We start from the raw sequence: 56,233 nt of genomic DNA on the forward strand, positions 1-56,233 counted from the left end.
TTCCTCCTAATTTTCATTTTAGAATGGCAAGTCATCATCTGAGATGTCAATTGATTGTCCACTGTTTAGAAATGGATCATCATCTTGTTCGGTTGAAGTTGTAGAGGACTGATTACTATGATAACTTTCTGTATTGCTTTGACTATTATCTCTTGGCCTTTGCTCTGTTACTTCTTTTGATTCTAATAATCTAAAATCTTTTACATTTACTTCTGTAACATATACCGTCTGACCTTGTTGGTTCTCGTACTTCCTTGTCTGTATGGATCCTTCTACACCAATCATGGAACCTTTCCTGGTAAAGTTTGCTAAGTTCTCAGCGGATTTTCTCCAAATCACACAATTGATAAAGTCTGTTTCTTTTTCCCCGCTTGCATTTTTAAATGGTCGTTCTGCAGCAATTGTAAAACTAGCTACGGCAGTACCATTTGAGGTGTATTTTAAATCCAATTCTCTTGTTAATCGTCCAACTAGGACCACATTATTTATCATGCACGTATTCCTCCTGTTACTTTCACTGTTTTAAAATTAAGATTTGCTTCGATAATCTTTCTTACGTTTTCTTCATTCACATCTTTAAAGTGATAAATATAAATGATGTTTTCAATAAGTTTAGAACTGAATGGATATTCTTTTGACAACTTCTCAGCAAGTTCTTTTATTTCTTCTTTGCTCACTTCTCTTCCTCCTCATTCAATCTTTCTAATAACACGATCATTCTTTTTTGACTCAAATACTTTTCTTCATACTCGCCTATTCTCGTGATCGTGTCATTTGCGTACCACTTGCTTTGTCTAAACAGACAAGCTGTATGATTTATAGTCAACTGGATGCTTCTTGTGTTTCGGTCTTCATATTTTTCAAAGGGGATTTTATATTCAAGTAGGTATTTTTCTAGTATGTTCATTCTTCTTCCTCCTCTAACGGAAAGCGAACTGGTTTCAATACCATATCCGCCCACTCGTCTGTAACTTGTTCTAAATTTTCTTCATTCATTCTGTTACCTCCATCGTCTTCCCGCCAATCAAGTTGGAAACCTTATCAGCATTTTCTTTTTCGGTAGTAAAAAACATCGATTCATTTTTATTCGCATAGTAAATTTTCAATCTTCCATCCCTATTCATTCTGAAACTTTTTAAGAAATTGTCTCCTACTTTTACGATATATAATTTCATTCCGTTACCTCCTCCGCAAATGCCCAATAGCGTTCGTCGATTGCTTTGATTTCTTGTTCGGTTAATTCAGCTACTTCAAAATCTGGGTCGATTACTTCGTCGATATAATAACCACCACCATTTGTCATGAGCGTCATTTTTTCGTTATAGCCAGATGTATGAGGGAAGATTACCCGATACAACTTTTCTTTCTCCACTTCGTAACCGTATTTAAGTGCCTGATATAGTTTTTCTTCGTTACCACTAAAAACCCAGTCACTAACATTAGTATTCGCTAAAGTTGTGTAATGCAGCTTGTGCCCTAAAATCAGAAAGAATCTTTCTGGAATCTCCGTGTGCCAGTCGATTATATTTGCTCTTTCTTCCTCAATCCAATCTGCCACAAACTGCGGAATAACTGGTTTCTTTGGTTGCGGTAACAATAAGTTTTTCAAGTCCGAAATTTCCACTGCATTCTCCATCGTATAAGACTTTGAGTGTTCATTTATCCATTCTTCGCTTAGTTTTTCCGGTTCGTCCATTTGGTCGATAAGGTCCATGATTACTCTACATGTGTGTTTCCTTTCCTGAATTAAAGGGTCGTAACATCTGTATTCTTGGTCTATCATTGTTTGCACCTTTTCTTTCAACCACGCTTTATCTTTTCTCATTTCAATCTTCCCTTCCATTTAATAGCTTCTGCAATCTCAGTTAGTGCGATAAATATGAGTCCTAGCAGGATGTTGGTTATAATCATGAGTGATCCTCCAGTAAGCTTTTGTTTTCGTAAATATTTCCGATGACTTCGATTTGGTCACGCCAAGATTCTAATCCCGCATAACTGGTACTATTGTTTTGTTTTCCCATAAGACCGCTATCAACCCAAACCACGGTGTAAGTTATTCTAGGGTCCCCGTGGTGGTAAATGTCGCCCTCGTAAATCCCCACACCGCTTTTGTCTTTAATTCCGGTATATTGCATTAAATCGAACCGTCTATCATTAAACCAACTCTCGAAGCAATCCATCCAGTCGTAAGCGTCCACATCAATATCTTTGTTAACTTTAGAATATTCCAAACCGTCGTAAGTAGCTTGCACATCATAAACCATTTGTTTCAATTCTTTATCCCACGCTCTAAACTTATGCCGAGAATTTTCCATTTTTACACCTAGACCTTTCTAATGCATGCGTTTTATTGTGTTCTGATGCCGACATAACCTCTAAATTTGTCGGTCTGTTATCATGTTTGTTTCCATTTATGTGATGGACAACTTCTGTTTCTTTTAACAATCTTCCCAGTGATTTTTCAGATACAATTCTATGTTCTGCAACATACCCTGACTTAGTTGCGTTCGGATGATTGGGTAGGTACAAATATAAATATCCACTTATTTCTACCTTGTCCTTATATGCCCCTCTTCTCACATCTGTTCGGGAGCATTTATGACCACACGCCTTAGCCCTAATTCCATCCTTTCTTATTTTTTCAACTCGCCTTCCACACACATCGCATTCAAATATAGAGTACTGATAACTTCTCGATATTCCTTTCTTTTGAAAAGTTCCTAGAAACTTCAATTCCCTCATGACTCATTCTCCTTCTGTTCGATTATTATTCATCATCTTTAAATTTAACTGCGGTTACTCCCTTTTCTGGTCTCTTCAAAGCAGCAAGTCGTTTCATTCCGGAGGGAGTGGTTAGCCATTGGATATACTTCTTTGTGACTCCTAGCTCGTCTGCACACTCTTGAGCGGTTCCAGTAAACAATAAGTCCTCCCCTCTATAAATGGCGTATTCGGTCATTTATATATCCCTCTTTTGCTTTTATTCTTTGTCTCAGTTTATACATTTGGCTTTTTACAGATTGGACTGGTCTCATTAATTTTCTAGCTATTTCTGTAGGTTTTTCTACATCCATACTCGACTCTATATACGTTAACTCCCTATTTGACCACGGTTTAATATCTTCAAAAGGCTTTCGTTCCACTTTCCACTCCACTTCTTTGGCTAATGTATGGATGCGTACATTATCTGGATGATCATCTGGTAGCTTATACCATTCATAGCTATGCAAAACTTTCATCTTTCTCAACTCGTCATTCAATCGGTAATCCATTTCCATGTTCTCCCCTTCCTCATTTCTTAACTAATTGTTTCTACATTAAAATCTTTTTTTATATTTTTTTAACATCATCATTAGATATAATTTTAAAAGTAGATAATCTGTTTTCTTTTACAGCTTTGTTAATCATGTAATCGTTCCAAGGCTGAAGCAATTCAACTTGATAGGTTATCACCACATCTAAAAAGTCATACTCCACTTTTTCTATGCTAATTATCTTAATAATTGGTCTTTCTTTTTCTGTTCCAGTCATAACTGATCCTATTTTTTCAAACTTCTTTTCTCCCTTTGAAATGTTATAACGTTTTTTGTAGGTAAAAAAATGCTTGTATTTGCTATAATCAATACGTTTCCCCACTTCTTGACCTATAAACTCAATTTTCAATAATGGTGCACCAATTATAGTTACACTAACTTTATTTATTTGAATAACTACAAAGTTTTTCTCTTCATATTGAACAATTTCTCCAACTTTTAAACCTTTTTTGTAATCTACTCTTTTTGCTACTAACTGTTGTAAACTCATGTATTTTTCTCATTCAGATAGTCTAAGGTGTAGCCTTTTCTTTCTACTTCTACTGCAGCAGATTCTATCCATTTGAGAGGAAGTGACGTCTTATTCGCTTCTTTTGCTTTTTTTGTTAAAGCTAGATATGTTTTGATGTTTAATTTGAAGGTACGATCTAACACTCGAAAACGAATCAGAATGAAGGACTCTCCTAATGCCTCTTGAAATTCATTTAGAAATCGAACTTGATGAGGCTTGACCATATCTTTTTTATAAATAGACAAAGGAAAGGAAGTTTTATTTTGTGTACTCTTGGCTTCAAATGCGATTCCTTTGCCTCTATGAACACCCATGAAGTCACATCCAGTCTTATGAGACGGTTCCCAAACAGGTACGCCATTTACCTTTCCGGCCATTCTTGTTCCGGTAGGTATTTTTATGACAGCAGCGACTCCTTGTCGGATATAAAATAGATTGGTTTGTTCAATTTCTTTCTCAAAACTGGAACCACTCCTAGCAGATGTTCTTCCACTTTGAGCATTGGACACTTTCTTATTTGGTTTCAACGGTTTATCTTCCCTTTCTGTGCTTGGTCAATTATTAATAACGTGATATTATCCGGAGTTTCATGTAATCGTTTGGATATTTCGGATATACTTTTTCCTTGTTCCCACAAGGTGCGAAAATTTTCTAATTCATTGATACTCCAAAGGAACCTTGCATCTTCTAAGATGAGTTCAGCCATGGTTTTCCTTCTTCCAGGTCTCCCATTCTTCTTTTAGGCGCTTTTGTCTTTCATTCCATTCTTCTTTCTCCATAGGAGGAGAGGAGCATTTCCATACACCTCTCATGATTTCCGTTACTTTCACATTGATAACCCCATTCGTTTATCTGAAATTTTGGAAAAGTTTATTTCTATGTACCCGCTTTGCATCCTGGACTTGATTCGTTCATCGTACATTCGCTCTAATTGTGTCATTGTCAAGTTCGTTGTCATGATCGTTGTAGCAACTCCTTCGCGAGCATTCAAAATTTCAAGCAACGTTTTATAGGTATGGTCTGTTGACTGCTTTAACGTGTCCATTCTTCCTACTTCCGTACCTACATCATCAATGACCAACACATCTACCATTTTTATGGCATCTAGTATATTTTTACGTTCATCAAAATTCGAAAGAATTTGGTTAATCACTTCGTTTAAATCGATGAACAAACAAACTAGTTGTCCTTTCCTATCTGCACTCATTTCATTTGCATTGAAAGCCATTGAATAAGCTAGATGACTTTTACCACTTCCAGGAGGACCCGTCATAATGATATTCATAATTTCGCCGTCTGCAATTTTTCCAGTACTATTTTTAACTTGTTCGTATACTCGTTTTTCTTCTGGGGTGTTAACTTTAAAATTTTTCATTCCTTTATTTAAGAAAGATTTGTTCGCAAAGATTGATTTCTTTTGAAGATATCTTTTCTTTTCTTTATCTACGTAGCTTTCACTTACCCTTGTATCTTCATAGGAAACATTCTTACTTTGGGCATATAATTTACACTTCGGGCAGAATACTTTGTCTGTTTTCAAATCTTTCATCATTCGAAACTCACCTTTATGAACGGGTTTTCCATAATCTTGCATAGCATTATCTTCGGTACAATAGTCATCGGTCCAGATCATCATTGCCTTTTCCAACATTAAGTTTTCATAGTTTTTAGGTATTCCAATCGCTTCCATACGTCCCCTCCTAGAAGAAATCTGTATCGTCCACATCTTCCATTTCTGCCATTCGTTTATCAGATAGTTGTTTTAACGCTATTCGTTCAGGGCTTTGTTCTTCTTTCTGCATACTTGCTTGCTCTTCAAAATTGCCATTCGCCCATAACTTGGGAAACTGTTCTCTTAATTTAGAAGCGGATAAAATGTTCTTTTTCCAAAAGGGATCCTGTTGGCTCCAATCAATTACAAGACTTACTTCTTTCAATGTGTTCTTGTCCAGCTCCACTAACTTACGAATGTCATCAGCCCATCTTTGATAGTTGGGTGGTTTTGCTTTGCTATTATTTTGTTTAATCATTTTAAATAAATAACGAGATGCCCTTAAATAAGGAGAGTTGTCATCGTATTTTGCTTTAGCTAAATCGGGACTATCTATCTCTATCTCTTTCTCTATCTCTATCTCTATCTCTGTGTCACTTTTTTGCACATCAATGTCACATTCAATAACATTGTTCGCACAATGTGACGGTAAAGCATTTTGTTTCGCTCTTATTTTTCTCATTCTCTTTGCTGAATCGGTTTCTGAACCTATCATTTCATTTATTTGATTGAGATAAATTTCGCCACTTTCTAACCTACTTACTAACCCTATTTCTTCAAAAGTTTTCATAGCTACTGCAACCGTATCTATTTTAGTATCAGTTAAATTAGCCAAAGCTTTTATATCGTAAGGAATAAGCTTTTCTCCTACATACCTGATTAAACTTCCATCATTTTGTAGGGATTTTAAGCATAATTTTAAATAAAATATGATATAGTCTTTACCGTTTTCTTGTTCTTCTAACCAAGTGACGGTATCATCTTCAAAAAAATTGTCGTTTAGTTTTAGCCAATAGTATTTTTTATTTTCACTCATGAGTTACTCCTTTCGTTCACTTGCTATATAAACTGGTATGCCTGTAATTTCTTGTATTTCCTTTTTGAATCGTCCTTCATCTGCATTATTATTAGATAAATGCAACAACCACACTTCTTTTAAGTGACTCAAATCATTCGATAGAAGGAAGTTCTTCACATTATTTAGTTCAAAGTGAGAGGTTAGGATTCTCTTTTTTAAATAGTTCCCTATACGCCCTGAATGGACGTTTTCATTGAGGATATCTAAGGCATAATTACATTCAATCAGCATGTGAGTTACACCAGGAAACGTATACCGTATATAAAAGGTATCTGTAGCGAATAAGATGCACTCTCCTTCTTTTGACTGAATAAAGAATCCCAAAGGCTCATTCACGTCATGTTCTGTTGGAAAAGGTAGTACGAGCCAACTTCCTACTTTGAACTCTTTAAACGCTTGAACCATTTTAATTCTGTGTTTAGGTAGTTGCAGCGCTTCTTGTGTTCCCATACTTAAATAAATATCCATTCCAGTTTTTTTAATGATATCCATTGCATATTTGGAGTGATCACCATGTTCATGTGTAATGAGGCAACCATCTGTTGTACTTAAATCTATTCCCTTTAGGTTCATTCCCGCCTCAAGAAGCAAGGAACGCTCACCTTCATTAATCAGATAAGCATTTCCTTTACTACTTGAACCAATCACATCAATCGTTATCATGATTAGAACCCTGGAGTTGCATCGATAGGTGGACGATTGGTATCAAATAAAGAACTTTGTGTTTCATTCTCTTCTTCATGTTCAATAATGACCGGCTTCACTTCTTTTTTTACATTCTGATTTGAAAAACCAATCATTTCAGCATTTGCATTTTCTTTGATCTCTTTTTGAACCACATCTTCGACTGGCGTAACTTCTTTTCGTTCATTTTCATATTCACTTTCCGTTGTGTTATTGATTGCTTCTACTAACAAGTCACTATCATCACTCGTATTAATAATGTTTTTCGCTGCACGATTGATTACCGTTCGTTTTGCCATTTCTTGAGGAAACTTCTTGTGAACTCCTTGATTTGTCTTCGATTGATTCCAAGCAGTTTCAATTTCTTTTTTAGTCATGACGGTTAATTCTTGTGAATCGTCTTCTCTTTCCACAATTGCGTATACTCCAATAATGCTGTTGTCTCGGTTTTCAAACTTCGTATCATGTTTGACAAGAACCTCTTTCCCTTTGTCAACAGTCATCACGAAGTCATCCCCTTCATAAATCACATTCGCCCATATGTTTTTGATTCCATTCAATCGTTTTAATACAGCTTGCGTTCCAAAATAGGAACGGTTTAATTGAAGTTTTTTCCCATAAACAATGAAATAACACTGTGTTTTAGCAGGAGATAGCCCTTGAACAACCATATCTAACAAAGAATTTGCGATGGATTCTCTGGAACATACTTCTAAAGCAGGCTTTTTATTACTATCTAAGGTTTCTTGTAGTTTGAAAAAAGCGCTTTTAAGAGCGTTTTGAGCATTGTAGTTCGGTGGAAGAGATAGACCTGTTTGTTCTAACTCACTTAATTTGTTACTAACCGTATCTGTAATATCCTTTTGTATGATTGCTAGTTCGTTTGATGCCATGTTTATGCAGCTCCCTTATCATTTTTAATGTTTAGTTTTGTTTGGCCTTCTTGTGCGATTAGTTTAATTGCTTGATTACTTGGTTCTATGTGCCATACGGTCACACTCTCAGCATTATCAATGAAGATAGGAACATGAACCCCTTTTAGTCTTGAAATCGTATTGATGATGTCTATTCCCACGTTTACACGTTCACCGTTTGAGATTGCACCTGTAAACTCTAAGCCTTTGAATAGTGGTTCGCATACCTCTTTGAGTGATCCGTTTTGCAAAGGTTCAAATAGTTTAAATTGTGTAATTTCAAACTCTGAATTGATTCGCTCTGTCAGTAACGATACTTTCGTTCTAGTGAACTCATCTAGTAGGAATAACCATTTTTCAATCTCACCAGCACGTATTGTTTTTTCTTTTTGCTCACTGATTAAGTCATCTTTACGCTCCTTAGATTTTCCCAAGGAAGTAAATTTGCTTAAATCTTCATTGATTCTTGCAATGTTTTCTTTTACTTCTTTTATTTCTTCTTGAATTCCTACTGTAGAAGTAGCAATAGATTGTTGTTCGTTATCTATTTCTGACTGAATCATCTTTTTCTTTTGAATCATTTCTATGTAGGCTTCCGTTTCTTCAAAAGGAGTAATAGATGTTTTCTTTTCTTCAATTTGTCGTTCCAGTTTTTTTAACTCTATATATAACCGATCTGCTTCTTGTTCACTTTCTTCTGACTGCTTTTCTAGTTTTTCAATCTTTTCATCAAACCCTTCGATGTCCTCTTTAAATTGAGTAGTCTTTTCGCTAACTGCTTTTCCTGTTTCGTTAATACTTTCTAAGTTTTCAGCTTTCTTTGTATTAAATGTTTTTGCTTCTTCTTCATAAGTAGCTTGAATGTCTTCTTGTTCTTCTTCGTCAAACGGCCGGTTACAGTACGTACACACGAGAACATGTTCATCGAATGGTTCTATTTGTTTAGAATGTATTTTTTTATATTCATTGCGTAACTCTTCTACTTGCTTTTCATTCATTACTAGCTGTTTCCTCGTCCAATCTTTGTCGCCTTGAATGTCCCGAATCGATGTATAAAGTCCTTGTACTTTATTTTTAGCTTCTAAAAATTGAGAATAAACCGTTTGTTTCTTTTCAATTAGTTCTGATGCAGCGTTCCTTATATTCAGTTGATAATCATTTTTCATGACCATTATTTGAGAGTCACATTCAGAAAGTTCAGAACGTTTTTTGGATATAAACCCACCATTTTTAAGGGTTGATAATTCTTGGTAAAGAGAATCTTCTTTTTGTAGTGATTCCTCTTTTTCTTTTTTTAATTCATCCTCGTTTAAATCATCAATGATGGGTATGTTTCGATCTGCTTCGTCTATTCGGATATCCCATTCTTTAATATCTGCGTTTGTTTTGGAGCGTTCCTCAATGAGTTGTTCACGCTTATCATCAACGCTTATTCCTTTTAAGAACTCTTTTAACGGTTCTAAACTCTTCTTGCTATGAATCACTGCGTTATCATCTAAGTTCCCAACAAGTTCAAATAGCATTTTTCTTCTTTCTTTATCTTTCATCACATCGGAGAAGTAGTAGACATTAGTTAATTGTTTGAAGGTTTCCTCGTCAATCAAGCTGTCAATGTATTTCTTGTAATCAGATACTTTCTTTTTAAGTCCGTTGATTCTACAAGTAGTCACATCGCCCTGGTACTCCTCGTTTGATGATCCCGTTTTACGAACCCAATTTTCAGAAACCATTCGAGACAAGGTCACTTCTTCCCCGTTTACTTCAAGAACCAATTGGATTTCTGTTTCTAAATGGTGGATAGACTCATTGTTCTTGTCTTTAGGCTTCCATTGAAACTTGGAATCACCCAAACTGTTTTTACCGAATAGAGCGAACCAAAAGGCATCGTAGATGGTTGATTTCCCTGTTCCCATTTGACCGTATATAGAAGCATTTTCTCCTTCAGGATTGAAATCGAACTCTTTTACTGCTTTGAAATTCCTGATTTTCATTTTCATTAATTTAATTTTCATAGTATACTCTCCTTAATTGATAGTTTTATTTTGGTCACTCATTGCCGTGAGTGGCTTTTATTTCGTCTAGCGTTAAATTTTTATTCCAAAACGTTCGCATGATGTTATCTTTTACATCCCCACAACTGATTTTTATGTCTTGATGTGCAATAGCGATACGATTAAGAGAGTCCTCTAGCATTTCAATGTTATTCCTCTTGCCTTTCGATAAAATCGCTTAGAGTGTCCTCATTTTCCTTTAGAACCCTTAGTATTTCTGCATCATCTTTGCGAATGGTGATGGTCTCGTGATCGTCTGCTTTGAATAATTCCATTTTTTTACCTCCTGTTTTTATAAAACTCAACTTTTGCTTTCTCCAACTTCAATTCTTCTTTCAATTCATCAATTTCGACTTTCTGAATATTCAACGCTGCAACAAAACCTAATGCAACGGATAACAAGAATAGGATTACATTTGTCATTCTGTTACCTCTTCCTTTCCAAACACCAACCAAAGCAATACTGGAATTAACACAATTACCATTTCCCCACCATGTGCATGATAGCCTCGTTCGAGAAACGCTAAGTGGGATAAGTACGGATACATTCCCATGCATAGACCGGTGATTAAGTACCATAGTTTCTTTTTCAATTCCAACCATTCCTCTCGTAAATCCGTTCAATCACTTCTAGTGGACATTTCAAACCGACGGTGGTATCTCTAATTTCGCCATTTTTCATGATGATGGTTACTTTTGGTTCTTGCTTTTCTTTCTTATTTTTTTTCGTTTCTTTTTTCATGATTGATCTTCCTTTCTTTTTGGTATAATTTCCTTATCAGCGAGTGGTCCGCTGAATGAATGGATAAGGAGGTGAGTAAAATGGCTAGTTCGCATGAGGTACAAAAGTTAATTTCGTCAACTGCAGAAAAGTTTGCTAGAGATAACATTTCTAATTTGGAAAAAAATGCCAGGTTAGTAATTCAAGATGCAGAAGCAAAAGGATTAAAATTAGACTCTGTTTCAAAGCAACTTATTGTTAACTCTTTTGTGGCAAATTCTAAACTGAATACAGAGATTTCCGTTGCTGCTACACTCTCAGTGCTGACAGATTTGGGTTTTTTGAATAAATAATATCCACCAAATTTGTTTCTTTATTTTTATCTTTGATAACCTTCACGGCTACTCCAATAGCTGTGATAACAATTGATATTTTCATTAAATTTTTCATGGTTAAAACTCCTTTTAGTTAGGTACTCTCCTTTGAAAGGAGGTGAGAAATGATGGTTGAAAAAAAATATTTAGATTACTATTACACTCTTTCAGCTCCCTCTGAGGGAGGTGAAGCTAAAATGACTATGGTTACTGGTCATTCTGATACGGATGAAATCAAGAACTACTACATCAACGATGATATCAACCGAGCTCCAGAGGAGTATTTCAGCATTTATCCTGATGGTTTGATCATCTTCTTTAGAAGAACCAAGGAATTAATTGAAGTTTATTCAAACAAAGAATTTGATCTACACGATGATGGTAAATTCTATTTAGTTAGGTAACACCCTGTAACTCTCGATTACACCCGCTTTTTGAATCAGAATCGTTCCTGAATCTTCGCCTACAATCACAGAGACGTTCTCTTTCTTATTTTGAAAAGAGTAGGATTTAGGTAGTTCGGAATGTATTTCCTTTTTTAGAGAATCAATATTCATAGAAATAGGACGATTAAAATCAAGCTTTCGATTTTCTACCTGCTCTTGATTACTCACAATAATCTGGAGCAGTTTTTTTATTTCTTGTAGTTCTTTTAGTAGGTTTTTCATTTTGCTTCCTCCTTGTGTCTTTTAAGACACTTCTTCTTTAAAAAAATATCAAGCATCTCAGCGTCTGTCAAATTCAACGCTTCGCTCATCGCTTGGATTTCTTTTCTGTCAAACTCGTCGTCTCCACGCATACATCTATAGTATCTATTTCGATCCATGATGTACTCATCTTTATTAACTCGTTCTAATAGTTCATCAACTTTTAAACCTTTTAGAACGACTTTTGATTTTAATAACCGTCCATCCATGTTACCACCTCCTTTATTTTTGTGTCTCTTAGGACACTCATAGAATAACATGATACTTTAAAAGTGTCAACACTAAAGTGTCCTAAAAGATATTTATTTTTTATTTAATTACTTATGAGTTGCTTTATAGACACTTTAGTTTTATAATTGAGTTATATTCAATACGAAACATTGGAGGTGTATCATGTTTGATTTAAGAAGCAGACGAATAGAATTAGGTCTTACATTAGAAGAAGTTGGAAACCAAGTAGGTGTTGGAAAGTCCACTGTTAGAAAATGGGAGCAAGGTTTGATTGATAATATGAAGAGAGATAAAATTGCTTTATTAGCAAATGCTTTGAAAGTAAGCCCTCTTGAATTGATTTTAGATAACTATTCAGATGAAAAAAATAACATCACCACCCTCTACAACCAACTAACCCAACCAAGACAAAAGAAAGTATACAACTTTACAGAAGGACAACTAAAAGAGCAAAAGAAAATATACAACTTGGGTTCTTCTGCAGCCGGTCCAGCACTTGCTTACTCAGATGATTTTGTGGAAGAGGAAAAACTAGAGCGGATTCCTCCTAAAGCTGATTTCATCCTAACCATTCAAGGAGATTCAATGGAACCAAACATACCAAATGGAAGTAAAGTGTTCGTTCAAGCAGCTTCTATGGTAGAGAATGGTGAAATCGCCATTGTAGAGATTGACGGAGATGGAGTAACTTGTAAGAAAGTGAAATATGATTACGATAATCAAAAAGTTATTTTGCAATCATTCAATGAAGATTATAAAGATCTGATCTACGATAGTGGTGCAGTGAAGATTATTGGTAGAGTAGTCAGATAAACATATGCCGGTCGGGTTCGACTGGCATTTATTTTTAGGAGGAAGATTATGAAGAAACGAGCCGGCTTATATATTCGGGTTAGTACTACAGAACAAGCCAACGAAGGGTACTCCATCGCAGCACAAACGGGGAAGTTAAAAGCCTATGCAGAAGCAAAAGATTATATAGTAGCAAAAGTATATACGGATCCTGCCTATTCGGGAGCAAAGTTAGAACGGCCTGGATTACAAGAGATGATAGCAGACATTAAAAATGGAAGTCTGGACGTGGTCGTGGTGTATAAATTAGACCGCTTATCTCGAAGTCAAAAACACACCCTCTACTTAATACAAGATGTATTGAAGCCGAATAATGTCGATTTTATAAGCCTACAGGAGAGTTTCGACACCTCTACGTCTTTTGGTATGGCAATGGTGGGAATCCTCTCTGTGTTCGCAGAATTAGAGCGTAGCACGATTACAGAACGAATGATGTTAGGACGAACAGAACGAGCGAAAGAAGGATATTATCATGGTGGTGGAAATTATCAACCTCTTGGGTACGATTATATTGATGGAGAATTAATGGTAGATGAATGGGAAGCAGAGATTGTGAAAGAGATCTTTCAATTATACTTAGAAGGCAACTCGATTAATTCTACTGCTAAACTCATGCAAGAAAAGTATCCAGACAGAATTAAATCAAAAACATTAGTACGAGATACATTGAAAAAACAGCTTTACATTGGAATGGTTACGTTTGACGGAAAACAATATAAAGGAATCCATGAACCTATCCTCGATGTATTAACGTTTGAAAAAGCCCAAAAAATCATGAAAAAGAGAAGCGTAGGAAGTTCCTCCACAAACAAAAGGAAAGGTTTACTGGTGGGAAAAATCTACTGCTCCCAATGTGGGGAAAGATACGGCCGTGAGGTAACAGGAGTAAAAAAATACCGGTATAACTGGTATACGTGTTATGCGAGATTAAGAGGTGGAAAAAAGAGATGTTCCAGCAGAAGGTGGAAAGAAAAAGAATTAAATGATTTGGTTATCTCTCGTATACAGAATATTGATTTTGATGAAGAAGTGAAAAATAAAAAAGAAAAACGGCCTCTTTTAATTACGAGAAAGAATTTAAAAAAGTGAATGGTCAAATGGATCGGATCATTAAATTATATACTCTAGGAAGTGTGGAAATCGACACAGTAGATAAAATGATGTCTGAATTAAAGACGAAAAAAGATAGCCTCCTAAAAAAGAAGCTATCCGAAGAAGAAACCATTCCACCCGAAACAGTTGAAATGATTCGTTCGTTTGATTGGGAAAACGCCAGCCTACAAGAAAAAATAGGAGTAATTGATATCCTTATCCATCGGATTGATATTGATGACCAGGACCTCTCCATCCATCTGGATTTTTAGCGTACATTAGTCATGCTACCGAACTATTAAGGCTACCAATAAAGATTGTTTTCTTTTTAATAATTTCATTTTTAGTATTTAAATACAAAGCAATTACATGTTCTTGTTGCAGATCGCGCATTTCTTTTCTTAATAACCCTCCTGCAGCTTGTGTTGAAGTAATGGTTCCACTTTTTAATTGAGACGCATTTGCTAAGCGAATTCCCAACTCAATGCTAGCCTTCATTTCAATTGCTTTTGTTCTTCCAATTCCTTTAATCGTCATTAATTCTTCTATCGAAGCCATTTTCAATGAATACAGATCTTCAAAATGGTTGAGTATAAGTAATGATAGTTGAATCACATTACTATCTTTAGGCCCAGTCCTTAATAGAATTGCTAATAGTTCATGAGTTGCTAGTGATTTCTCACCATATTTTTCTAACCGCTCACGTGGTCTGGAAGATTTGGGAACTTCTCTTACTAAAGTAGTTTCTCTCAATTATTTCCTCTCCTTTTTTGTGTCTATTATAAATTACGCATAAAGGGAGAATTATTTTTTTATTAAAAAACTATCTAGATTTTCAATTTGTTCAAACGATATTTTGTTGTAATAAATATCGTCGTACATCAGATAAAAAGTAAAGAGATCCCGTTATTAAAAGAATGTCTTCTTTTCCCATCTTCTTCTGAAGTACTTGGATTGCTTGGCGCCAATTTTGGTACTCGCCTGCTTCTCTTACATGTAGACGTTCTTTTAATTCTTCCAATGTGGCAGCTTTAGGAAAGTCGAAAGTAGTTAAGTAAATTTCAGAGTTAGGAATCTGATTAAGTAGTGGACCAATTTTTTCTAATTCCTTTGTAGTAATTGCAGAAAAAAGTACGTTCACTTTTTTCCAGGGAAATGTCCTTGCATCGCTGCTAACAAAACTTCCATAGCCGGTTCATTATGAGCACCATCCAAAATTATAAATGGGTCCTGGGAAATGATTTCGAGTCGCACAGGCCAAAACGCATTTAATAACCCCTCTCGTATCTGTTCATCTGTATAAGAAGAATTTATTAAAGAAGCAAATGTTAAAAATGCTTGGAGAGACGTTGCCGCATTCTCAATTTGATGTTGTCCAATCAAACCAATTTCTAAATGAGAGATTGTTCTATCCTGTTCACTATAATCGAAATATTCATGGTAGTTTTTTCCAGAGCAACTATTATTCACATGAAAATCTCTTCCGAATAATTTTACCTCTGATTTGTTCTCGTTAGCTACTTGTAATAATACTTCTTTGGCTTCTTCTTCCACATTTCCGATTACAACTGGAATAGTAGGTTTAATAATCCCTGCTTTTTGAAAGGCAATATCTTCCATTGTATTTCCTAATATTTTTATATGGTCTAAGCCGATCGTCGTAATAATAGACAGATTGGGCTGAACAACATTCGTACTATCAAACAACCCACCCAAGCCCACTTCTAATAGAACTACATCTGGTTGTGCCAAAGAAAAGTAGAGAAACATCATACAGGTAACGACTTCAAATTCCGTTAAACCACCCCATTCGGTTTTTGAAATTTCTTCATATAGAGGAGAAATTTTTTGAACCAAAGATAATACCTCTTCATCCGTTATAGGATGCCCATTGATACTAATTCGTTCATTAAAAGACATAATGTGAGGAGAAGTAAAACTACCGACAGTATTTCCTGTCGCTTGGAACAGGCTAGTCAAGTAGGCAACTGTTGAACCTTTTCCATTCGTACCGGCAATATGGATGGAACGAAATTTTCGTTCAGGGTGTCCTAATTTTTCCATCATCCATTCCATACGACGTATTCCGGGCTTAGGTGTTGTCCCTTTTCTAGTGTGAATCCATTCCAATGCATCTTCATACGTATCGAACATTCTATTTCTCCATTCTAAGAAAAGAGGTCAGATATTACTCCTCCCTCTTTTCCTTTGTTATTTATTTCGCTATTTTTTTACCTTTGTTATAATTGGGTCTTTAAAAACTCAATACGATCTTCAACAATTTTTAATTGTTCGCGGTACTCTTTTTCTTTTTGGCGTTCTCCTTCAACAACTGCTTCAGGAGCTTTATCCACAAATTTGCCATTTGCTAATTTTTTAACTACTCGATCTACTTCTTTTTGAAGCTTCTCTTTTTCGGCTTCCATACGCTTAATTTCATCTTCCATCTTGATTAACCCAGCAAGCGGCATACGAACTTCTCCACCTGTAAATACACCTGTAACAGCATCCGGTGCTGGTTCCAGATTTCTTCCGATTTCTAACTCAGAAGGATTACAAAAACGAGTAATATATGCTTCGTTTTCATGGAAAATTTGATTAGTCCTTTCATCAATTGCATTGATCTGCATCGGAACTGGTTTCGAAAGTGGTGTATTCATTTCATTACGAATGTTTCGAACTTCTCGAATAAGAGCAATCAATTGCTCCATTGCACCTTCTACATCAGAATCTAATAATTCTTCTTGTACAGTAGGATACGCTGCTGTCACAATAGAATCTCCTTGATGAGGGACATTTTGCCAAATTTCTTCTGTTACGAATGGCATAACAGGATGTAAAAGACGTAAGATGTTATCTAAAACATGTGCGAGAATACTACGAGCTGTGTGTTTTGCAGCTTCATCTTCTCCTTGTAACACTTCTTTCGTCATCTCAATATACCAATCACAATATTCATCCCAGATAAAGTGATACAAAATTCGCCCTGCTTCACCAAATTCAAACTTCTCAAATAAATCGGTAACTTTTCCAATAGTTCTATTCAAACTAGAAAGAATCCATTTATCTGCAGTTGTTTTTTCTCCTGTAATATCGATGTCTTTATATTCTAAGCCATCTAAATTGAGCAACACATAGCGACTAGCATTCCAAATTTTATTGATAAAATTCCAAGATGCATCCATACGATCATAACTAAAACGAACATCTTGCCCAGGTGAAGATCCATTAGCCAAGAACCAACGCAAAGCATCTGCACCGTATTGTTCTACAACATCCATTGGATCGATTCCATTCCCCAAAGATTTACTCATTTTGCGTCCTTCTTCATCACGAATCAATCCGTGAATCAGTACATTTTCAAAAGGACGTTCTCCTGTAAACTCTAAAGATTGGAACATCATTCGACTTACCCAGAATGAAATAATGTCATATCCGGTTACGAGTGTGCTCGTAGGGAAATATCGTTTGAAATCTGGATCTTCTTCATTTGGCCACCCCATTGTAGAAAAAGGCCAAAGTGCAGAACTAAACCACGTATCCAATACATCCGGATCTTGAACCCAATTTTCAATATCTTTAGGATCTTCTAATCCTACGTAAATTTCACCTGTTTCTTTGTGATACCACGCTGGTATTTGATGTCCCCACCATAGTTGTCTAGAAATAACCCAGTCATGGATATTTTCCATCCATCTCATGAACGTTCCTTCAAATCGGTCCGGATAAAAACTAACTTTATTTTCAGTTGCTTGATTTTCCATAGCTTCTTGCGCCATCGGTTTCATTTTTACAAACCATTGGGTAGAAATTAGTGGTTCAACAGGCACATCTGTACGTTCCGAGTGTCCAACACTATGAATAATTTCTTCTACTTTAATGAGTAAACCTTCTTTTTCCATATCACGTACAACTGCTTTTCTAGCATCAAAGCGGTTTAGCCCTTCGTATGTACCTGCATTCTCATTCATTGTAGCATCATCATTCATTACATTAATCTGTGGAAGCGAATGGCGTAAACCTACTTCAAAGTCATTTGGATCATGGGCTGGTGTAATTTTTACAACACCCGTACCGAACTCACGATCAACATAATCATCCGCAATAATAGGGATTTCTCGATTCATTAATGGTAATAAGATACTCTTTCCAATTAAATCGGTATATCGTTCATCATCAGGATGAACCGCTACTGCTGTATCTCCGAGCATTGTTTCTGGACGCGTCGTAGCTAATTCTACATGTCCTGATCCATCTGCAAGAGGATAACGGAAATGATAAAATGCTCCCTTTACATCTTTATGAATCACTTCAATATCAGATAAGGCTGTTCTCGCTTTTGGATCCCAATTGATTAAGTAAGCACCACGATAGATATAGCCTTTTTCATATAAAGTTACGAATACTTTGCGGACTGCATCTGATAAACCATCATCCAAAGTAAATCGTTCTCTGTCGTAATCAACAGAAATTCCCATTTTTTCCCACTGGTTACGAATGATTTGAGCATAGTCTTCTTTCCATTCCCAAACTTGATCTACAAAAGCTTCTCGCCCCATATCATGTCTAGAAATACCCTCTTCAGCAAGTTTTGCTTCTACTTTTGCTTGCGTAGCAATCCCGGCATGATCCATTCCTGGCAACCAAAGAGTGTCATATCCTTGCATTCTTTTTTGACGAATCAATATATCTTGTAAGGTAACATCCCATGCATGTCCTAAGTGAAGACGACCTGTCACGTTGGGAGGTGGAATTACAATGGAGTAGGGTTTTGCATTTTTATCTCCACTTGGTTGAAAAAGTTTCTCCTCTACCCATTTTTTATATTTCCCTTGTTCCACTTCTTTTGGTTGATATTTAGTGGACATTTCTTCTGCTTTTGTCATCTGATTACTTCCTTCCTATTTCTTTAAAATTGAATTATTTATTTAAACAAATAAAAAAAGCCCTGCAAATTATGCAGGACGAGTTTATCGCGGTACCACCTAAAATTATGGAATTAAAATTCCATCTCTCATTTTTGATAACGGAGAATTCTCCGAGAAAGGCTACTCAGTCTAAAAAGACCTTCACTCTTCTTGCTCTCAGGCTACATTCATCTTTGGCTTAAAAAGCTTTCAGCATCTGCTTTTTTCTCTGTCTATTTTTAAAAGACTACTATTCCTGATCATCACGCACGTATATTTCTGTTTATTCTATCATCTATTTTGAATTTTCTCAAGACCTACAGTAAACCTTTTGCTGCATCAATTGCTGCATCATAATTTGGCTCATCAGTAATTTCACTTAGAATTTCTTTATACCCGACTAATCCATCTTGACTAATTACAAACACACTGCGAGCTAGTTTGTCCATTTGAGGTATGTTTAATCCAAATGCTTTTCCAAAACTACCTTCTGTATCTGGTACCATTTCCATTTTAATTCCTTTAGCGGAACACCAGTCATTTAATTCTTGTTTTGTATTTTTAGATATAGAGATTAGTTTTACACCTTCAATAGCAGAAACTTTTTCGTTAAAATTTGTTGTTTGTACTGCACATACACTTGTATTGATGTCAGGAAAGATACTTAAAATAAAAACTTCACCACGAAGATTTTGGTCTGTTATTTCTTTGTCCATCACATCTTTCACTGAAAAATGAGGTGTTTTTTCACCTACCTGTGGTTGCGTACCTTCTACTTCCATTGGTTTTCCTTTGAATGTTACTTGCATATTCCAATTCCTCCTTTTTAATATCTATCAACAGTATAACAATACACGCTTAAATTCTAAAACAAAGCGAAATACAATACTGTCACTTATGGCCTCACTTACAATAAGTCTAGGACAGATTTTTGTTTTAAATCACTATATTCTTTTTCAGAACGAATTTTTGTAACGGTAAGATTCTCTAGAGCTCTCTCTATTAACCCGTCCATATCTAATTTCCCCTCATATCTTTTCACTTTATCTAGATGTGGCTTAGTTTTAGGTGATTTGGGAGCAAAAATGGTACAACAATCTTCGAAAGGCTGGATAGATAGTTCAAACGTATCAATTTTTTTTGCGATTTCAATAATTTCTAATTTATCCATCGTGGCTACTGGACGTATGATTGGTGTATTTGTAACTTCATTAATTACTTGAATACTTTCCATTGTTTGGGAAGCCACTTGACCTAGACTTTCCCCTGTAAAGACAGCTAATGCGCTCCAATTATCTCTAATTGCATCTGTAATGCGCAACATCATGCGACGAGTAATCGTCATCGTGTACCCTTCTGGAATTGCTGTTTTAATTTCCTCTTGAATTTCCGAAAAAGGAACTTCAATATGAGTAATTACCCCACCAAAATTAGTGAGTTTTGCTGCTAAATCTTTTGTTTTTTGTAAGGATTGAGGACTGGTATAAGGAGGACTCGAGAAATGAACAGCAACAATACGAACACCGCGCTTCATTGCTAAATATCCTGCAACAGGGGAATCAATTCCACCTGAAAGCATTAAAACGCCTTTACCACTTGTACCTACCGGAAGTCCCCCTGCTCCCATATATTTTTTTGTACTAAGGAGGAAGTTTTTTTCTTTAACATCTACTCGTATAGAAAGGTCTGGTTGCTTCATCTTCACTTTTAAATCTGGTAGCTGTTCTAAAACTAAGGCACCTAATTTTGAGTTTAAGTCATTTGTATTCCATTCGTAAAAATGATCTGATCTTCTTGTATCAATTTTAAATGTTTTCCCTGCTGTCTCTTCCTCTTCAATCACAGCAATCACAGCTTTTGCTAAAGAGTCATATTGTTTTGGAATCACATAAATGGGTGAAAAACTCTGAATTCCAAAAATCATCTTCAGCTTCTCTATAATAATATCTTCAGGAGCACCGTTCAGCTCTATAAAAATATGATCCAAACTTTCTTTTATAACAATAGAAGGAAAGTCATATAAAGCGATATGAATATTTTTTGACAACTGATTAATAAATCGTTTTTTATTTTTCCCTTTGGTTGATAATTCTCCAAAACGAATCTGTATCATTGTTTCCATTTTTTTATCCTCTCATTTTTAGAATCATTGAATTTTTTGAAATTTAGTGTGTAAATCTTTAAAAACATTCACAAACTGTTGTGCTTCTTCCATTGTGTTTTCAAATGAGAAACTGAGACGAACCGCACATTGTGACCACTGAGTAGGAATACCCATAGAATGCAACGTACTTGAAGAACTTGCTTTTTTACTAGCACAAGCACTTGTTGTAGATATATAAATATTTTCTTTTTCTAGAGCATGTACCAGAACTTCCCCTCGTACTCCCTTCATGGCAAAGCAAAGAATGTGAGAAGCACCATCTAAAGGACTATAAATGTTTACATCCTCGTACTCTTTTAAAAAAGAACGAATATAGTTCTTTAATTTTTCTGTATGAATAACTGACTCTTCTTTTTGATTCATCGTTATTCGTAACGATTTCGCAGTTGCAGCAATTCCACCCACATTTTCTGTCGTGCTTCTTTCTCCAAATTCCTGATCTCCACCAGTTAAAAGTGAAGCAATCTGTTTGCCATTTTTTTTATAAAGAATTCCGACTCCTTTAGGCCCATTAAATTTATGTGCTGAAAGGACAAAGAAATCTATTCGAGGATGAATGGAAATATTTTCTAATCCACTTATCGCTTGAACAGCATCTACATGAAAATGAATAGTGGGATAGTGTGTTAATAATTCAGCTACTTCTTCAATTGGTTGGATCGTTCCTACTTCATTATTCACCGACATGATGGAAACTAAGATTGTATCCTTTCGGATAGCATCTTGTAGTTCTTCAAGTGATATCTTTCCCTCACTATTAACAGGTAGATAGGTTACTTCAAAACCAAAATTTTCAAGTTGCTTCAATGACTTTGAAACAGATGAATGTTCTACACTTGAAGTGATGATGTGTTTTCCTACTCTGTACTTTATTAAAGCAGTCCCTTTTATTACCCAGTTATTCCCTTCAGTTCCCCCACTTGTAAAAAAGATTTCTCTTGAAGATACTTTTAACAAGTTTGCAACTTGTTTACGTGATTCAGATAATAGTTCATCTGCGGCAGCACCGTAAGCATGTAAGCTAGATGGGTTTCCAAAATATGATTGATTAACTTTTAAAAATGTTTCCAAAGATTCTGGAAACATTTTAGTGGTAGCACTATTATCAAAATATACCATATATCTACACTCTTTCTTTTTTTGTTTTAAAAGCTCTTTAGAACAAAGATAAGGCTGAGACACTAGAAAATGTGCCTCAGCCTTGTTATAAATAATAATCAGAAACTAGTAAGAAGCGCGTTTCTTTTCCTCTAAATATGATTCTTCAACTTTACGGGAAGCACCTGGCTCCTCTTTTTCTAAAGCTGTTTGAATTGTTTTTTTAGCTTTTTCATAATCAAATTCTTCATTAAAATAATGTAAGGATGCACGAACGGCTTTCTCTACTTCTGGAACATCATTTCTAAAACGATTTGCATATTGGATATAGCTTTCTGTTAAATTGGCATCATCCAAAATTTCTTCTGTACGAGAGCCAAGCATATCAATATCTTCCTCACACATTTTCATAAGACGTTCTACTTCTTCCATATCAATTTTTACACGATTTAATTTGGAAGAGACTTCTTCGATTCGATCTGAAACAACAAAAAATAAATCTAAGTATACTTTTGGTAGTCCAGGAAGATGTTGCTTTTCTAAGACACGTTTCATATCTCTTATATCAATTTCAAAATAATCGATTGCTTCGCGTGCTTGTTTTTCTCGATTGCGTAATTTACTAAGGTTAGAAACCAAATCAGATTGTTCTTTATCAATTTCGTTTAATCTCTGTCCAATCTTTTCATAGTACTCTTTTGCAGCTGTATATGAAACTCGATGATCAGCAAGTTTTTTTTCATAGAAACGAAGTGTTTCATTTTCTTTCAATAACTGTTCTTCAAAGCTCCCAGCACGAGCTAATTCATTTTTATTTAAGAAAAAGTTTTGTGAAACTCGGTCAATTTCTAATAAAACATACCGATTACTTTGAAGCACATGGTCCATCTTACGAGAAAGGTTTGCTTGATGACGATCGACGAAGTCTTTTGCGATCATTTCTTCTTCGAGCACATCATAAATGGTCTCAATTTCCCTTTCAGCTTTATCCATTTTCTTTTGTGCTTCATTGATATCTGCATGAGAAATAGATTCTTTCGCTTGGTGTAGAATTCCTTCTACATCCTTGATACGATTTGGAACATTCACTTTATCAAATACATATTGATCTGCAAGCAAACGTTCGTAGCCTTCTCTAATATCTTCTAATTGCTCTTCATATTCTTCTTTTATTTTACTATTTAATTCGGGAATCTTTTCAACAACACTTTCCATTGCCGTCAAATCTTGTTCAATACGATCTAGAATTTCTTTTGCTTCCATATGATCGCCTTCATTAGTTAGAGAATTAAATTTCGAGAAATCAAGTTCTAGATAATTCAAATTCTTTTCCAATGTTTCGATAGCTGGACCAAAAATAAAACTATGAGCCAGAAGTTTTTTTCTGATTTTATTGTAACGTTCATGTATGGCTTCTAGTTCTTCCCTATTTTGCCTTGCACTTTCAAGTAAACCTTCTAAAGCAGCATTCACTTTTTCTACACTTACATGTGTTTCCTCTATTAATTTTTCACCATCATCAATCGCTTGTTTGGCTTTCACAAAATTCATTTGTTGAATATATTGCTGTGCACGTTCCAATGAAGCCTCGATTTCTGGGTATTGAAACCGGGTAATCGTCTGCCAAGTAGCTTGCCAACTCTCATAGGTTCGCTTTGTTTGACCTGTTAAATTTAAATTTTTCAACGTATACAGGTTATCTGCAACAGGAATTAACATCATTTTTTGCTTCATATGATTCACTTCTTTAATCCTATTCGCTTGTCGGCGATTGAGATAGAAGACCGTTCCGTATCCAATTAAAACAATGATAAAAATTAACATCAACCAATAAATTAAGTCCATTTAAGAATCCTCCATCTACTCAACTGTAGCTATTTCCAATTTCTTTGGAATAGCCAATATATTATCAATAAGTATATCATAGAAAAAATCTAAAAAAAGGAAGCCGTTACTTATATTTTTGATTCTTCTACTTTTTCAAAAACAATTATATTATTCATCCCAATTCGCTTCAACCTTATTCATTTACCTACCTTTTCGCTATCATAAAAGCTTGCGATAAGTTCTTCCGTGTGCTATGATAAACAACGTGTAAAATAATGCAGCGAAAATGAAACACCCACGTCAACAGTTCATCGCCTGTAATAGGTTCAATTGTGTACCCTGCCGGCTGCATAAGGTGAAGATTGAAGGATAAACTGCACGTACTGTTCTCTTTTCATTTTTATTATTTTACTCCAAAACATATTATTGGAGGAAAAAAATTATGTCACGTTATACAGGACCAAGCTGGAAAGTATCCCGTCGTTTAGGAATTTCATTGTCTGGCACAGGGAAAGAAATCGAACGTCGTCCATACGCACCTGGACAACACGGTGCTAACACTCGTAGAAAAATGTCTGAATATGGAATGCAATTGCAAGAAAAACAAAAATTGCGTCATATGTACGGCTTGAATGAGCGTCAATTCGCAACTCTATTCAAAAGAGCTGGTAAAGCTAAAGAAGGTAAACAAGGTGAGAACTTCATGATCTTACTAGAACGTCGTTTAGACAACGTTGTTTATCGTTTAGGCTTGGCTACTACTCGTCGTCAATCTCGTCAATTAGTGACTCATGGTCATATTACTGTTGATGGAAAACGTGTAGATATTGCTTCTTTCCAAGTTTCTGTAGGTCAAGTTATCGGAGTTCGTGAAAAATCAAAAGATATGGCAATTATTCGTACTGCTGCTGATTCTTTGTTTGGACGTCCTGATTTCATTACCTTTGATACAGAAAAACTAGAAGGTTCATTAACTCGTCTGCCTGCTCGTGAAGAGCTATCTGCAGAAATCGATGAGTCTTACATCGTTGAGTACTACAACAAATTAGGTTAATCTATTTTAGCTTAAATCAAAAATGCCGGAACTTTTGTTCCGGCATTTTTTTGTTTGTCTATTTATTAAATAACCTGAGCACCTAGTGTACTTTTGAAGTGTCCTAACGCCCATTTATGTCCAACAGAGTCAAAACTAGCAACTGCATCTTCATGGACGACAATTTTATACCCTAAATTATAGGCATCAATTGCCGTATGAAGCACACAAATATCTGTACATACTCCGGTTATATGAACCTCTTCTATGTTTCTTTCTCTTAAACGAATATCTAAATCGGTTCCACTAAAAGCAGAGTAGTGACGCTTATCTATCCAGTAAACAGTTTCTTTGTCTTTATGCTTTTCATAAAGTGGCTCTAACTCACCATATAAAGAACGTCCAGTGGTCCCTTCAACATTATGAGCAGGAAACAATTTATTTTCTGGATGATACGAATCGTTTGGATCATGACAATCAATCGCAAAAATGACATAGTCTCCTTTTTCAATAAACTCTTTTGTCAGTGAAACCATTTTATCTTCAATCGCTTGACCCGGTTCTCCTGTTGTTAGTTTTCCATCCGTTGCTACAAAATCATACGTATAATCAATTGTTAAAAAAGCTCTCATCTTCTTCCTCCTATCCTTTTTCATGGTGATTAGCTAAAAACGCTAGTACCATTTCAGCTGATTTTTTTCCTGCAGTAATAATAAATTCATCAAAAGAGATAGATGCTTCTTCATCTGCACTATCTGAAATAGCTCTTATAACAACGAAAGGAGTATCCATCACATAACAAGTTTGTGCAATCGACGCCCCTTCCATTTCAGTTGCACCTGCTTCGGGGAAATCTTCTTTAATCGTTGATACATCTTCTTTCGAAGCTATAAATGAATCACTAGAAACAATGAGTCCTTTTAAGGGATGAAGTCCTACAGAATGAGCAGCATCGATAATCTCATCTACATACCGTTCTTCACTTAGGTACTGAGCAGGCATTTGTGGTACCTGTCCTTTCACGTATCCAAAAGCCGTAGCATCCACATCGTGATAGGCGACTGCATCAGAAACTAAAACATCACCTATTTGTAATCCTTTTTTCAATCCACCTGCTGAACCTGTATTGATGATTAATTCGGGTTGATAGCGATCAATCATGAATGCAGTAGCTAATGAAGAATTTACTTTTCCAATTCCAGATTGTGCCAACACTACTTCTATTCCATAAATTTCACCCGTTGTATAACTCAAATGATGAACCTTCTGATCTACTCGATGTTCCATATAACTTAATAAAACATTCATTTCCTCTTCCATTGCTCCAATAATTCCAATCATTACATTCCCTCTTCCTCTTTTAAATAACAAATGCTAAAACAAAAACAAGAATAATCGTAATTAAAACGATAGAAATAGCCCAATTATAAAAATAGTCCAATCGTCTTCCTTGTTCCTTTATTGTTAACCGCTCTCCTGATGCAGGAAAACTTTCCTTCTTTTGAATATTTTCTAATTTATCTGACTCTTTTCTTTTTTTGAAAATGGGGACTTGAAAAAAGAATCTTCTTGGTTCTCTGCTTCTCATTCCGTTTCTATCTTGTTCTTTTCTTTTAAACTTTTTATTCTTTTGACCTTCTTGGTAAGTAGTCCTTGTGAGTAATGGATTTTTTCTTTTTTTGTCATCCGTTTCCTATCCTTTTTCTAAATTTTTAAGCTGCCAATACAAAAGTGCATATAGCGTTTTTGCATCACAAATCTCACCAGAAGCCTTTAACGCCATTGCTTCTTCATATGTACATTCCAATACTTCGATAAATTCATCTTCGTCCCCTGGTAAAGGATTTTCGACCTTTGAAAGACCTTCCACTAGATATAAGATGAACTTTTCATCTACATATGCTGGTGTTGGGTACATGGTAGTGATTTCTTCCCATCGATCCGCACGGTAATGAGTTTCTTCCTCTAACTCTCTTTTTGCAGCTGTCAAAGGATCTATATCTGATTTTTCTAATTTCCCAGCAGGAATTTCTACGACGGTTCGATTAAGCGGCTTTCTAAATTGACGAACGAAGACCATTTTTCCATCCATAGTAAAAGGAATCATTGCAATCGCTCCAGGATGTCGAATTATTTCTCGAATCGATGTTTTTCCATTGGGAAGTAAAACCTCTTCTCGTTCTAAATGAATCAGTCTTCCATCAAATATAACTTCTTTACTCAACGTTTTTTCTTCAAATTCCATTTCCAGTCCTCTTTTCCATTCCATTTGCTTGATTACATGATACCTCAAATCTTTCAACAACTTCAACATTCCTAATCAGTTTCAATCAAAATCGAACCTTCATCACTTTAAAATCATTCTTTTGACTGATGGATATCTCTCCTGTTTGTATGCTAAAATTAAGATAAGAAATAAGCAATGTGATGAAGGAGGATTACCAATATGCTAAATAACGCAAAAGAAATGTTAAAATATACTTTTTCCAGTGCAGCCTGCTTAATTTGTCTTGCCGTACTCTTTTTCATGTTCGGAATTGACTTTGCGACTTCCCTAATATTAACGGTTTTATTAGGCGCGTTCTTATACTATCGTTCTGGAAATGACAAAAGAACATCAAGTCGTTCAACTTATTCTCGTAAAAAATCAACTTCTCTAAATCGTGTTTCATCTGAAAAAGAAGCTTTTTATCAGTCAAAAGGTCTTACTAAAGAGGAAATGAATACGTTTCGCAATGCTATGCAAGAAGCACGAGAACAGATTTACAATATTGAAGAAAATATCAATAGCCGTTCTAAATTAAAAGCTATTATGACCCGTAATAATACTTTAAATATCTTAAAAGATTTTTTTAAGAATATTGCAGATCAACCAGAACGGCTTCATGAAGTAAATCATTTCCTTTATACTCATTTACCAAATTTGAAAGAACTCACTCAACAATATATACAAATTGATGGACACGTAGCAAAGTCGAAGGAAACATATGATTTTCTAAATAAAAGTTCCTCTACTATTGATCATATGTGTCAAATAATCAGAAAAGACTATATAACGTTTATGTCTAATGACTTGGAAAATATGGATGTAGAAATAGAACTTGCCAACCATGTATTGAAAAGAGATCATGAGGATACAACGGTTAGTGAGCCTTCAGAAAAAGAAATATAGGAGGGATATCTTTGGACAAACACGACTCAGAAAATAAAAATGTAAATCAAGAACTAGAAGATTTGTTAGCTAATCCATTTGCGGATTCACTAGAGAATCCAGCTACGCAGACAGAAAAGCCAGCTGAATTAAGTGATCAAACTAAGTCTGATAAACTTATCTCAAAATTACCAGCAGATAGACAAAAACAAGCCTATTCTTTAGCAGAACAAATTGATGAAAAAAATATGCAAGCTATTATTAGCTATGGCGCTGCTGCCCAAAAGCAATTAGGCGATTTTTCGAACTCCATGCTAAGTCACGTTCAAAATCAAGATACAGGGGATATTGGTGACTCCTTAAACGAATTAATGTTTCGTCTAAATGAAGCAAGCCCTTCTGATTTGCGAGCAGAAGATAATAATATTTTCCGAAAAATGTTTGGTAAAATCAAACAAAGCGTTTATGAAATGACTGCCAAATATCAACAGATTGGTGCTCAAATTGATAAAATAGCGATTAAACTGGAACGCGAAAAAAATGGATTATTGAATGACAACATCATGCTCGAGCAATTATATAAGAAGAATGAAGATTATTTTCATGCTTTAAATATTTATATTGCTGCTGGTGAAGTAAAGATGGAACAATTAGAAACAAAAACAATTCCCGAAGCTATCACTCAAGCAGAAGAAACTCAAAGTCAGATGGACGTACAAATCGTTAATGACTTAAATCAATTTTTAGATCGTTTAGATAAACGGACCCATGATTTACGTTTAACTAGACAGATGACGATTCAACAAGCACCTCAACTACGCTTGATCCAAAATACAAATCAAGCATTAGCAGAAAAAATCCAAGCTTCTATCCATACAGCTATTCCTTTATGGAAAAACCAAGTGGCGATTGCAATGACTCTACTCCGTCAAAAAGATGCAGTCACAGCACAAAGACAAGTATCACAAACAACAAATGATCTTCTAACGAAGAATTCAGAAATGCTAAAAATTTCTGCTATTGAGACCGCTAAAGAAAACGAACGAGGCGTAATTGATATTGAAACTCTAGAAAAAACACAACAAGATTTAGTAGATACTTTAACAGAAACATTAAAGATCCAAAAAGAAGGACGTACAAAACGAAAAGAAGCAGAGAAAGAACTTTCTCATATGGAGAATGAACTAAAAGATCGTTTGTTAAATTTACAAAAAGAAGAAAGTGACTTATATTCTTCTTAATCAAAAAGTAGAAGCTTCTACTAATAAGTAGACTTCTACTTTTTTGAATAAATGATTTCCTCTACACTAAAAATATATACTGAAAAAAGACACGATGGTTATCATTTTGAAATATCTGAACTTTACTTTATAATATAGATATAGCCAGTTGATACTATTCAATTGAGGCTAAAGTTTATAAAAGAGGAGGAAATAAAAATGGGATTGATTTGGACACTTATTGTAGGTGGAGTTTTAGGAGCTATAGCAGGTTCGATTATGGGTAAAGATGTACCTGGTGGTATTATTGGTAATATTATTGCAGGTTTCATTGGTTCTTGGCTTGGAACTTCCCTTATTGGAGAATGGGGACCTGAAATTGGAGGATTCTTTATCTTACCAGCTTTGATTGGTGCTGTAATTCTAATATTCATCGTATCATTAGTACTACGTAATATGGGATCAAAAAACTAATTAAAAAAGTTAAAAAAAGGACCAAGAATTTTCTTGGTCCTTTTTCATTTGAATATAAATAAATATAAAAATAAGAAGCGTGATAGCCACTAGGACTACCACGCTTTTGAATTTAAATATCAGAAGTTATCTTATCTATATTATAGTTTGATAACGTTAGCTGCTTGAGGACCACGATTTCCATCAACGATATCGAATTCAACAGGTTGGCCTTCTTCTAAAGTCTTGAAGCCGTCTCCTTGGATTGCTGAGAAGTGTACGAAGACATCGTCTCCACCGTCTGCCTCAATAAATCCAAAACCTTTTTCACCATTAAACCATTTTACTTTACCTTGTTCCATATTATATTGTACCTCCAAAAAATTACTTGTAATCTTCATTATAATTGTTGCTTTCTATCTTTATCTTACACTATTGGTAAAACTAAAATAAAAATAAACACTTATCCTTCTGAATTACTATTATAAGTATACTGAACATTCTTTAAAAATGCAAGTCTTATTATAGAACGTTTCCAAATGAAGTAATCTTTTAGCCTTATTAAATATAAGAAAAGAAGAACAGAAAAACAACATAATAAGTTGTCGTTCTGTTCTTCTTGTATCCTTTTTAGTCCTCTGTATCCACTAAAGCTTCAGGGAAATCAGAAAGGACAATATCTGAACAACGTTCACAAAGGGTTGGTGCTTCTTCAATTTTACCTACTTCAGGAAGAATTGCGCGACATCGTTCACAGGTTTCACCATGAGCATGTTGTACCACTACTCGCAAGCCTGGGAATTGTACGCCCTCTTTTTCAGTTTCGGAAGAATCGGTTTCTGTTTGAAGATCTAATTGTGACACAATGAATAATTGAGCTAGATTTGCATCTAACGACTCAAAGAGTTCTTTGACTTCAGCAGAAGCATACAATGTTAGATGAGCTTCAAAAGATTTACCAATAATTTTTTCATTTCGTGCCTGTTCTAATGCTTTCAATACATGATCACGAAGGCGCATAAATTGATTCCACTGCGCTAATACATCTTGAGCGCCTTCTTTAAATTCTACTTCTGGCAATTCAGCAAGCTGAACAAACTCTTCTTCTTCCTTCAAATAGCTCCAAATTTCTTCTGAAGTATGAGTAATAATTGGAGTCAATAATTTTGTAAGACTGACGATCACATCATAAAAAACAGTTTGCATGGATCGACGTTCTTCATTGTTCTCCCGTTCAATATAGACAACATCTTTTGCAAAGTCTAAATAGAAAGAAGATAAATCACCCGTACAAAAGTTCATGATGGTTTGATAGATCGTAGAAAATTTATATTCTTTATATGCTTTCGTACAAGTATCAATTACTTGGTTGAGACGAATCATCATATATTGATCTACAGAGCGCATATGATCATAGTCCACACGGTGCTCACTTGGAATAAAATCTTCTGTATTTCCAATTAAGAAGCGAATAGTATTACGAATTTTTCTGTAGGTTTCAGAAACTTGTCTTAAAATATCATCACTGATTCGAACATCAGATTCGTAATCCACACTGGAAACCCACAAACGAATAATATCTGCTCCCATATTTTTAATTACTTTCTCTGGAAGAACAGTATTTCCCATTGATTTACTCATCTTACGGCCTTCTCCATCTAAAACAAATCCTTGAGATAGTACTGTTTTGTAAGGAGCTACACCATTAACCGCTACACTGGTTGTTAAGCTTGAGTTAAACCATCCACGGTACTGATCAGATCCTTCTAAATACATATCAGCAGGGAACGTTAGATTGGAACGTCCGCGCAATACAGCCTCGTGAGAAGAACCGGAATCAAACCAAACATCCATAATGTCTGTTTCTTTTGTAAACTCTCCATTTGGACTTCCTGGATGTGTGAAACCTTCTGGTAGAAGATCTTTTGCATCTTTTTCAAACCAAATATTGGAACCAAATTTTCCGAATAATGTAGCTACATGATTAATTGTTTCAGGAGTAATGATTGGCTCATTATTTTCTGCATAGAAAATAGGTAGCGGTACTCCCCATACTCGTTGTCTAGAAATTACCCAGTCTCCTCGATCGCGTACCATATTGAATAATCGAATCTTACCAGATGGATGTAACCATTCAACTTTTTCAATTTCATCTAGAATATCTTGGCGGAATTTTTCAATGGAAGCAAACCATTGTGGAGTTGCCCGGAAAATAACCGGTTTTTTAGTACGCCAGTCATGAGGATAACTATGCACGAAGAAATCTAATTTGAGTAAAGCACCCTTTTCATCTAAAAGCTCTGTTACTAATTTATTAGCCTTATCGTAGAACACTCCTTCAAATCCTGGAGCTTCTTCCGTCAAACATCCTCTATTATCTACTGGAGATAAGATATCTAATCCATATTTTTTACCAATTAGATAGTCATCTTCCCCGTGTCCAGGAGCGGTATGAACTAACCCAGTACCTGCTTCCAAGGTAACATGGTCTCCAAGCATAACCAATGACTCACGGTTATAAAATGGATGTTGAGTAGTCATATACTCTAATTCAGTTCCTTTAAATTCTTTCAGAACCTTTACATTTTCCCATCCAATTTCGTTTGAAACAGTTTCTAAAAGGTCTTCTGCAACGACATACTTATTACCATCTGCTTCTACCAAGACATAATTAAAATCAGCATGAACAGAGATTCCAAGGTTTGCTGGCAAGGTCCATGGAGTCGTTGTCCAAATAACAAAGGATGTGTCCTTATCTAATAGCTCTTTTCCATCTTTGATTGGAAAAGCAACGTAAATAGATGGAGACTTAACATCTTTATATTCAATTTCTGCTTCTGCTAAAGAGGATTCACTTGATGGAGACCAATAAATTGGTTTCAATCCTTTGTAGATGTATCCTTTTTCAGCCATTTTTCCAAATACACGGATTTCAGCTTCTTCATACTCTGGTTTAAGAGTTACATATGGATTATCCCACTCACCTGCGATACCAAGGCGTTTAAAGACCGCCCGTTGGCTATCAATTTGATTCCAAGCATAATCTGCACACAACTGACGAAATTCAGCTACGCTCATTTCTTTGCGTTTTACGCCCTTGTTCGAAAGAGCCTGTTCAATTGGTAAACCATGTGTATCCCAACCAGGGACATACGGAGCTCGAAAACCTGACATTGATTTTGAACGTACAATAAAGTCTTTACTTACTTTGTTAAGAGCATGTCCCATGTGAATCGCTCCATTCGCATAGGGAGGTCCATCATGTAAGACAAAACTTGGTTTTTCTGCATTTTTTTCTTGTCGTTTCTCGTATAGTTCTTTTTCTTCCCATTCTTTTTCACGCTCTAGCTCACGAACTGGTAAATTTGCTTTCATTGGAAATTTTGTTTTTCCTAATAATAAAGTGTCTTTCATTTTCATGAATTATTTCCTCCATTTTTTTAAAAGTCTTTTTTAGGGATAAATAAAAAGACTCCACCCCTGATAGGGACGAAATCTTCGTGGTACCACCCAAATTTAAAGCACAAGAAATCATAAATGATTTGATTATTGCTTCCTTTAGAAACATTTAACGCTGTTTAAGCGACCTTTTTTATTTACTATTTTTAATAGTTTTCAAAAAGATTCTCCTGGATGATCTAAAGAATACAGGGACTTATTGACCTTTCACCAATCGTCAATTCGCTAAAAGTATCTATTCATTAGTTATTCCATTCATCAATAATTTGATTTTACTTGTTTTAAACAGAAACATCAATAGCTTCGCTTTGATCTTTATCATTTTCTGAATTATCCTCTTGAATAGCTGCAAGAATATGATCTGAATCATTTATACCTGCGTCTTCTAGTAAGTCTTCTACTTTTCGTGAGCGATTCATTAGAACTTCATTTAGTGTTGGTATATTTAATTCTTTTTCAGGAGCAGTATTTAGTAAGGCACTCCATTCTTCATTTTGAATTAAATTAAGTTGAGATTCAACTAAAAGATTTAATTTTTGTTTGAAGTTTCTACTTTCTTTGCGAACTTCATCTGTTTCTTGATTAATCTTTGTAGCTTTTCCTGCCGCTTCTTTCAAAAGATTATCTGCACTTCTTTCAGCTTCAAAAAGAATAATTTCAGCTTCTTTACGAGCATTTTCTTTTAATCGATCGGCTGCATCTTGTGCAACAACAATTGATTTGTTTAATGTGTCCTGAAGGTTCTTAAAGTATTCAATTTTTTCTTCAGAAAAATCAAGTTGTTTTTGTATTTCACGATTTTCTTTCAGTATTTTCTCATAATCATTTTTGAGCTCTTGAAGAAAATCGTCGACCTCTTCTTTTTTATAGCCCTTCATTTTTACAGAAAACTCTTTGTGCTGAATATCCAATGGAGTGATTGCCATGCCATACCGTCCCTTCAACTATTATTATTTACGAAGAACACCAAACTGTACCCGCCATTTGTCTTTTTTGGATTTACCTATGATCTCTTTTACTTGGATACGACCATATCCTCTTATAGAAAGAATATCGAACATACCTAATTCAAAATCTGGTCTTTCATGTTGTGCCCAGTTTAATTTTACTTTTCCTCCTGCAACTAACTCTTTTGCTCGTTGCCGTGAAATATTGTAAATAGATGATATAACTGTGTCGATTCGAAGAGAACTAACTGTTTCTTGTTCAAGAGACCAATTATCTATCGGGGCAATTAAATCAACATATCCCTTTTCTTGAAGTCGAACTGTTACTTTACCTATTTTTGTAATTTGGGTTTCTACATAGTTACTTACATTTTCCGCTACAAAGAATTGCCACCTTACTCCATCAGACATAATATCGCCAAACATTTCTCTTCTCATACCAATTCCCATTAAGGTTCCTAGAACTTTACCATGAGAAAGTTCAGAAAATTTGATTGGATATTGAATTTCATAGAGTTGAATTTCATAATCCTCTTGTTGAGGATTAAAGTACTCAGGAGAGAGTAATGCTCTCTTACGTTCAGCAGTTTCATACCCTCCATAAAAATGTACTTGAACTTCTCCCTTTTTCCCTACCAGCATCTCTAAAATATATTGCTGACGTGGATCTAAGAAATCACTTAAATACGGAGCATATTGTTCCCTAACTTGAATAATCCAAGATTGGGCAGTGTCTATAAATGGTTGCTCTTCTTTTCGAAAATGTTGAAATACTTGTTCCAACTGTTTCTCCTCCAATCTAATATTTAGACAAGCAGATTAAACAGGAACACCAGTATAACGCGCGTGCCATATTCGACCAATCGTAAGAAAAGAAGCGCAAAAAGAACGCTAAAACTAACCATTCCTACTGGTGGAATAAAACGATGGAAGAAGTTTAGATACGGTTCCACTAGTCGTGCAATAAAACGGCCCAATCCCGATGTTCGTGCATTCGGTAACCAACTCATTAATGCATATATAATTAATAATGTAGAATAAGCATTAAAAATTGCTGGAAGATTCCTTATTAGCCATACTAAAATGTTAGCCATCTAAAGCTCCTTTCTATGTACAATATTTAGATGATTCTAAATTTGTTTATTAGTAAAAATTTTCATAATCGTCTTTATTTAAACTAGTAATTTCTACCGTAGCTGGTGTGCAAAGGAAGATTCCATCCCCTACTTCTTGAATATCACCGTGGAGTGCATATACACAACCCATCACATAATCAATTATTTTAACAGCTTGATCTCTTTCCATTCTTTTAAAATTCAAGAGAACTGTTTCATTTTTCAATAAGTAATCCGCAATTTTTTGAGACTCAGAATACACTCGTGGTTCTAGAATATGAATGTTCGTCTTTGGTACGGAATTATGTTGTCCCATAGGAATTACGTTTGCTTTTGATTTCTGTGAAGAATTAGCACGGGTTTCTTCTCTACTAATCGTTTCTTTTAAATCTTGAGAATACATGTTGTCCGTGTTTACTTCCATTTCTTTCCACTCATCATCTTCTACATCCATTCCAAACAAACTACGCATACTATCTTTTAGAGTCACAATAATCCCTCATCTTTCTTGGGTTGTTTTATTTCATTCAAAGAAAGCAGATCCAATCCGGACAAAACTTGCTCCTTCTTGAATAGCAATTTCATAGTCATTACTCATTCCCATACTTGTATGTCTGCAAGGTGCATATTCTAGTTGTTTTGCTTCTATCACTTCCTGTAAGTTTTTCAATCTACCAAAACATTCATGTAATTCAGACTCATTAGCATCCACAGGTGCCATCGTCATCAAACCAACTACTTTAACCATAGGGAACTCACTAAGTACATGAATAAATGATTCTAAACCATCAGGAGAAACTCCGTGTTTAGAAGTTTCTCCTGTCACATTTACCTGTACAAAACAGGCTATCGTATGGTCTGCTCTTTTATTGATTTCTTTAGCTAAAGATTCTCGATCTAAGGCATGGAAATAATCAATTTCATTAATGACTGTCTTTACTTTCCGCGTTTGTAAAGAACCGATGAAATGCCATTTCACCTCTGGCAAATTCATATCTTCTTTTTTCTCTAAGAATCCTTCTACTCTATTTTCAGCAAAATGCCGATAACCGAATTGATAAAGTTCTTCGACTTGTGGAATAGTTTTAGTTTTTGTTACCGCTACAACAGTCAAATCTTGTGGTGAACGACCCGACTTCTCCAAGCTCTGCTGTATTTTTTGTTCAACTTTTTTAGAGTTTTCAAAAATTTCCATTTTGCTTATCGACGTCTTTTACGGAAGAACGGAGGTGTCTCCATTTGATCGTCATCTGAGTCATGATCTTCATTACCTTGCTGGTAACGTGGATAATTTTCTTTTTGCTGTTGGTTACTTTGTTCTCTTACATTTGTATCTCTACGGATATCCCAGTCACCAAAAAGATCTTTAGCTGGTTGTTCTTCTTCTTTTTCATTTGCTACTGGTTGCTCTTGATAAGGTGCATTTTGAGAGCCTGCTTCTTTACGTCCTTTAAAAGGGCTACCGCCTCGATTAGCTGCTTTTTTCTCTTCTTTACGTTTTTCAGCATCGATACCTGTTGCAATAACAGTAACGATCACTTCATCGCCCAGACTTTCATTAATAGATGTACCAAAGATAATATTGACTTCAGAAGTAGATGCTTGTGCAACAATATCGGTTGCATCTTGTGCTTCGAATAGAGTCAAGTCAGATCCACCAGTAATATTCAATAGAATTTGTTGTGAACCATCAATAGAAACTTCTAATAATGGTGAAGAAATAGCTTTCTTAGTTGCTTCAGCAGTACGATTTTCTCCGCTTCCGACACCAATACCCATTAAAGCAGAACCTTGATCTTTCATGACTGTATTTACGTCTGCGAAGTCTAAGTTAACGTAACCAGGTGATGTAATCAAATCAGAGATTCCTTGAACACCTTGTCGTAATACGTTATCAGCTTCACGAAACGCTTCTAACATTGGAGTCTTTTTATCAACAATTTCTAGTAGTCTATTATTAGAAATAATAACCAATGTATCTACATTTTGTTTTAGGTCTGCGATTCCTTCGGCAGCGAAGCGACCACGTTTTGGTCCTTCAAAACTGAATGGACGAGTAACAACTCCTACAGTAAGAGCTCCTTGATCTTTAGCAATTTTTGCTACAACCGGTGCTGCACCAGTACCAGTACCGCCACCCATTCCACATGTTACAAAAATCATATCTGCTCCAGCTAATGCTTCAGCAATTTGTGGTTCACTTTCTTCTGCTGCTTTACGACCTACATCCGGTATAGAACCTGCGCCCAACCCTTTAGTCAGTTTAGGTCCTAATTGAATTTTCACTTCAGCTCTAGATGCATTAAGTGCTTGTGTATCTGTATTTGCTACGATAAATTCTACACCTTTTACATCTTCTTCGATCATGCGGTTAACCGCATTACTTCCTGCACCACCTACACCAATAACTTTAATAATTGCTCCACCGCTCATAATTGAGTCAAATTCCAGTTCCATTCTATTTCCTCCTACTTATCTGTGTATTCACTAACAATAATTTTTTTATTCAAATATCGATTGAAAGAATTTTTTCATTTGCTCAAAGATTCCTGCTTTTTTAGGTTCTGTTGAGTATGTTTCTTGTACTGCTATTTGCCTATTTTGATCTACATTTATCTCTTCTTTTTGTTGAAGTGGTACAATTTTTTGTTTTGGTGGTTGTGTGTATGTTTGATTATGAGTTTGTGCTGATACTGGGTTTTGTATCTTATTCTTGGTCACTTGATAAATATCATCTTGCTCTGCGATAAATTTTATAAGCCCAAGACTTGTTGCAAAGATTGGATTACGCATTCCCATTTGTTCTGGAATGTACATTTTCACATTGACTCCAAAAATTTCTTCAGCAAGTTCTAATACACCTGGTAAAGCAGATCCTCCACCAGTCAAAACAATTCCACCTGGTAAATCAAGTGCTTCCACTTGATCGAGTGCGTGTTTTACATTTTCAAATGTTTGATTGATACGAGCCTCAATAATTTCAGCTAGATATTTTTCGTCCACACGTACAGGATTTTCTTTTCCAATAATTTCAACTGAAAAATATTCTTCATCTGAAGCATCTGCAGAAACAGCATATCCATAATCTCGCTTTATCTTTTCAGCATGATCCATTGTTGTATTCAAAATGATGGAAATATCTTTTGTAACATTTTCTCCACCTTCTGGATCAACGTATACAAATTTTAATTGATCGTCATGCATTACGGAGGATGTTGTTTGCCCGCCGCCCATATCAATTAAAATTGTTCCAAAATCACGTTCTCCTTTGCTCATAGCAATACTAGAAACCGCTAGAGGCTGGACAACCATATCTTCGATATGTAATCCTGCTCTTTCTACACAACGTTTTATATTATGTACTACCGTTTTAGGCCCGGTAATCATACTTGCATATAATTCCAGTCGAACACCAATCATTCCTCTTGGATCACGAATGCCATCGAAGCCATCTACAATGAACTCTTCAGGGATTACTGAAATAATCTCACGTTCTGGAGGTAATGACCTTACTTTTGCTGCATGAAAGACACTTTTTACATCTGTGTCTGTAATTTCTTTATTTTCATTTGCTACCCCATACATACCATGACAAGGTTCAATATTAATTTGGTTGCCAGGAATCCCGACAATCACATCTTTTATTGCAATATCTGCTTTTTTTCTGCTTGGCTTACTGCTTTTTTAATGGAGTCTACCGTTTCATCGATATCAACAATCACTCCACGGCTAAGCCCCCTAGACACTTCATTCCCTACTCCAATAATGTTCAACTGATTATTTACATATTCTGCCACAACTATTTTTATTGAAGTAGTTCCAATATCTAGGCTGACAAACAAACCTTGATTCTTCATTTTTATTGAAACCTCCATTTTCCGCTTTTTAACCCGCAGTCTCGAGGCGTTGATCCGTTCCACACAAAGTATCGAACGATTTTGGGAAAGCTTTTTTTAGAAAGCTAAGCCATTTATTAACCTACTAAACTGCAATGACTGTTATCATTTCTTGTTCAAAAATTCATTTTTAATAAAATTGTTTATACCTTATATATTTTAGCATACCTCATGCTCATTTTTGAAGTTTTTCGAAAATTATTATTACTTCTTTCCTTATTACTCAAAATTCAGCACTAATATGAGAGTTTTTTCTATTAATGGTTCTACAATAGACAAAAAAACTTATTCTTCTATTTCTAAGTCCACAAGGTCTTTATCATCTTTTGTATTTTCCCCTTTGTCAAAAGGTTGGAAAAACACACCTACTTCCATATCAATCGTTCCCTTTTGCTCACCGATTTGATTTAAAATATCAGGATAGTAGCTAATTTTATTGGAAAAATCTTTTAAATTTGCTTTTATTTGATTCCCATCATTCATAAATAAAAGGATCGTATATGGATTCTCAGCATTTCCAGTATAGTTAATATCGGAAATGCTATTTTGAATTTCTTCACTTACTGTATTTAGCTCCGTAACAATCGTATCTAAATACAAGTCATCTTCAAAGTTTTTGAGAATAATTTTACTTCCTCTTGGTATTTTCTCTATATCTTTTAAAATAATACCCGTCTCCAAAACATTTTGATAGCCCATTTCAGTTTCGATGTAGGCAATCGTTTGAAAATCAGAGACAGACAAAGAAATATCATTTAGCCCTTGCCAGTTTATCTCTACTTTTTTTATTTGTGGCAACTCTTCTTTTATTTCTTTTGTAATACTCTCTTCACTTGTAATAACACCCAGCATGGTTTTTTGACTCGTGATATGACTTGCATCAATAATGAGTTGTTCTGGAATTTGCGTATCTCCCCTTACATGTACATGATTAACATGCCCATAAGAAGAAAGTAGATATCCCGTAATTAAAATTCCAGATATAAAAAATGTATAAAGAAAAAGATAGGATATCTTTTTTTGCTCTTCTTTTTTTGGTTTTTCTCTTTCTTTGTTGAACATTGCTTTCAATTTAGGAAAAGAGGCCTCTCCTTTCGGTTTTTCCATTTTCTCCTCAATTGAAAAACTTGTTGAACTCTCTTGCCTATCTTTTATTGCTTCACTTTCTTGTTCTTGTTTTCTAGCATATTCCATTTGTGCTTGTTGCAAAGGCGTCTGAGCCTTTATCTTTTTTTATTTTGGGATTTTATATGTAAGGACTTAAACGGACGAAAGCGTTCAAACATTATCCCACCACCTTTACTCTTCGATTACTTCTTTAACCACTGCCGCTAAGCGATCAGCGGCATCAGGAATACCTAAACTACGTGCAGCTTCTGCCATATTTTTTTGTTTTTCTTGATTCATCATCAATGAATCAATTGCTTCAAACATTACTTTTGCATCCAATTCTTTTTCTTCTAAGATAAGGGCAGCACCTTTTTTCTCTAAGCTCTGTGCATTTTTCAACTGATGATTATTCGTTACATAAGGACTAGGAATCAAAATACTAGGAATTCCTAGAGCTGTTAATTCAGTTAGAGTAGTAGCACCACTACGGCAAACAACTACGTTTACTTTTTTAAACAATGCTGGCATTTCTTCTACATAAGGAACGATTCGCACATTTTCAAGATTTTCACCTAATGAATCTACTTGTGAAGTAATCTTCTCAAAATGCTGTTCTCCTGTTACGAGAATGACTTGATAGCCTTTTTCTTTGAACAGAGGAATCGCTTCGGCCATGGATTGATTAATTTTAGCTGCTCCGCGACTACCTCCGAAAATAAGCGCGGTAGGTAATTCGTTTTGAAGACCATAATTCGTCAAAGAGGCTTCTTGTTTGATATTCGCTACTTCTTGCGCACGAGGATTTCCTGTAAAAACATTTTTTTCTGGATACTTACTAAAGTCTGCGCGAGCATCTTCGAAACACAGACAAATCCGACTTACATAGCGAGCCAGAAACTTGTTAGTAACACCTGCTACAGAGTTTTGTTCATGGATTATACTTGGTATTCCTAACCGTGAAGCTGCATAAAGAACGGGTGCACATACGTATCCACCCGTTCCAATCACGACATCAGGCGAAAACTCCTTTATTATCTTTTTAGATTTCGAAATACTTTTAATCATGAGGTAAATGGTTTTTAAATTCTCTAAAGAGAGGGAACGACGTAGTCCTTGTATCTCAACCGATTTAAAAGGAACGCCAGCTTTGGGGACGATTGTACTTTCCATTCCTCGTTCTGTTCCTACATAGAGAAATTCAGCATCTGGATACAACTCTTTTAGTCGATTCATAAGAGCGAGAGCAGGATAGATATGTCCCCCTGTCCCCCCGCCAGATAATAGTATTTTCATAAGAAGAGCCTACAGCGGCCCATTCACCTCATCTTTCTTTTCCTTTAAATCTTGCACAGCTTTTATAAACTGATCTCCACGTACTTCAAAATTTTGATATTGATCCCAACTTGCACAAGCTGGAGAAAGTAGAATTACATCCTCTTCTTCACTCCGAGCATATCCTTCGATTACTGCTGTCCTGACATCTTTTGAAATTTTCACGTCACTAATGTCGGCTTCTTTTGCTGTCTGAGCTAATTTTTCTGCTGTTTCTCCAAATACAATCATCGCTTTTACATTTTTTAAAAATGGAATGAGTTCATCAAAGGTATTCCCTCTATCTAATCCACCAGCAAGCAAGATTACTTTTTGATTTGGAAAACTATCGAGTGCTGTTTGTGCAGCTAAAATATTCGTTGCTTTGGAATCATTATAAAAAACTCTTCCTTTTATTTCATCGACATACTGAATCCGATGCTTTACACCATGAAACGACAAGAATGCTTTTTCAATGATTTGGTTGGGTATTTTTTCTATTTTTGCTACAGCAATTGCTGCCAAAGCATTCTCTATATTGTGAGAACCCGGCACCCGTAAGGAAGAAAGAGGCATCACACGTTCATCACCATAATAAATGGCATCATTTTTTATGTAAACTCCCCCGTCTAGTGTTTGCATACGCGAAAACGGAATTATTTGAGCATTTGCTTGTTTAGACAGCATTTGCAATTCTTCTTGATCCCAGTTTAATACTAAATAATCTGTTGCTATTTGGTTTTCAGTTATTCGCCATTTCGCTTTTACATATTCTTCTCTAGTACCATGATAATCTAAATGTGCTTCTGAAATATTGGTAAGGATGGCAATATGAGGATGTAATTGATCAATTCCCATTAGTTGAAAACTGGACAATTCCATAATTACATCGTCATTTTCACTTGCCTCTTCCGCAATTAAAGTCGCTGGTATCCCAATATTTCCAGCTTTATATGCTTTCCCTGAAACTCGATCTTGATTTAATATATTTGTAATCATTGTAGTCGTAGTCGTTTTACCATTCGTTCCCGTTACACAAATTAAATTAGCTTCCAATACATCCGCCGCAATTTCTACATCAGTCAAAATAGGTATACCCATTTCTAATGCTTTTTCGACCATTGGATTTGAATAAGGAATGCCTGGATTTTTCACCATATACGAAAAAGATTCGTTTAAAAGTTCTAAAGGATGTTGACCCGTGATTACTTTAGCTCCCAGAGTAATCAATTCTTGTGCATCTGGATTTTCATCTAACTCTTTTGCATCGTTGACCGTTACATAAGCTCCTAGCTCTAACAACAGCTTCGCAGCATGAAAACCACTTAAAGCCAATCCTAAAACGAGTATTTTTTTATTTTCAAAACGTGTATGTTTTCTAGTTTCCATAAATGAATCATCCTCCATCAAACTACTAGTAGTAGTCCTAAAATAGCTGCTAATAGACCTATTAACCAGAAAGTAAGAACGACACGCCACTCACTCCATCCACTCATTTCGAAGTGATGATGAATAGGGCTCATTTTAAAGATTCTTTTTCCACGTAGCTTGAAAGAACCTACTTGTAAAATTACACTAGCCGTTTCTATTACAAAGATAAATCCAATAATTAGCAAACTCCATTCTTGATGCAAAGCAAGGGAAACAACTGCCAATCCCGCTCCAAGAGAAAGAGAACCAACATCACCCATAAATATTTTTGCAGGTTTTTTATTAAAGAAAAAGAATCCCAGCAAGCCTCCGATAATTACGAGGCAAAATAATAAAACTTCTACTTGTTGTTGAGTATAAGCTATATATGCATAAGCTGCATAAGCAAAAAAAGCAGTTCCAGCAACCAAGCCATCCAAACCATCTGTTAAGTTAACAGCATTTGAAAAACCTGTAATCCAAACAATTGTGAAGATAGCGAAGAGAATCCAACTACTCACGGGACCAATAAATGGCACGGAAATCATAGGGATTGATCCACTAAAATAATAAAGCAAAACAAAAACAGTTGAACCAAATAATTGAGCTAAAAATTTTTGTTTAGAAGTTAATCCTTCATTTTGTTTTTTGAATATTTTTAGAAAATCATCTAGAAACCCAATGACTGCAAAAAATAGTAGTGTGAAAAGTAACATAAAGGTATTTGTATTTAAAACATTTTTCCAAATTGCGGAGCCAATTAACGTAAATGTTGCAGATAATACAAACACAACTCCACCCATAGTAGGTGTACCACTTTTCACTTCATGCCACAAAGGGCCTTCCTCTCTTGTAACTTGACCAAATTGACGAATCTTAAAATACCCTATAAAAACAGGCATGATACTAATTGTTAGACCAAAACTAATAACAAACGGCATCAGCATTTCTGTCCAATCCATATGTGTTCCTCCTTTATTGTATTTTACCTTTTAATGGATGTGGGCATGTTAGCCTAAAATCCATTAAAAGGCACAACTTACTCCAAAATAATTTTGACTGGTTCATCAGGATTCAAGACTGCTCCTTCTAAAACTCCCTGATCCACGACATATCCTTCTCCTACAAACTGGAAGGGGGTACCTGTCAGTTCCGATATTTTCAAGACATCATCTTTAGACCATCCATGAACATCTGGCATGGTCATCGCTCCTTCTGTCATTAAAACAACTCTTTGATTCAATAATATATTCGTTCCTGCAAAAGGATATTGTTGGACAACTTGGCTCCCACTACCTATTACAGATACAGAGTAAAAACCATGCTCTGCTAAAGAATCAATCGATTCCTGTTTGTTCATACTTGTCACTTTGGGAATACTTCCCTCATAGCTTTCTTGAGTATTTTCCGCACCTAATTCATCATAGGCTACTGCACGTGTCAGCATTGGATTAAACACTTCCGATAAATAAGTAGAGAATGATTTTTCTTCTACATTTTTTGGTAGCTTCAAAGTAACATAAAGGATATAGCTCGGATCATCAATCGGTGCAAATCCTACAACAGAATATAAGTACTCATTCCATCCTGTATAGTATTTACCTGTTTCAGCATTCACTAATTCAGCTGTACCTGTTTTTGCTCCAATTCTAACATCCTCTATTTGATAAGCAGATGCCGTACCATAATCTGCATAGACCACTTCCGTTAAATAATTTAAAACAGTCTCAGCTGTTTCCTTACTAATTGGAGAAGATATTTCTTCTGGTTCCATTACTTTTTCTTCCCCTGTAACAGAGTCAACTATTTTACTAATATATTGAAGCTTCATCATTTTTCCGTCATTTGCTACAGAAGTAAATGCTTGAATCAACTGAAAAGGAGTGACTGTGACCCCTTGACCAAAAGAGGTATTGACTTTTTCTAAAGGATAATTGTAATTATAATCCCCAGTTGCTTCATTCAATAATCCTGATTTAGTGGCAGTTGCAATCCCAAAACTCTTCATATATTCTTCCCAGACTTCAAATCCCATTTGCTCTACTAGCTTTACAACCATCACATTACTAGAACGAGCGAAACCTTCTAGATAAGAAATTTCACCCCAACCAACAACGTTAAAATCATGAATAGTGCCTCCTTCAACATTAATAGAACCTGACATAAAGGTATCATTCGGACGGAAGATTCCTTCGTTAATTGCTGCGGCAATCGTAAGAATTTTAAAAGTAGATCCAGGCTCAAAAGATTCCTCAATCAAAAGATTCTGCCATTTAGAATCGATTCCCTCCATTGTCGTAGCGTTGAATGTAGGACGTTGTGTTGCAGCCACAACTGCACCTGTTTTAGGATTAACGAGCGTTGCTACCATTGCCTCTGGCTCGGCTTCTTCATACACTTTTGTCATTAATGTTTCAAGATAAATCTGTAACCTTGTATCAAGAGTCAGATAAATATCCTTTCCATCAACAGGTTCTTCCAAAACCATCTCTGTGTGTGGAATGGTATATCCTTGAGAATCTTTTTGTGCAATGGTCTTTCCATCTTGCCCTTTCAACATACTATCGTATGCCTGCTCGATCCCCATCATACCCGTCAGCAATTCTTCGTTCTCTTCTTCGTCTTCTTTATCCACAGCTGCGTATCCAACTAAGTGAGATGCAAATATTCCATTTGGATATAAACGAGAAGGAGTCTCTACAAAAACAATACCAGGAAGCTCTTCTTCTTCAATATCAGCTTTCGTACTGTAGGATAAATTAACTCCCGCTCTTCCAAACTCAACTTGATTAACATTTTCTTGTTGTAAAACATTTAATATTTCCGTTTTACTCATGTCAATATGCGTGGAGAGCACTTGTGCTGTCTTTTCTTTATCAATAATATGCTGAGGGTTATCCTTATCTTCATTCCATTCATCAGTCAATACTCCCAATAATGAATAAGAAGTAGCATCCATAGCAATAGGATTTCCACCTATATCATAGATGGAACCTCTTTTTGCGGCAAGGATACTACTTCTGGTATATAAATTATTAACATGCTCGCTCAAGTTTTCGCCGTTTACCTTTTTTGTAATCATGATCGATGAAAAGCGATAGGCGAACAGTAGAAAAGTCAACCCAGTTAATAACATCATGATTTTTGTCATATTTCGACGGTTTTTAAATGGATTATTTTTCTCTTTCATCTTGTTACATTCCTCACATTAGCTTCATTCATTTCAAGTCCCATTTCTTCAGCCATTTCTATAATACGATCATAACGTGACAATTCTTGTACTTCTTGCTCTAAATTAGAATTCTCTATAGCCATGGCAGTGTTCCCATTTTGTAGATCTTGAAAACCTCTATTTTGGTTAGAAAGAATCACTTGAGTTAGTAAGCTTCCAAAGAACAATAACAGCGTAACAATCGTGAACATACTCATCAAACTTTTTTCTTTTTTCGAGAATACTCTCGTCTTCTTTTGTGGTTCATTAATTTCAGGAGAAGTTGGTGCTTGTTTTGGACTTTGTTGCGGATTTTCATATGGTAACGCTTGGCTATATATGTCTTCTGCATATTCTGGAGTTGCCATACATTACACTCCTTTCATCTGTTCATAAGGGTTCGTTTTTTATATTTATTTTTTTAGTCGTTCAATTACACGTAATTTTGCACTTTGCGATCGTCGATTTTTTGTTAATTCTTCTTCCGTTGGTAAAAGTGGCTTTCGATTTATCAATCGATAATCGATTTCAATATCTTTGGGTAAGATAGGAAGATTTGCTGGAATTTCTTCAGCAGTAGATACTTCTTTAAACATTACCTTTACAATACGATCTTCCAAAGATTGAAAGGTAATCACGCTCATTCTTCCACCAACTTTTAACAACTCTAATCCATCTTCTATTGAATCAGAAATAGAAGATAGCTCATCATTTACAGCAATCCGTAGTGCCTGGAAAATACGTTTACCAGGATGGCCACCTTTCCTACGTGCAGGAGCAGGAATGCTATCTTTAATAACCTCAACTAATTCTTCTGTTGTTTCAATGGGTTGTTTCTCTCTTAAACTTTCTATATTGCGTGCAATCCTCTTAGAGAATTTTTCCTCTCCATAGCGATAAAATATCTTCACAAGGTCTGCATAGGCCCATTCATTAACAATATGTTGAGCCGTCAGTTCTTGATCTTGATCCATTCGCATGTCTAAAGGAGCATCAAAACGGTAACTAAACCCTCTTTCAGCTTGATCCAATTGAGGAGATGAAACTCCTAAATCATATAAAATCCCATCTACTTCTGTTATTCCTAACTGATTTAATTCTTCTTTTAAAAAACGGAAATTTGATTTAATTAACGTTACTTGACCTTTTTCAATGTAAGCAGCTAATTCCTTTTCAGCATTCTCGATAGCCGTACGGTCTTGATCAAATGCAAATAAATGACCATTTGGACCTAGTTTTTCAAGTATTTTACGACTATGGCTAGCGCCACCTAACGTACAATCTACATATACACCATCAGGTTTGATTGCTAACCCCTCAATAGACTCTTCTAGTAATACACTATCATGTTCAAATTCTGCCATTTTATTCTACCCCTATAATCCGAAATCAATCATATTTTCAGCAATGTCCTCAAAAGAAGCTTCTGCCGATTCGGCAAATTCTTCCCATTTGTGTTCACTCCAAATTTCAATTCGATCTGAAACGCCTACAACACGACATTCTTTTTCAATTTTTGCATAATCAAGTAAGTTATTAGGTATATTGATCCGCCCTTGTTTGTCGATATCTGCTTCAACAGCTGCAGAATAAAAAAATCGAACAAATGAACGAGCATCTTTTTTGGAAAGAGGTAGCTGTTTTAGCTTCTCTTGTAAGATTCCCCATTGCTCCATTGGATACCCAAATAAACAACCATCTAATCCGCGTGTTAGGATAAACGTTTCTCCTAATTCCTCACGAAACTTAGCAGGTACAATTAAGCGTCCTTTGGTATCGATGTTATGTTTGTATTCACCGATTAGCATAAGAATCTCCCCATCTTTTCAATATAGTTTCAGTCTACCACATCCCCCCACTTCTCACCACTAAATTATAGGGATTTTTGGCAAAAAAATAAATCTCTTCCTGGATTTTTCCAAAAAGAGATTTCACTGTGAATATATATTATTATAAAGACATTCCCAAGTCATTTAAATAGATAAAAATATGGAAAATGAGAACGTATTTATTTTCTTCCTTTTACTAAAGTGGGGATTTTATTCCCATTGCTTTCTTATATACAAATAGTAATTGTTCCCCTATTTTAGTAATATCTTTGTCTTTAATTTTTTCAGAAGCATTTTCTTTTAAAGAAGGCAGAGAACCTTCTAAGATCATTTTTATTTTCAGTTTAAAATCATCGTTGGTTTTTCCTTTATACACATGGACATCTTCTACAAAATCAATTTTGTAAATAGGGATATCTCGAACGAGAATATTTTGTTTCATAGCCATTGCTTCTAACAAAACAATCCCCTCCGTTTCTTCATACGTTGGGAAGAAAAAAAGATCGGTTCCAGCATATGCATCCCTTAACTCTTCAGGAGTAACATATCCCGCAAAAATAAGGTTGGGTAGCTCTGTTTCTACTGCTAGCCTAATTTCTTTAGGAACTTGGTTAAGATTGAGAAAACCAAACCAGATAAACTGATAGTCCGGCATACGTTTCGCTAACTCTACAAAATCAATAATCCCTTTTCGTTTGATATACAATCCAACTGACATAATAATTTTATCTTTTAGATGATAGTGATACTTTTCACGGAACCTATTCTTCATTTCTTTATTTTCTTGGTAATAAGAAAGGTCAATTCCGTTCGAAACCGCTACAATGGGAGACGTTACTCCAGAATGAATTAATAATTCTTTTGCATATTCAGTGGGAGTTACTACTACATCTCCTAAGTTGTAGGAATGGACAATCCACCGACGAAACAAAGGTGATAGTTGATTGGAAAATAGAAAAGAGTTCCGGAAATCTTCTTCTGTCGAATGAGCATGGTAAACGATTGGAATGTTTTTCTTTTTCATTTTTTTAGCTAAATGATAGGATTTCAAGAAATAAGTATTAATATGAACAACATCAACCTTCTCATTGACATCTGTTGTAAAGGTTACTCCCACTGACTTTAATGCTGTCTTTTGATGTTCAATTGCCCTTCCTAAACCAGATTTACTAATCCATTTCATTCCCTCTGAGTACAGTAATACGTTCATAAATATCTCCTTCTTTTATCGTTTCCTTCTCTTTATATATTCGCCACTTGAGTGATCCGTACAAATACTAAACCGTAATACAAAAGGAATCCCGTTATGAAACTCACTTTCAAAAAAAGTGAAAATATTTTTCCTTCTGAAATATTCTTCTTTCTTATATAAAAGTAGAAAAGAGTTCCTAAGCCAACTAAAAAAATAACGAATAAGAAAACAGGTAAAAGACTATATGTTAATACTCGGACACTCAATATATGAATTCAACTAATAAGATAGGTACGACGACATCTGTGACAGAAAGTTTAAAATGAGGTTGATATTGAATAAATGGTTTAAAAAAAAGGTGGATCAAAATAATTTCAAGTACAGGTATCATATATAAAAATAATTCAAGGCTATCTATCTTCATCAATTTTATCGCATCCTTTATCTTCGATCCTAAATCTATTACTATTAGTTTACTCTATTTCTATGGGAAACAAACCAAAAAAGTACTTTCTATTTAATGAAATAGTTTTCGAAATAAAAAAGGAGTCCTCATTTACTCTTTTGGTAAACAAACAAAAAACCGACAGACAATTTAAAAACTTGTCCGTCGGTTTTCATGTATGAAATTATGCTTCTTTTGATACTACTTCTTTGCCGTCATAATGACCACATGAAGCACAAACGTGGTGACTTTTTTTCATTTCGCCACAATTTGGACATGCATTCATACCAGGTACTTGCAACTTGTAATGAGTACGTCTTTTAGCCTTACGTGCTTTGGATGTTCTTCTTTTAGGTACTGCCATTTCCTTACACCTCCCTGTAATGAGTACTGTATAAATCATACAGCTGATTGTTCATTCTTCGTTTTCTTCGTCTATCAGAAGACCTTTCAATTGCGCAAAGCGCGGATCGATATGCTCTTCTTTTTCCTTCGCTTTTTGTTGTTGGTAGTTTTCTTCTGAAACAACAACCCAATTATTTCCTGTTGGCATGACATTCGAAGTACGTTCTTCTTCTGTAAGTACCTGACTTGGTAAATGAAGAAGGATCGCATCCTCAATTGCTGGAATTAAATCCAACTCACGCCCTTCTATAGGAATGATAACTTCAGCTGGGTCATCAAAACCCAGATACTTTTCTTCATCTTCCACATAAAATTCAGTAATGGGCACATTCAGTTTTATTTCCACCGGTTCCAGTGAGCGCGACGAAGGCAGGGTGATCATTAAATCGATCTGGAAATTGGCAAGTACGGCATGATCTTCATATAATAAAAAACCATTTGCTTTAATGTCTGACACTGCCAGAATTTCGCTATCCCGCTCCATCAATGACTTTTCACGATTAATCGTTTCCGAAAAATGTAGTGGTTCACCATGATGTTCTTGGATTTCTTTTAAGGTCCATTTCATTTCCTTCACCCCTAAAATAACAAATTGAATTATACTAGTCAAAAAATAGTTTGTCAATGTATTTTCCTTTACAACAAGTAAAGTATTTTTTTATTACACTTCAAATATGAAATGGAATATACATATTACAGAATCTGAATCGGAGCACGTGTATAATTCTGTTCATCCAATTGGAGTCCTACGCCAATCTGGTAGATTTGATCTGACTGTAACTCTTTCAATAAATGCTGTTTATTTTTTTTGGACACATTGGTAATCATAACAGTATCTGTCTTCTTTTTCAATTCATTCAAATACTTACTTCCTGCTGTTGTGAAGCCAAGTATACGAATAACAGGAGGACGAGCAAAAAAGCTTTCTACATCCTTTTTCTTAATCCCTAGTAGGATATAAAGGCACACCCTCTGAAGTCGCACCCAGGTCCAGCGTTTGTTCTTTACGAGACTTATGAATTGAGAAAAAGATTCTGATTCGGTAGAAAACTTTTTAAGCCGGTATTCAATTCCTTCTTCTACCTGATAAAACTTTTTTAATGATTCAGGTGTGTTAAAAAGAAGTTGATAACGCAGATAAGGCCAATAGTTTTCCCAAGATACAAACTGACTTCTCAAAATAGCTTCTATGGTTTCCGGGGGGACCCAGTCCATCCATCTTGAATCTGTCAACTTCTCTTTTTCTAGCAATGCTTTGCGGATTGCTGTTCCACTAGCGTATACGGAGTTTTCTTTTGATTCAATATCATGATGTTGGGCTCCTGTACGTTGAATCACTACCGTTTCCATTGGTTCTGGATAGTTATGATTCTCTTTTACATATGCTAAACCAAGTGAATTATTAGGAGTATCAAAAGCTAATGTAGGACCATTTTCTCCTGCTATTTTCCGAATAGCTTCTTCCATTTGAGCAGGATAGCTTCGGCCATCATTTCGAAATTCCTGAAAAAGAAAATTAAGTTCTTCTTCTTTTTCCATCATAAAATGAGCCATTTCTATAAAATCATCCACTCGTCCTTGCTCCACACCAAATGAGAAGGTATTACAATCTAAACTTTGTAAGAGACGGATGCCACTTTTAGCAAATAAATCAGTCGCTTGAGAACTTCCTAAAACAGGTATTTCTACAACGAGGTCAGCACCATTTTGCAAAGCACTAGTGGCTCTAGACCATTTGTCAATCATTGCCGGCTCTCCTCTTTGTAAAAAATTCCCACTCATCGCAACAATCATAACTTCACTCTGAGACCTTCTCTTGGCTTCCTTTAATTGGTAGAGATGTCCATTATGAAAAGGGTTATACTCAGCAATAATCCCACAACTTCTCATTTCTACCCGTCCTCTCCACTTACTCTATTTATTTTTATGCTTTTCGACAAGTGAAAAACCAACGAGGAGTATCTTCTTTAAGGGATTGCCTGCCAAAATCAGCTTGTACTTCAATATCTTGAAAGCCAGCTGTTTGTAAAAGGCTTTTCAGAACAGGAATACTATAGGTTCTTTCCTCATGAAATTCATGAATTCGTTCGAAAAGTTCATCCTTTTGTGAAACAAAGAAAGTAAGCATATGTTCTACACTATTTTCTTTTTCTCCTTCAAAACTCTCCCAAAGGAAAACATCATCTTCATCTTGGTAGATGTACTGATAACCAGGAAAAACTTCGTTCATTTGATACAGGGAGTGAACATCAAATAAAAAACTACCCTTTTCGTTCAAATTATTAAATACCCCTTGGAAAACATGTAGTAAATCTTCTTCCTCTGTCAAATAGCAAAGCGAATCTGAAAAACAAGTAACCGTATCAAAACTACCGATTTCTCCTATTTCTCGCATATCACCTTCTAAAAGAAGAAGACGAACATTTTCTTCTTCCATACGCTCATATGCCAAAGAAAGCATCTCATTAGACAAATCAAAGCCAGTCACATCATGACCAGCCTTTGCGAGATCTACCGCAATTTTTCCAGTTCCACAAGCTAATTCCAATATTTTTAATGTGCTTTTATGGGAATTCTGTTCTACAAAGGACAACCAATCTTTATACACAGATTGATCCATCACCTTATCGTAAAACCGGGAAAAGATTTGATAACTCATTGCTCGTTTACCCAATCACTAATATCAACAAGTGGAGCATCACTCCAAAGTTTTTCTAAATTATAATAAGAGCGTTCATCTGAACTAAATACATGAACAATCACATAATTTAAATCAATTAGAGTCCATTTACCAGAATCTTTTCCTTCTACATTTTTAATTGGGATGTTGTTTTTCCCAGCAGCTTGTACAATTCCTTGTACAATAGCAGCCATTTGACGATCATTACGACCATTGGTTACTACAAAATAATCACTTAGTACGGTTAAATCTTTCACATCCATTGCGATAATATCTTCCGCAAGTTTATCATCTGCTGCTTCTATAATTACTTTTAGTATTTCTTCACTTTTCAATATATTTCCTCCTTATTTCTTACCCAAGCATTATATACTGTTAGTGTTTCTGGGTAAACTAATATTCCCTTTTCCACTAGGTGAATAATCGTTTGGGTAATTTTAAACATGACTGCTTGATCCAAGCTCTCCATTGCTAACGCTCGCGCGTTTTGTACTCCAGGAAATTTTCTTCCTGGTTCAATATAATCAGCTACAAATAAAATCTTTCCCGTAAGAGACATTTTTTCACTCCCAATCGTATGATCACGAATGGCTGTGAGAATTGTTTCATCGGTAATTCCAAACTTCTTTTCTGCAAAATAAGCTCCTGCAGGACCATGCCAAATTTGACTGCCATATTGAAGGATTTCTGGATTCCATTGTTCTTCTTGAACGATAGAATCCATCGTCTCTTTAGGTAACTCTTTAGCATAATCATGTAGGATAGCAGCCAGGCTGCAAGCTTCTAAATTCCCTTTGTATCTTTGTGCTAGCTCTAACGCACTTTTTTCAACGCGAAGAATATGCTCAAATCGCTGAATTTTCATTTTAGATTTTACTTCCGTAAGAATATCATCTCTCGTCCAACTTGTATATTTTTCTGAGTAAACCATTTCAGTCAAGATACAGTCCTTCTTTCTCTATATACTCTTCTACGCTCTCGGAAACAAGATATCGAATCGACTGTCCTGCTTGCACCATTTTGCGAAGAGAAGTCGAACTAATATCTAAAGAAGGACAATCCACCCAAATAATGGGATAAGCACTTTCACCCTGATAGCCTGGACGTCCTACCCCTACAAAATGAACGTATAACAAGAGTTCTTCCATTCGTTCCCATTTAGGTAAATATTCCACCATATCTGCTCCAATAATAAAATAATAGTCCGTGTCAGGATTTTTTTCAGTGAGTTCTTTCATGGTATCCACGGTATAACTTTTACCGCCTCTTTCCAATTCAATCGTTTCCAAGGCAAATAAATCATTCCCCTTGATTGATTGTTCCACCATTTTTTTTCGGTGTTTACTTGGAATAGACGGCTTTGCGTCGATATGCGGAGGTTCAGCATCTGGCATAAAAAATACTTGATCTAAACCTAATTGATGGCCAGCTTGTTGAGCAATATTTAAATGCCCTACATGAGGAGGATTAAACGTTCCGCCTAATATTCCAATCCGCTTTCGAAAGAAAGGATTCTCTTCAGGTTGAGTTTCCTCAACTGTAAAAAAATTCAAATCACTAACCATTTCCATCAACTTCACCAAACCATACTTCCACCTTTCTGCTCACATAACGTATTATATTTTATTAACTTGTTCAGATAGACGTTGATTCTTTTCTTGAGAAGACTCTCGGAAAAAGATAATTGTTTTTCCAATTTGTTGAACAACTACAGCATCTAACTCTGTAGAAATCTCTGCTGCAACATCCTCTGGAACTTCATCTGTATTTTGCAATAAAGAAATTTTAACTAATTCTCTTTTTTCTAATGCATCATCTAATTGTTTAATAATCTCGTCAGTCAAACCAGCTTTTCCAATTTGGAAAATGGCTTGAAGATGGTGTCCTTCTTTTTCAAAAACTGTTTTTGTTTTCCACGTAATTCCATACTATTCCTCTTTTCAAGATAAAAATGCTATCTGGTATTTGTGTTTAAATAATTGGCTTTCTAATAACCACGTCTACCCCTTCTGGGATCCACGCAGCAATCTTCGCTGGATGATGAACCGCGATCCATCCTAACCCAGAAAAGACGACGTCTGAAGCTTCTTTTAGGTTAAATTCTTTTCTCACTAATTTTGGAAACTCTCCCACTTCATCAAGAGTTGGTGGTTGAAGGAGTGATCCGACGTGTTTGGTATAAAAATCATCGGCTTTTTCTAATTTAGTACGGTGAATCTTTAATTCGTTTGCAAAATAACAAGTAAAGGAACTACGCTCACCTGAAAGGAAATCAAACCGTGCCAAACCACCAAGAAATAGCGTTTGTTCCGGATTCAATTGGAAAGTAATTGGTTTAATTTCTTTTTGAGGAGAAACTAAATTTAAGTCTTTCGCACTTAAAACATGAGCCATTTGATGTTCATGGATAATTCCAGGTGTATCAACAATGAAACTTCCATCATCTAAAGGTATTTTAATTTGATCTAACGTAGTACCTGGGAAACGAGAAGTTGTAATAATATCTTCATTGTTACCGGTAGCCACTTTAATAATTTGATTCATTACAGTCGATTTTCCTACGTTTGTAACTCCTACTACATAAACGCTACGTCCTTTTCGGTGTTTCTCAATTGACTGAAGGAGCTCTTCAATGAAATCACCATTTTTACCACTTACTAATAAAGCTTCAATAGGACGTAACCCAACTTGGTGGGATTGTTGTAACATCCAATTTTGAATTCGGACTTTTTTAGCAGAACGAGGTAACACATCTACTTTATTTCCCACTAACAGAACTGAATTATTCCCAACAAAACGGTGCAATCCTGGAATCATACTCCCGTACATGTCAAAAATATCCACTACATTCACAACTAAAGCATCCTCATCCCCAATGCTATTCAGCATTGCAAGAAATTCATCATCTGATGATTCAACTTTTTCTAACTGGTTGTAGTGACGAAGTCGGAAACATCTTTGACAATATACCTGTCCAGATTCTATTCCTTTTTCTAATGCACTAGCGGGAGTGTAGCCTTTTTCTTCTGAGTTTTCCGTTTGGACCTTTGCACCACAACCGATACAATAGATTGCTTCTTCATTTATTTCATTTTTAATTTTATCGTTACTCAAGTGTTTTCCTCCATATCATATTTGGATCATCTTTAATTAATTTTTTTAAAATAAACCGCTCAAAGAATCGATTTATTTTAGTATTCCAAGCATCTGAATCCAGAATTGGAATCACTAAAATCGATCTGACGCCGGCTCGATTTGCACCGAAAATATCTGTAATCAGTTGGTCTCC

At 35.4% G+C, this 56,233-nt stretch carries 72 protein-coding genes, 1 pseudogene and 1 other annotated feature (1 of these 74 running past the window's edge); of the genes and pseudogenes, 9 read left to right on the top strand and 64 right to left on the bottom strand.

Features of this window, described 5'->3' with window-relative positions:
• Positions 1-18 precede the first annotated feature (18 nt).
• From ssb to LZ578_RS08790, 21 genes are all read right to left on the bottom strand, one after another.
• A complete protein-coding gene (ssb, locus tag LZ578_RS08695) occupies positions 19-492 on the bottom strand; it encodes a single-stranded DNA-binding protein (RefSeq protein WP_235144783.1) in 474 nt (157 codons plus the stop codon).
• Positions 489-677, bottom strand: a complete 189-nt coding sequence (locus tag LZ578_RS08700) for a hypothetical protein (protein ID WP_235144784.1) — start codon at positions 675-677, stop codon at positions 489-491. Before LZ578_RS08700 ends, ssb begins: the two co-directional genes overlap by 4 nt.
• Complete coding sequence (locus LZ578_RS08705) at positions 674-907, bottom strand: hypothetical protein (protein ID WP_235144785.1); 234 nt, start codon at positions 905-907, stop codon at positions 674-676. Before LZ578_RS08705 ends, LZ578_RS08700 begins: the two co-directional genes overlap by 4 nt.
• Before the next feature lie 85 nt (positions 908-992).
• Positions 993-1,175 (bottom strand): hypothetical protein, encoded by a 183-nt coding sequence (locus LZ578_RS08710; protein WP_235144786.1) that lies wholly within the window; start codon positions 1,173-1,175, stop codon positions 993-995.
• On the bottom strand, positions 1,172-1,714 hold the full coding sequence (locus LZ578_RS08715) for a DUF1642 domain-containing protein (protein ID WP_235144787.1): 543 nt from the start codon (positions 1,712-1,714) through the stop codon (positions 1,172-1,174). Before LZ578_RS08715 ends, LZ578_RS08710 begins: the two co-directional genes overlap by 4 nt.
• 193 nt (positions 1,715-1,907) lie before the next feature.
• Positions 1,908-2,315: a YopX family protein gene (locus tag LZ578_RS08720; protein ID WP_255763847.1), complete on the bottom strand. Its 408-nt coding sequence runs from the start codon at positions 2,313-2,315 to the stop codon at positions 1,908-1,910.
• Entirely contained in the window at positions 2,296-2,742 is a 447-nt protein-coding gene (locus LZ578_RS08725) for an HNH endonuclease signature motif containing protein (protein WP_235144788.1), read from the bottom strand. The genes LZ578_RS08720 and LZ578_RS08725 overlap by 20 nt, the downstream gene beginning before the upstream one ends.
• A gap of 25 nt (positions 2,743-2,767) precedes the next feature.
• Positions 2,768-2,959 (bottom strand): hypothetical protein, encoded by a 192-nt coding sequence (locus tag LZ578_RS08730; protein ID WP_235144789.1) that lies wholly within the window; start codon positions 2,957-2,959, stop codon positions 2,768-2,770.
• On the bottom strand, positions 2,937-3,278 hold the full coding sequence (locus LZ578_RS08735) for a hypothetical protein (RefSeq protein WP_235144790.1): 342 nt from the start codon (positions 3,276-3,278) through the stop codon (positions 2,937-2,939). Before LZ578_RS08735 ends, LZ578_RS08730 begins: the two co-directional genes overlap by 23 nt.
• 52 nt (positions 3,279-3,330) lie before the next feature.
• Positions 3,331-3,804 (bottom strand): hypothetical protein, encoded by a 474-nt coding sequence (locus LZ578_RS08740; protein WP_235144791.1) that lies wholly within the window; start codon positions 3,802-3,804, stop codon positions 3,331-3,333.
• Entirely contained in the window at positions 3,801-4,352 is a 552-nt protein-coding gene (locus tag LZ578_RS08745; RefSeq protein WP_235144792.1) for a Holliday junction resolvase RecU, read from the bottom strand. The genes LZ578_RS08740 and LZ578_RS08745 overlap by 4 nt, the downstream gene beginning before the upstream one ends.
• Positions 4,349-4,531: a hypothetical protein gene (locus tag LZ578_RS08750; RefSeq protein WP_235144793.1), complete on the bottom strand. Its 183-nt coding sequence runs from the start codon at positions 4,529-4,531 to the stop codon at positions 4,349-4,351. The genes LZ578_RS08745 and LZ578_RS08750 overlap by 4 nt, the downstream gene beginning before the upstream one ends.
• Positions 4,532-4,651: 120 nt before the next feature.
• Entirely contained in the window at positions 4,652-5,515 is an 864-nt protein-coding gene (locus LZ578_RS08755) for an ATP-binding protein (protein ID WP_235144794.1), read from the bottom strand.
• A 10-nt stretch (positions 5,516-5,525) separates the two neighbouring features.
• The gene (locus LZ578_RS08760; protein ID WP_235144795.1) at positions 5,526-6,413 is read right to left on the bottom strand and encodes a phage replisome organizer N-terminal domain-containing protein; all 888 of its coding nucleotides are present in this window, start codon (positions 6,411-6,413) and stop codon (positions 5,526-5,528) included.
• A 3-nt stretch (positions 6,414-6,416) separates the two neighbouring features.
• Complete coding sequence (locus tag LZ578_RS08765) at positions 6,417-7,118, bottom strand: MBL fold metallo-hydrolase (protein WP_235144796.1); 702 nt, start codon at positions 7,116-7,118, stop codon at positions 6,417-6,419.
• Positions 7,119-7,120: 2 nt separating this feature from the next.
• Entirely contained in the window at positions 7,121-8,032 is a 912-nt protein-coding gene (locus LZ578_RS08770; RefSeq protein ID WP_235144797.1) for a recombinase RecT, read from the bottom strand.
• Between the two features lie 2 nt (positions 8,033-8,034).
• The gene (locus tag LZ578_RS08775) at positions 8,035-10,065 is read right to left on the bottom strand and encodes an AAA family ATPase (RefSeq protein WP_235144798.1); all 2,031 of its coding nucleotides are present in this window, start codon (positions 10,063-10,065) and stop codon (positions 8,035-8,037) included.
• Between the two features lie 188 nt (positions 10,066-10,253).
• Complete coding sequence (locus LZ578_RS12520; RefSeq protein WP_255763850.1) at positions 10,254-10,379, bottom strand: hypothetical protein; 126 nt, start codon at positions 10,377-10,379, stop codon at positions 10,254-10,256.
• Positions 10,380-10,383: 4 nt separating this feature from the next.
• Complete coding sequence (locus LZ578_RS08780) at positions 10,384-10,527, bottom strand: hypothetical protein (protein WP_235144799.1); 144 nt, start codon at positions 10,525-10,527, stop codon at positions 10,384-10,386.
• Positions 10,524-10,697, bottom strand: coding sequence for a hypothetical protein (locus tag LZ578_RS08785; RefSeq protein ID WP_235144800.1), 174 nt, complete (start codon positions 10,695-10,697; stop codon positions 10,524-10,526). Before LZ578_RS08785 ends, LZ578_RS08780 begins: the two co-directional genes overlap by 4 nt.
• Positions 10,694-10,846: a hypothetical protein gene (locus tag LZ578_RS08790; RefSeq protein ID WP_235144801.1), complete on the bottom strand. Its 153-nt coding sequence runs from the start codon at positions 10,844-10,846 to the stop codon at positions 10,694-10,696. The genes LZ578_RS08785 and LZ578_RS08790 overlap by 4 nt, the downstream gene beginning before the upstream one ends.
• Positions 10,847-10,926: 80 nt before the next feature.
• On the opposite strand from LZ578_RS08790, the gene LZ578_RS08795 reads away from it, so the two are divergent.
• Both LZ578_RS08795 and LZ578_RS08800 read left to right on the top strand, forming a co-directional pair.
• The gene (locus tag LZ578_RS08795; RefSeq protein ID WP_235144802.1) at positions 10,927-11,178 is read left to right on the top strand and encodes a hypothetical protein; all 252 of its coding nucleotides are present in this window, start codon (positions 10,927-10,929) and stop codon (positions 11,176-11,178) included.
• A gap of 146 nt (positions 11,179-11,324) precedes the next feature.
• Complete coding sequence (locus LZ578_RS08800; protein ID WP_235144803.1) at positions 11,325-11,603, top strand: hypothetical protein; 279 nt, start codon at positions 11,325-11,327, stop codon at positions 11,601-11,603.
• On the opposite strand, the gene LZ578_RS08805 is transcribed toward LZ578_RS08800, so the two are convergent.
• Together LZ578_RS08805 and LZ578_RS08810 are read right to left on the bottom strand one after the other, a co-directional pair.
• Entirely contained in the window at positions 11,592-11,867 is a 276-nt protein-coding gene (locus tag LZ578_RS08805) for a hypothetical protein (protein ID WP_235144804.1), read from the bottom strand. The two genes, LZ578_RS08800 and LZ578_RS08805, sit on opposite strands and share 12 nt — an antisense overlap.
• Positions 11,864-12,115 carry a hypothetical protein gene (locus LZ578_RS08810; RefSeq protein ID WP_235144805.1) on the bottom strand — a complete coding sequence of 84 codons (252 nt, stop codon included), beginning with the start codon at positions 12,113-12,115 and terminating at the stop codon, positions 11,864-11,866. Before LZ578_RS08810 ends, LZ578_RS08805 begins: the two co-directional genes overlap by 4 nt.
• A 184-nt stretch (positions 12,116-12,299) precedes the next feature.
• On the opposite strand from LZ578_RS08810, the gene LZ578_RS08815 reads away from it, so the two are divergent.
• Genes LZ578_RS08815 through LZ578_RS08825 form a run of 3 tightly spaced genes read left to right on the top strand, consistent with a single transcriptional unit; the run spans position 12,300 to position 14,353 of the window.
• A complete protein-coding gene (locus LZ578_RS08815) occupies positions 12,300-12,950 on the top strand; it encodes a S24 family peptidase (RefSeq protein WP_235144806.1) in 651 nt (216 codons plus the stop codon).
• Between the two features lie 48 nt (positions 12,951-12,998).
• Positions 12,999-14,078, top strand: a complete 1,080-nt coding sequence (locus LZ578_RS08820) for a recombinase family protein (protein WP_235144807.1) — start codon at positions 12,999-13,001, stop codon at positions 14,076-14,078.
• Positions 14,075-14,353: a hypothetical protein gene (locus tag LZ578_RS08825; RefSeq protein ID WP_235144808.1), complete on the top strand. Its 279-nt coding sequence runs from the start codon at positions 14,075-14,077 to the stop codon at positions 14,351-14,353. Before LZ578_RS08820 ends, LZ578_RS08825 begins: the two co-directional genes overlap by 4 nt.
• A 10-nt stretch (positions 14,354-14,363) precedes the next feature.
• Here LZ578_RS08825 and LZ578_RS08830 read toward each other — a convergent pair whose 3' ends face one another.
• The 8 genes from LZ578_RS08830 to LZ578_RS08865 all read right to left on the bottom strand — a co-directional run bounded on the left by LZ578_RS08830 (position 14,364) and on the right by LZ578_RS08865 (position 24,095).
• Complete coding sequence (locus LZ578_RS08830; RefSeq protein ID WP_311198574.1) at positions 14,364-14,834, bottom strand: UPF0758 domain-containing protein; 471 nt, start codon at positions 14,832-14,834, stop codon at positions 14,364-14,366.
• Between the two features lie 91 nt (positions 14,835-14,925).
• On the bottom strand, positions 14,926-15,222 hold the full coding sequence (locus LZ578_RS08835) for a hypothetical protein (protein ID WP_235144809.1): 297 nt from the start codon (positions 15,220-15,222) through the stop codon (positions 14,926-14,928).
• On the bottom strand, positions 15,219-16,235 hold the full coding sequence (locus tag LZ578_RS08840; protein ID WP_235144810.1) for a folylpolyglutamate synthase/dihydrofolate synthase family protein: 1,017 nt from the start codon (positions 16,233-16,235) through the stop codon (positions 15,219-15,221). The genes LZ578_RS08835 and LZ578_RS08840 overlap by 4 nt, the downstream gene beginning before the upstream one ends.
• Positions 16,236-16,321: 86 nt before the next feature.
• Entirely contained in the window at positions 16,322-18,967 is a 2,646-nt protein-coding gene (locus tag LZ578_RS08845; RefSeq protein ID WP_235144811.1) for a valine--tRNA ligase, read from the bottom strand.
• Positions 18,968-19,038: 71 nt separating this feature from the next.
• Positions 19,039-19,261 (bottom strand) — a binding site (T-box leader).
• A 44-nt stretch (positions 19,262-19,305) separates the two neighbouring features.
• Positions 19,306-19,797: a thiol peroxidase gene (gene tpx / locus LZ578_RS08850; RefSeq protein WP_235144812.1), complete on the bottom strand. Its 492-nt coding sequence runs from the start codon at positions 19,795-19,797 to the stop codon at positions 19,306-19,308.
• A 98-nt stretch (positions 19,798-19,895) separates the two neighbouring features.
• The gene (gene thiI / locus LZ578_RS08855) at positions 19,896-21,110 is read right to left on the bottom strand and encodes a tRNA uracil 4-sulfurtransferase ThiI (RefSeq protein WP_235144813.1); all 1,215 of its coding nucleotides are present in this window, start codon (positions 21,108-21,110) and stop codon (positions 19,896-19,898) included.
• A gap of 24 nt (positions 21,111-21,134) precedes the next feature.
• Entirely contained in the window at positions 21,135-22,271 is a 1,137-nt protein-coding gene (locus LZ578_RS08860) for a cysteine desulfurase family protein (RefSeq protein ID WP_235144814.1), read from the bottom strand.
• A gap of 105 nt (positions 22,272-22,376) precedes the next feature.
• Complete coding sequence (locus tag LZ578_RS08865; RefSeq protein WP_235144815.1) at positions 22,377-24,095, bottom strand: septation ring formation regulator EzrA; 1,719 nt, start codon at positions 24,093-24,095, stop codon at positions 22,377-22,379.
• A gap of 424 nt (positions 24,096-24,519) precedes the next feature.
• On the opposite strand from LZ578_RS08865, the gene rpsD reads away from it, so the two are divergent.
• Positions 24,520-25,131, top strand: a complete 612-nt coding sequence (gene rpsD / locus LZ578_RS08870) for a 30S ribosomal protein S4 (RefSeq protein ID WP_235144816.1) — start codon at positions 24,520-24,522, stop codon at positions 25,129-25,131.
• A gap of 65 nt (positions 25,132-25,196) precedes the next feature.
• On the opposite strand, the gene LZ578_RS08875 is transcribed toward rpsD, so the two are convergent.
• The 4 genes from LZ578_RS08875 to LZ578_RS08890 form a co-directional block, all read right to left on the bottom strand.
• The gene (locus LZ578_RS08875) at positions 25,197-25,742 is read right to left on the bottom strand and encodes a cysteine hydrolase family protein (protein ID WP_235144817.1); all 546 of its coding nucleotides are present in this window, start codon (positions 25,740-25,742) and stop codon (positions 25,197-25,199) included.
• A 10-nt stretch (positions 25,743-25,752) separates the two neighbouring features.
• A complete protein-coding gene (locus LZ578_RS08880; protein WP_235144818.1) occupies positions 25,753-26,451 on the bottom strand; it encodes a 5'-methylthioadenosine/adenosylhomocysteine nucleosidase in 699 nt (232 codons plus the stop codon).
• 19 nt (positions 26,452-26,470) lie between these two features.
• Positions 26,471-26,698 carry a hypothetical protein gene (locus tag LZ578_RS08885; protein WP_235144819.1) on the bottom strand — a complete coding sequence of 76 codons (228 nt, stop codon included), beginning with the start codon at positions 26,696-26,698 and terminating at the stop codon, positions 26,471-26,473.
• Positions 26,699-26,803: 105 nt separating this feature from the next.
• Complete coding sequence (locus tag LZ578_RS08890) at positions 26,804-27,355, bottom strand: NUDIX domain-containing protein (protein ID WP_235144820.1); 552 nt, start codon at positions 27,353-27,355, stop codon at positions 26,804-26,806.
• Between the two features lie 201 nt (positions 27,356-27,556).
• On the opposite strand from LZ578_RS08890, the gene LZ578_RS08895 reads away from it, so the two are divergent.
• The 3 genes from LZ578_RS08895 to LZ578_RS08905 all read left to right on the top strand — a co-directional run bounded on the left by LZ578_RS08895 (position 27,557) and on the right by LZ578_RS08905 (position 29,955).
• Positions 27,557-28,282 carry a 5-bromo-4-chloroindolyl phosphate hydrolysis family protein gene (locus tag LZ578_RS08895; protein ID WP_235144821.1) on the top strand — a complete coding sequence of 242 codons (726 nt, stop codon included), beginning with the start codon at positions 27,557-27,559 and terminating at the stop codon, positions 28,280-28,282.
• An 11-nt stretch (positions 28,283-28,293) separates the two neighbouring features.
• Complete coding sequence (locus LZ578_RS08900; protein WP_235144822.1) at positions 28,294-29,502, top strand: toxic anion resistance protein; 1,209 nt, start codon at positions 28,294-28,296, stop codon at positions 29,500-29,502.
• 198 nt (positions 29,503-29,700) lie between these two features.
• Positions 29,701-29,955, top strand: a complete 255-nt coding sequence (locus tag LZ578_RS08905) for a GlsB/YeaQ/YmgE family stress response membrane protein (protein WP_235144823.1) — start codon at positions 29,701-29,703, stop codon at positions 29,953-29,955.
• Between the two features lie 140 nt (positions 29,956-30,095).
• Here LZ578_RS08905 and LZ578_RS08910 read toward each other — a convergent pair whose 3' ends face one another.
• The 29 genes and pseudogenes from LZ578_RS08910 to LZ578_RS09045 all read right to left on the bottom strand — a co-directional run.
• Positions 30,096-30,296, bottom strand: coding sequence for a cold-shock protein (locus LZ578_RS08910; RefSeq protein WP_235144824.1), 201 nt, complete (start codon positions 30,294-30,296; stop codon positions 30,096-30,098).
• Positions 30,297-30,564: 268 nt separating this feature from the next.
• A complete protein-coding gene (ileS, locus tag LZ578_RS08915) occupies positions 30,565-33,354 on the bottom strand; it encodes an isoleucine--tRNA ligase (protein ID WP_235144825.1) in 2,790 nt (929 codons plus the stop codon).
• A 320-nt stretch (positions 33,355-33,674) separates the two neighbouring features.
• Positions 33,675-34,319 carry a DivIVA domain-containing protein gene (locus LZ578_RS08920; RefSeq protein ID WP_235144826.1) on the bottom strand — a complete coding sequence of 215 codons (645 nt, stop codon included), beginning with the start codon at positions 34,317-34,319 and terminating at the stop codon, positions 33,675-33,677.
• A 24-nt stretch (positions 34,320-34,343) separates the two neighbouring features.
• Positions 34,344-35,123 carry an RNA-binding protein gene (locus LZ578_RS08925; protein WP_235144827.1) on the bottom strand — a complete coding sequence of 260 codons (780 nt, stop codon included), beginning with the start codon at positions 35,121-35,123 and terminating at the stop codon, positions 34,344-34,346.
• A 23-nt stretch (positions 35,124-35,146) separates the two neighbouring features.
• Entirely contained in the window at positions 35,147-35,434 is a 288-nt protein-coding gene (locus LZ578_RS08930; protein ID WP_255763851.1) for a YggT family protein, read from the bottom strand.
• Positions 35,435-35,483: 49 nt separating this feature from the next.
• Positions 35,484-35,945: a cell division protein SepF gene (locus tag LZ578_RS08935; protein WP_235144828.1), complete on the bottom strand. Its 462-nt coding sequence runs from the start codon at positions 35,943-35,945 to the stop codon at positions 35,484-35,486.
• Positions 35,946-35,978: 33 nt separating this feature from the next.
• Complete coding sequence (locus LZ578_RS08940; protein ID WP_235144829.1) at positions 35,979-36,650, bottom strand: YggS family pyridoxal phosphate-dependent enzyme; 672 nt, start codon at positions 36,648-36,650, stop codon at positions 35,979-35,981.
• Between the two features lie 5 nt (positions 36,651-36,655).
• Positions 36,656-37,912, bottom strand: a complete 1,257-nt coding sequence (ftsZ, locus tag LZ578_RS08945) for a cell division protein FtsZ (RefSeq protein WP_235144830.1) — start codon at positions 37,910-37,912, stop codon at positions 36,656-36,658.
• Positions 37,913-37,957: 45 nt separating this feature from the next.
• Positions 37,958-39,312, bottom strand: a pseudogene (gene ftsA / locus LZ578_RS08950) (cell division protein FtsA).
• 324 nt (positions 39,313-39,636) lie between these two features.
• On the bottom strand, positions 39,637-40,560 hold the full coding sequence (locus tag LZ578_RS08955; RefSeq protein ID WP_235144831.1) for a cell division protein FtsQ/DivIB: 924 nt from the start codon (positions 40,558-40,560) through the stop codon (positions 39,637-39,639).
• A 90-nt stretch (positions 40,561-40,650) separates the two neighbouring features.
• Positions 40,651-41,754 (bottom strand): undecaprenyldiphospho-muramoylpentapeptide beta-N-acetylglucosaminyltransferase, encoded by a 1,104-nt coding sequence (gene murG, locus LZ578_RS08960; protein ID WP_235144832.1) that lies wholly within the window; start codon positions 41,752-41,754, stop codon positions 40,651-40,653.
• 9 nt (positions 41,755-41,763) lie between these two features.
• Positions 41,764-43,161 (bottom strand): UDP-N-acetylmuramoyl-L-alanine--D-glutamate ligase, encoded by a 1,398-nt coding sequence (gene murD / locus LZ578_RS08965; protein ID WP_235144833.1) that lies wholly within the window; start codon positions 43,159-43,161, stop codon positions 41,764-41,766.
• A gap of 17 nt (positions 43,162-43,178) precedes the next feature.
• On the bottom strand, positions 43,179-44,144 hold the full coding sequence (gene mraY, locus LZ578_RS08970) for a phospho-N-acetylmuramoyl-pentapeptide-transferase (protein ID WP_235144834.1): 966 nt from the start codon (positions 44,142-44,144) through the stop codon (positions 43,179-43,181).
• A gap of 77 nt (positions 44,145-44,221) precedes the next feature.
• A complete protein-coding gene (locus LZ578_RS08975) occupies positions 44,222-46,372 on the bottom strand; it encodes a penicillin-binding protein (RefSeq protein ID WP_235144835.1) in 2,151 nt (716 codons plus the stop codon).
• Positions 46,369-46,761 (bottom strand): cell division protein FtsL, encoded by a 393-nt coding sequence (gene ftsL / locus LZ578_RS08980; RefSeq protein WP_235144836.1) that lies wholly within the window; start codon positions 46,759-46,761, stop codon positions 46,369-46,371. The genes LZ578_RS08975 and ftsL overlap by 4 nt, the downstream gene beginning before the upstream one ends.
• Before the next feature lie 45 nt (positions 46,762-46,806).
• Entirely contained in the window at positions 46,807-47,757 is a 951-nt protein-coding gene (gene rsmH, locus LZ578_RS08985) for a 16S rRNA (cytosine(1402)-N(4))-methyltransferase RsmH (protein ID WP_235144837.1), read from the bottom strand.
• Positions 47,758-47,769: 12 nt separating this feature from the next.
• Positions 47,770-48,201, bottom strand: coding sequence for a division/cell wall cluster transcriptional repressor MraZ (mraZ, locus tag LZ578_RS08990; RefSeq protein ID WP_235144838.1), 432 nt, complete (start codon positions 48,199-48,201; stop codon positions 47,770-47,772).
• 217 nt (positions 48,202-48,418) lie between these two features.
• Positions 48,419-49,432, bottom strand: a complete 1,014-nt coding sequence (locus LZ578_RS08995; protein WP_235144839.1) for a glycosyltransferase — start codon at positions 49,430-49,432, stop codon at positions 48,419-48,421.
• A 32-nt stretch (positions 49,433-49,464) separates the two neighbouring features.
• On the bottom strand, positions 49,465-49,680 hold the full coding sequence (locus LZ578_RS12725; RefSeq protein ID WP_396326669.1) for a DUF3397 family protein: 216 nt from the start codon (positions 49,678-49,680) through the stop codon (positions 49,465-49,467).
• Positions 49,681-50,043: 363 nt separating this feature from the next.
• Positions 50,044-50,223, bottom strand: a complete 180-nt coding sequence (gene rpmF / locus LZ578_RS09000) for a 50S ribosomal protein L32 (protein WP_235144840.1) — start codon at positions 50,221-50,223, stop codon at positions 50,044-50,046.
• Positions 50,224-50,274: 51 nt separating this feature from the next.
• A complete protein-coding gene (locus LZ578_RS09005; protein ID WP_235144841.1) occupies positions 50,275-50,832 on the bottom strand; it encodes a DUF177 domain-containing protein in 558 nt (185 codons plus the stop codon).
• A gap of 125 nt (positions 50,833-50,957) precedes the next feature.
• Positions 50,958-52,154 carry a nucleotidyltransferase gene (locus LZ578_RS09010; protein ID WP_235144842.1) on the bottom strand — a complete coding sequence of 399 codons (1,197 nt, stop codon included), beginning with the start codon at positions 52,152-52,154 and terminating at the stop codon, positions 50,958-50,960.
• Between the two features lie 34 nt (positions 52,155-52,188).
• Entirely contained in the window at positions 52,189-52,923 is a 735-nt protein-coding gene (locus LZ578_RS09015) for a class I SAM-dependent methyltransferase (RefSeq protein ID WP_235144843.1), read from the bottom strand.
• Positions 52,920-53,279 (bottom strand): ribosome silencing factor, encoded by a 360-nt coding sequence (gene rsfS / locus LZ578_RS09020; RefSeq protein WP_235144844.1) that lies wholly within the window; start codon positions 53,277-53,279, stop codon positions 52,920-52,922. Before rsfS ends, LZ578_RS09015 begins: the two co-directional genes overlap by 4 nt.
• Positions 53,276-53,875 carry a bis(5'-nucleosyl)-tetraphosphatase (symmetrical) YqeK gene (yqeK, locus tag LZ578_RS09025; protein WP_235146435.1) on the bottom strand — a complete coding sequence of 200 codons (600 nt, stop codon included), beginning with the start codon at positions 53,873-53,875 and terminating at the stop codon, positions 53,276-53,278. Before yqeK ends, rsfS begins: the two co-directional genes overlap by 4 nt.
• A gap of 1 nt (position 53,876) precedes the next feature.
• Positions 53,877-54,509, bottom strand: coding sequence for a nicotinate-nucleotide adenylyltransferase (locus LZ578_RS09030; protein WP_235146436.1), 633 nt, complete (start codon positions 54,507-54,509; stop codon positions 53,877-53,879).
• A 51-nt stretch (positions 54,510-54,560) separates the two neighbouring features.
• A complete protein-coding gene (yhbY, locus tag LZ578_RS09035; RefSeq protein WP_311198619.1) occupies positions 54,561-54,866 on the bottom strand; it encodes a ribosome assembly RNA-binding protein YhbY in 306 nt (101 codons plus the stop codon).
• 49 nt (positions 54,867-54,915) lie between these two features.
• The gene (gene yqeH / locus LZ578_RS09040; RefSeq protein WP_235146437.1) at positions 54,916-56,031 is read right to left on the bottom strand and encodes a ribosome biogenesis GTPase YqeH; all 1,116 of its coding nucleotides are present in this window, start codon (positions 56,029-56,031) and stop codon (positions 54,916-54,918) included.
• 19 nt (positions 56,032-56,050) lie between these two features.
• Positions 56,051-56,233, bottom strand: the 3' end of a protein-coding gene (locus LZ578_RS09045) for a YqeG family HAD IIIA-type phosphatase (RefSeq protein ID WP_235144845.1). Its footprint extends 345 nt past the window's final position; only the last 183 of its 528 coding nucleotides appear in the window; its start codon lies off the right edge, out of view — the gene reads right to left on this strand; the stop codon is at positions 56,051-56,053.

Origin of the sequence: Jeotgalibaca sp. MA1X17-3 (genome assembly GCF_021513155.1) — a bacterium.
In the GTDB taxonomy this organism is placed as follows: domain Bacteria; phylum Bacillota; class Bacilli; order Lactobacillales; family Aerococcaceae; genus Jeotgalibaca.

Coding starts and splice junctions, on each gene's coding strand:
- tpx (WP_235144812.1), bottom strand. CDS start 19,797: ATGCAAGTAACATTCAAAGGAAAACCAATGGAAGTAGAAGGTACGCAA.
- LZ578_RS08755 (WP_235144794.1), bottom strand. CDS start 5,515: ATGGAAGCGATTGGAATACCTAAAAACTATGAAAACTTAATGTTGGAA.
- LZ578_RS08820 (WP_235144807.1), top strand. CDS start 12,999: ATGAAGAAACGAGCCGGCTTATATATTCGGGTTAGTACTACAGAACAA.
- LZ578_RS08725 (WP_235144788.1), bottom strand. CDS start 2,742: ATGAGGGAATTGAAGTTTCTAGGAACTTTTCAAAAGAAAGGAATATCG.
- LZ578_RS08910 (WP_235144824.1), bottom strand. CDS start 30,296: ATGGAACAAGGTAAAGTAAAATGGTTTAATGGTGAAAAAGGTTTTGGA.
- ssb (WP_235144783.1), bottom strand. CDS start 492: ATGATAAATAATGTGGTCCTAGTTGGACGATTAACAAGAGAATTGGAT.
- LZ578_RS08895 (WP_235144821.1), top strand. CDS start 27,557: ATGCTAAATAACGCAAAAGAAATGTTAAAATATACTTTTTCCAGTGCA.
- LZ578_RS08735 (WP_235144790.1), bottom strand. CDS start 3,278: ATGGAAATGGATTACCGATTGAATGACGAGTTGAGAAAGATGAAAGTT.
- LZ578_RS08975 (WP_235144835.1), bottom strand. CDS start 46,372: ATGAAAGAGAAAAATAATCCATTTAAAAACCGTCGAAATATGACAAAA.
- rpmF (WP_235144840.1), bottom strand. CDS start 50,223: ATGGCAGTACCTAAAAGAAGAACATCCAAAGCACGTAAGGCTAAAAGA.
- LZ578_RS08790 (WP_235144801.1), bottom strand. CDS start 10,846: ATGAAAAAAGAAACGAAAAAAAATAAGAAAGAAAAGCAAGAACCAAAA.
- LZ578_RS08775 (WP_235144798.1), bottom strand. CDS start 10,065: ATGAAAATTAAATTAATGAAAATGAAAATCAGGAATTTCAAAGCAGTA.
- LZ578_RS08905 (WP_235144823.1), top strand. CDS start 29,701: ATGGGATTGATTTGGACACTTATTGTAGGTGGAGTTTTAGGAGCTATA.
- LZ578_RS09015 (WP_235144843.1), bottom strand. CDS start 52,923: ATGAGTTATCAAATCTTTTCCCGGTTTTACGATAAGGTGATGGATCAA.
- LZ578_RS08800 (WP_235144803.1), top strand. CDS start 11,325: ATGATGGTTGAAAAAAAATATTTAGATTACTATTACACTCTTTCAGCT.
- LZ578_RS08740 (WP_235144791.1), bottom strand. CDS start 3,804: ATGAGTTTACAACAGTTAGTAGCAAAAAGAGTAGATTACAAAAAAGGT.
- LZ578_RS08875 (WP_235144817.1), bottom strand. CDS start 25,742: ATGAGAGCTTTTTTAACAATTGATTATACGTATGATTTTGTAGCAACG.
- LZ578_RS12520 (WP_255763850.1), bottom strand. CDS start 10,379: ATGGAATTATTCAAAGCAGACGATCACGAGACCATCACCATTCGCAAA.
- mraZ (WP_235144838.1), bottom strand. CDS start 48,201: ATGCTAATCGGTGAATACAAACATAACATCGATACCAAAGGACGCTTA.
- LZ578_RS08710 (WP_235144786.1), bottom strand. CDS start 1,175: ATGAAATTATATATCGTAAAAGTAGGAGACAATTTCTTAAAAAGTTTC.
- LZ578_RS08845 (WP_235144811.1), bottom strand. CDS start 18,967: ATGACAAAAGCAGAAGAAATGTCCACTAAATATCAACCAAAAGAAGTG.
- LZ578_RS08715 (WP_235144787.1), bottom strand. CDS start 1,714: ATGGACCTTATCGACCAAATGGACGAACCGGAAAAACTAAGCGAAGAA.
- ileS (WP_235144825.1), bottom strand. CDS start 33,354: ATGAAAATGAAAGACACTTTATTATTAGGAAAAACAAAATTTCCAATG.
- LZ578_RS08780 (WP_235144799.1), bottom strand. CDS start 10,527: ATGACAAATGTAATCCTATTCTTGTTATCCGTTGCATTAGGTTTTGTT.
- LZ578_RS08860 (WP_235144814.1), bottom strand. CDS start 22,271: ATGGTATATTTTGATAATAGTGCTACCACTAAAATGTTTCCAGAATCT.
- LZ578_RS09030 (WP_235146436.1), bottom strand. CDS start 54,509: ATGGTTAGTGATTTGAATTTTTTTACAGTTGAGGAAACTCAACCTGAA.
- LZ578_RS08770 (WP_235144797.1), bottom strand. CDS start 8,032: ATGGCATCAAACGAACTAGCAATCATACAAAAGGATATTACAGATACG.
- LZ578_RS08810 (WP_235144805.1), bottom strand. CDS start 12,115: ATGGATGGACGGTTATTAAAATCAAAAGTCGTTCTAAAAGGTTTAAAA.
- LZ578_RS08795 (WP_235144802.1), top strand. CDS start 10,927: ATGGCTAGTTCGCATGAGGTACAAAAGTTAATTTCGTCAACTGCAGAA.
- LZ578_RS08880 (WP_235144818.1), bottom strand. CDS start 26,451: ATGATTGGAATTATTGGAGCAATGGAAGAGGAAATGAATGTTTTATTA.
- LZ578_RS09005 (WP_235144841.1), bottom strand. CDS start 50,832: ATGAAATGGACCTTAAAAGAAATCCAAGAACATCATGGTGAACCACTA.
- LZ578_RS08815 (WP_235144806.1), top strand. CDS start 12,300: ATGTTTGATTTAAGAAGCAGACGAATAGAATTAGGTCTTACATTAGAA.
- thiI (WP_235144813.1), bottom strand. CDS start 21,110: ATGGAAACAATGATACAGATTCGTTTTGGAGAATTATCAACCAAAGGG.
- LZ578_RS08930 (WP_255763851.1), bottom strand. CDS start 35,434: ATGGCTAACATTTTAGTATGGCTAATAAGGAATCTTCCAGCAATTTTT.
- LZ578_RS08765 (WP_235144796.1), bottom strand. CDS start 7,118: ATGATAACGATTGATGTGATTGGTTCAAGTAGTAAAGGAAATGCTTAT.
- LZ578_RS08840 (WP_235144810.1), bottom strand. CDS start 16,235: ATGTTCGATACGTATGAAGATGCATTGGAATGGATTCACACTAGAAAA.
- LZ578_RS08885 (WP_235144819.1), bottom strand. CDS start 26,698: ATGAGAAGCAGAGAACCAAGAAGATTCTTTTTTCAAGTCCCCATTTTC.
- LZ578_RS08805 (WP_235144804.1), bottom strand. CDS start 11,867: ATGAAAAACCTACTAAAAGAACTACAAGAAATAAAAAAACTGCTCCAG.
- LZ578_RS08865 (WP_235144815.1), bottom strand. CDS start 24,095: ATGGACTTAATTTATTGGTTGATGTTAATTTTTATCATTGTTTTAATT.
- LZ578_RS08920 (WP_235144826.1), bottom strand. CDS start 34,319: ATGGCAATCACTCCATTGGATATTCAGCACAAAGAGTTTTCTGTAAAA.
- rpsD (WP_235144816.1), top strand. CDS start 24,520: ATGTCACGTTATACAGGACCAAGCTGGAAAGTATCCCGTCGTTTAGGA.
- LZ578_RS08705 (WP_235144785.1), bottom strand. CDS start 907: ATGAACATACTAGAAAAATACCTACTTGAATATAAAATCCCCTTTGAA.
- LZ578_RS08995 (WP_235144839.1), bottom strand. CDS start 49,432: ATGAACGTATTACTGTACTCAGAGGGAATGAAATGGATTAGTAAATCT.
- LZ578_RS09010 (WP_235144842.1), bottom strand. CDS start 52,154: ATGAGAAGTTGTGGGATTATTGCTGAGTATAACCCTTTTCATAATGGA.
- LZ578_RS08760 (WP_235144795.1), bottom strand. CDS start 6,413: ATGAGTGAAAATAAAAAATACTATTGGCTAAAACTAAACGACAATTTT.
- LZ578_RS08890 (WP_235144820.1), bottom strand. CDS start 27,355: ATGGAATTTGAAGAAAAAACGTTGAGTAAAGAAGTTATATTTGATGGA.
- rsmH (WP_235144837.1), bottom strand. CDS start 47,757: ATGGCAGAATTTGAACATGATAGTGTATTACTAGAAGAGTCTATTGAG.
- murD (WP_235144833.1), bottom strand. CDS start 43,161: ATGGAAACTAGAAAACATACACGTTTTGAAAATAAAAAAATACTCGTT.
- LZ578_RS08730 (WP_235144789.1), bottom strand. CDS start 2,959: ATGACCGAATACGCCATTTATAGAGGGGAGGACTTATTGTTTACTGGA.
- LZ578_RS08720 (WP_255763847.1), bottom strand. CDS start 2,315: ATGGAAAATTCTCGGCATAAGTTTAGAGCGTGGGATAAAGAATTGAAA.
- LZ578_RS08940 (WP_235144829.1), bottom strand. CDS start 36,650: ATGGAAATTTTTGAAAACTCTAAAAAAGTTGAACAAAAAATACAGCAG.
- LZ578_RS08750 (WP_235144793.1), bottom strand. CDS start 4,531: ATGGCTGAACTCATCTTAGAAGATGCAAGGTTCCTTTGGAGTATCAAT.
- mraY (WP_235144834.1), bottom strand. CDS start 44,144: ATGGATTGGACAGAAATGCTGATGCCGTTTGTTATTAGTTTTGGTCTA.
- ftsL (WP_235144836.1), bottom strand. CDS start 46,761: ATGGCAACTCCAGAATATGCAGAAGACATATATAGCCAAGCGTTACCA.
- murG (WP_235144832.1), bottom strand. CDS start 41,754: ATGAAAATACTATTATCTGGCGGGGGGACAGGGGGACATATCTATCCT.
- ftsZ (WP_235144830.1), bottom strand. CDS start 37,912: ATGGAACTGGAATTTGACTCAATTATGAGCGGTGGAGCAATTATTAAA.
- yqeK (WP_235146435.1), bottom strand. CDS start 53,875: ATGGTTTACTCAGAAAAATATACAAGTTGGACGAGAGATGATATTCTT.